The organism is Serratia sp. TSO36 (assembly GCF_057808395.1).
The window spans coordinates 170,425-226,613 of record NZ_JBJZOU010000009.1; the positions used below are offsets into that span (position 1 = coordinate 170,425).

Annotated in this window: 55 protein-coding genes, 2 pseudogenes and 1 riboswitch (2 of these 58 only partly in view); of the genes and pseudogenes, 17 read left to right on the top strand and 40 right to left on the bottom strand. The window is 58.0% G+C overall.

The window, feature by feature from the left end; genetic code table 11:
- Positions 1-168, top strand: partial view of a tyrosine-type recombinase/integrase gene (locus ACK3CV_RS06110; RefSeq protein ID WP_033637399.1) — the final stretch only. Its footprint begins 1,053 nt before the window's first position; only the last 168 of its 1,221 coding nucleotides appear in the window; its start codon lies off the left edge, out of view; its stop codon occupies positions 166-168.
- A gap of 209 nt (positions 169-377) precedes the next feature.
- Here the strand turns inward: ACK3CV_RS06110 and ACK3CV_RS06115 are convergent, their stop codons facing one another.
- Together ACK3CV_RS06115 and ACK3CV_RS06120 are read right to left on the bottom strand one after the other, a co-directional pair.
- Positions 378-2,795: a membrane-bound PQQ-dependent dehydrogenase, glucose/quinate/shikimate family gene (locus ACK3CV_RS06115; protein ID WP_164038758.1), complete on the bottom strand. Its 2,418-nt coding sequence runs from the start codon at positions 2,793-2,795 to the stop codon at positions 378-380.
- Positions 2,792-3,694 carry an alpha/beta hydrolase gene (locus ACK3CV_RS06120; protein ID WP_164038756.1) on the bottom strand — a complete coding sequence of 301 codons (903 nt, stop codon included), beginning with the start codon at positions 3,692-3,694 and terminating at the stop codon, positions 2,792-2,794. Before ACK3CV_RS06120 ends, ACK3CV_RS06115 begins: the two co-directional genes overlap by 4 nt.
- Positions 3,695-3,765: 71 nt before the next feature.
- Here ACK3CV_RS06120 and ACK3CV_RS06125 point away from each other — a divergent pair, with 71 nt between their 5' ends.
- The 6 genes from ACK3CV_RS06125 to ACK3CV_RS06150 all read left to right on the top strand — a co-directional run bounded on the left by ACK3CV_RS06125 (position 3,766) and on the right by ACK3CV_RS06150 (position 10,261).
- Positions 3,766-4,395 carry a TetR/AcrR family transcriptional regulator gene (locus ACK3CV_RS06125; RefSeq protein ID WP_164038752.1) on the top strand — a complete coding sequence of 210 codons (630 nt, stop codon included), beginning with the start codon at positions 3,766-3,768 and terminating at the stop codon, positions 4,393-4,395.
- A gap of 150 nt (positions 4,396-4,545) precedes the next feature.
- Positions 4,546-5,841, top strand: coding sequence for a membrane integrity-associated transporter subunit PqiA (gene pqiA / locus ACK3CV_RS06130; protein WP_164038750.1), 1,296 nt, complete (start codon positions 4,546-4,548; stop codon positions 5,839-5,841).
- A complete protein-coding gene (pqiB, locus tag ACK3CV_RS06135; RefSeq protein WP_164038747.1) occupies positions 5,828-7,471 on the top strand; it encodes an intermembrane transport protein PqiB in 1,644 nt (547 codons plus the stop codon). Before pqiA ends, pqiB begins: the two co-directional genes overlap by 14 nt.
- Positions 7,468-8,019 carry a membrane integrity-associated transporter subunit PqiC gene (gene pqiC, locus ACK3CV_RS06140; protein ID WP_164141137.1) on the top strand — a complete coding sequence of 184 codons (552 nt, stop codon included), beginning with the start codon at positions 7,468-7,470 and terminating at the stop codon, positions 8,017-8,019. Before pqiB ends, pqiC begins: the two co-directional genes overlap by 4 nt.
- 592 nt (positions 8,020-8,611) lie before the next feature.
- Positions 8,612-9,127, top strand: a complete 516-nt coding sequence (locus ACK3CV_RS06145; protein WP_239504637.1) for a hypothetical protein — start codon at positions 8,612-8,614, stop codon at positions 9,125-9,127.
- Positions 9,128-9,247: 120 nt separating this feature from the next.
- Positions 9,248-10,261 (top strand): LysR family transcriptional regulator, encoded by a 1,014-nt coding sequence (locus tag ACK3CV_RS06150; protein ID WP_033637406.1) that lies wholly within the window; start codon positions 9,248-9,250, stop codon positions 10,259-10,261.
- A gap of 41 nt (positions 10,262-10,302) precedes the next feature.
- Here the strand turns inward: ACK3CV_RS06150 and ACK3CV_RS06155 are convergent, their stop codons facing one another.
- The 4 genes and pseudogenes from ACK3CV_RS06155 to ACK3CV_RS06170 form a co-directional block, all read right to left on the bottom strand.
- The gene (locus tag ACK3CV_RS06155) at positions 10,303-11,481 is read right to left on the bottom strand and encodes an acetyl-CoA C-acyltransferase (RefSeq protein ID WP_033637407.1); all 1,179 of its coding nucleotides are present in this window, start codon (positions 11,479-11,481) and stop codon (positions 10,303-10,305) included.
- 9 nt (positions 11,482-11,490) lie between these two features.
- Positions 11,491-12,381 carry an SDR family NAD(P)-dependent oxidoreductase gene (locus tag ACK3CV_RS06160; RefSeq protein WP_164038742.1) on the bottom strand — a complete coding sequence of 297 codons (891 nt, stop codon included), beginning with the start codon at positions 12,379-12,381 and terminating at the stop codon, positions 11,491-11,493.
- A gap of 11 nt (positions 12,382-12,392) precedes the next feature.
- Complete coding sequence (locus ACK3CV_RS06165) at positions 12,393-13,931, bottom strand: class I adenylate-forming enzyme family protein (protein WP_164038739.1); 1,539 nt, start codon at positions 13,929-13,931, stop codon at positions 12,393-12,395.
- 796 nt (positions 13,932-14,727) lie between these two features.
- A pseudogene (locus ACK3CV_RS06170) lies at positions 14,728-15,193 on the bottom strand (DDE-type integrase/transposase/recombinase); the annotation flags it as partial.
- Positions 15,194-15,202: 9 nt separating this feature from the next.
- On the opposite strand from ACK3CV_RS06170, the pseudogene ACK3CV_RS06175 reads away from it, so the two are divergent.
- The 3 genes and pseudogenes from ACK3CV_RS06175 to ACK3CV_RS06185 all read left to right on the top strand — a co-directional run.
- Positions 15,203-15,382, top strand: a pseudogene (locus ACK3CV_RS06175) (DUF4942 domain-containing protein); the annotation flags it as partial.
- A 196-nt stretch (positions 15,383-15,578) separates the two neighbouring features.
- Positions 15,579-15,722 (top strand): hypothetical protein, encoded by a 144-nt coding sequence (locus ACK3CV_RS06180; protein WP_016928795.1) that lies wholly within the window; start codon positions 15,579-15,581, stop codon positions 15,720-15,722.
- Positions 15,723-15,847: 125 nt separating this feature from the next.
- Complete coding sequence (locus tag ACK3CV_RS06185) at positions 15,848-17,380, top strand: glycosyltransferase family 39 protein (RefSeq protein WP_033637410.1); 1,533 nt, start codon at positions 15,848-15,850, stop codon at positions 17,378-17,380.
- 180 nt (positions 17,381-17,560) lie between these two features.
- Here the strand turns inward: ACK3CV_RS06185 and ACK3CV_RS06190 are convergent, their stop codons facing one another.
- A complete protein-coding gene (locus ACK3CV_RS06190) occupies positions 17,561-18,625 on the bottom strand; it encodes an aldo/keto reductase (protein ID WP_164038736.1) in 1,065 nt (354 codons plus the stop codon).
- A gap of 97 nt (positions 18,626-18,722) precedes the next feature.
- Between ACK3CV_RS06190 and ACK3CV_RS06195 the strand changes: the two genes are divergently transcribed.
- The 3 genes from ACK3CV_RS06195 (at position 18,723) to ACK3CV_RS06205 (ending at position 22,376) form a co-directional block, all read left to right on the top strand.
- Complete coding sequence (locus ACK3CV_RS06195) at positions 18,723-19,619, top strand: LysR family transcriptional regulator (protein WP_164038733.1); 897 nt, start codon at positions 18,723-18,725, stop codon at positions 19,617-19,619.
- Between the two features lie 127 nt (positions 19,620-19,746).
- Entirely contained in the window at positions 19,747-20,298 is a 552-nt protein-coding gene (locus ACK3CV_RS06200; protein ID WP_164038730.1) for a flavodoxin family protein, read from the top strand.
- Positions 20,299-20,927: 629 nt separating this feature from the next.
- Complete coding sequence (locus ACK3CV_RS06205; protein WP_063991178.1) at positions 20,928-22,376, top strand: GGDEF domain-containing protein; 1,449 nt, start codon at positions 20,928-20,930, stop codon at positions 22,374-22,376.
- Positions 22,377-22,382: 6 nt separating this feature from the next.
- On the opposite strand, the gene ACK3CV_RS06210 is transcribed toward ACK3CV_RS06205, so the two are convergent.
- Positions 22,383-22,544 (bottom strand): YnfU family zinc-binding protein, encoded by a 162-nt coding sequence (locus tag ACK3CV_RS06210; protein ID WP_234402516.1) that lies wholly within the window; start codon positions 22,542-22,544, stop codon positions 22,383-22,385.
- Between the two features lie 81 nt (positions 22,545-22,625).
- Positions 22,626-23,105 (bottom strand): cold-shock protein, encoded by a 480-nt coding sequence (locus ACK3CV_RS06215; RefSeq protein WP_033647218.1) that lies wholly within the window; start codon positions 23,103-23,105, stop codon positions 22,626-22,628.
- A gap of 165 nt (positions 23,106-23,270) precedes the next feature.
- Here ACK3CV_RS06215 and ACK3CV_RS06220 point away from each other — a divergent pair, with 165 nt between their 5' ends.
- Positions 23,271-23,780: a VOC family protein gene (locus ACK3CV_RS06220; protein WP_033637415.1), complete on the top strand. Its 510-nt coding sequence runs from the start codon at positions 23,271-23,273 to the stop codon at positions 23,778-23,780.
- A 36-nt stretch (positions 23,781-23,816) separates the two neighbouring features.
- Here the strand turns inward: ACK3CV_RS06220 and ACK3CV_RS06225 are convergent, their stop codons facing one another.
- The 5 genes from ACK3CV_RS06225 to ACK3CV_RS06245 all read right to left on the bottom strand — a co-directional run bounded on the left by ACK3CV_RS06225 (position 23,817) and on the right by ACK3CV_RS06245 (position 29,021).
- A complete protein-coding gene (locus ACK3CV_RS06225; RefSeq protein ID WP_033637416.1) occupies positions 23,817-24,644 on the bottom strand; it encodes an amino acid ABC transporter ATP-binding protein in 828 nt (275 codons plus the stop codon).
- Positions 24,645-24,653: 9 nt separating this feature from the next.
- The gene (locus ACK3CV_RS06230; protein ID WP_004940038.1) at positions 24,654-25,541 is read right to left on the bottom strand and encodes an amino acid ABC transporter permease; all 888 of its coding nucleotides are present in this window, start codon (positions 25,539-25,541) and stop codon (positions 24,654-24,656) included.
- A 30-nt stretch (positions 25,542-25,571) separates the two neighbouring features.
- Complete coding sequence (locus tag ACK3CV_RS06235) at positions 25,572-26,099, bottom strand: GNAT family N-acetyltransferase (protein WP_033637417.1); 528 nt, start codon at positions 26,097-26,099, stop codon at positions 25,572-25,574.
- Positions 26,100-26,343: 244 nt separating this feature from the next.
- Positions 26,344-27,669 carry an LLM class flavin-dependent oxidoreductase gene (locus tag ACK3CV_RS06240; RefSeq protein ID WP_047568926.1) on the bottom strand — a complete coding sequence of 442 codons (1,326 nt, stop codon included), beginning with the start codon at positions 27,667-27,669 and terminating at the stop codon, positions 26,344-26,346.
- Between the two features lie 188 nt (positions 27,670-27,857).
- Positions 27,858-29,021: a M20 peptidase aminoacylase family protein gene (locus ACK3CV_RS06245; RefSeq protein ID WP_033637419.1), complete on the bottom strand. Its 1,164-nt coding sequence runs from the start codon at positions 29,019-29,021 to the stop codon at positions 27,858-27,860.
- A 346-nt stretch (positions 29,022-29,367) separates the two neighbouring features.
- On the opposite strand from ACK3CV_RS06245, the gene cspE reads away from it, so the two are divergent.
- Complete coding sequence (gene cspE, locus ACK3CV_RS06250; RefSeq protein ID WP_004940030.1) at positions 29,368-29,577, top strand: transcription antiterminator/RNA stability regulator CspE; 210 nt, start codon at positions 29,368-29,370, stop codon at positions 29,575-29,577.
- Between the two features lie 57 nt (positions 29,578-29,634).
- On the opposite strand, the gene ACK3CV_RS06255 is transcribed toward cspE, so the two are convergent.
- The 4 genes from ACK3CV_RS06255 to ACK3CV_RS06270 form a co-directional block, all read right to left on the bottom strand.
- On the bottom strand, positions 29,635-30,825 hold the full coding sequence (locus ACK3CV_RS06255; protein ID WP_164038728.1) for a multidrug effflux MFS transporter: 1,191 nt from the start codon (positions 30,823-30,825) through the stop codon (positions 29,635-29,637).
- Positions 30,826-30,831: 6 nt separating this feature from the next.
- Positions 30,832-31,428: a TetR/AcrR family transcriptional regulator gene (locus ACK3CV_RS06260; protein ID WP_086579495.1), complete on the bottom strand. Its 597-nt coding sequence runs from the start codon at positions 31,426-31,428 to the stop codon at positions 30,832-30,834.
- A gap of 288 nt (positions 31,429-31,716) precedes the next feature.
- Positions 31,717-32,100: a fluoride efflux transporter CrcB gene (crcB, locus tag ACK3CV_RS06265; protein ID WP_086579494.1), complete on the bottom strand. Its 384-nt coding sequence runs from the start codon at positions 32,098-32,100 to the stop codon at positions 31,717-31,719.
- 79 nt (positions 32,101-32,179) lie between these two features.
- Positions 32,180-32,242, bottom strand: a riboswitch (Fluoride riboswitch).
- 255 nt (positions 32,243-32,497) lie between these two features.
- Positions 32,498-33,565 (bottom strand): diguanylate cyclase, encoded by a 1,068-nt coding sequence (locus tag ACK3CV_RS06270; RefSeq protein ID WP_164038725.1) that lies wholly within the window; start codon positions 33,563-33,565, stop codon positions 32,498-32,500.
- Positions 33,566-33,783: 218 nt separating this feature from the next.
- Between ACK3CV_RS06270 and tatA the strand changes: the two genes are divergently transcribed.
- Positions 33,784-33,999 carry a Sec-independent protein translocase subunit TatA gene (gene tatA / locus ACK3CV_RS06275; RefSeq protein WP_004940019.1) on the top strand — a complete coding sequence of 72 codons (216 nt, stop codon included), beginning with the start codon at positions 33,784-33,786 and terminating at the stop codon, positions 33,997-33,999.
- Positions 34,000-34,092: 93 nt separating this feature from the next.
- Here tatA and lipA read toward each other — a convergent pair whose 3' ends face one another.
- The 13 genes from lipA to leuS form a co-directional block, all read right to left on the bottom strand.
- Complete coding sequence (gene lipA / locus ACK3CV_RS06280; protein ID WP_025301835.1) at positions 34,093-35,058, bottom strand: lipoyl synthase; 966 nt, start codon at positions 35,056-35,058, stop codon at positions 34,093-34,095.
- The gene (lipB, locus tag ACK3CV_RS06285; RefSeq protein ID WP_033637424.1) at positions 35,051-35,719 is read right to left on the bottom strand and encodes a lipoyl(octanoyl) transferase LipB; all 669 of its coding nucleotides are present in this window, start codon (positions 35,717-35,719) and stop codon (positions 35,051-35,053) included. Before lipB ends, lipA begins: the two co-directional genes overlap by 8 nt.
- Before the next feature lie 134 nt (positions 35,720-35,853).
- On the bottom strand, positions 35,854-36,120 hold the full coding sequence (gene ybeD, locus ACK3CV_RS06290) for a DUF493 family protein YbeD (protein WP_033637425.1): 267 nt from the start codon (positions 36,118-36,120) through the stop codon (positions 35,854-35,856).
- A gap of 104 nt (positions 36,121-36,224) precedes the next feature.
- Entirely contained in the window at positions 36,225-37,436 is a 1,212-nt protein-coding gene (gene dacA / locus ACK3CV_RS06295; RefSeq protein WP_033637426.1) for a D-alanyl-D-alanine carboxypeptidase DacA, read from the bottom strand.
- Between the two features lie 180 nt (positions 37,437-37,616).
- The gene (gene rlpA / locus ACK3CV_RS06300) at positions 37,617-38,690 is read right to left on the bottom strand and encodes an endolytic peptidoglycan transglycosylase RlpA (protein WP_164038722.1); all 1,074 of its coding nucleotides are present in this window, start codon (positions 38,688-38,690) and stop codon (positions 37,617-37,619) included.
- A gap of 10 nt (positions 38,691-38,700) precedes the next feature.
- A complete protein-coding gene (gene mrdB / locus ACK3CV_RS06305) occupies positions 38,701-39,813 on the bottom strand; it encodes a peptidoglycan glycosyltransferase MrdB (RefSeq protein WP_004940006.1) in 1,113 nt (370 codons plus the stop codon).
- An 8-nt stretch (positions 39,814-39,821) separates the two neighbouring features.
- A complete protein-coding gene (gene mrdA / locus ACK3CV_RS06310; RefSeq protein WP_033637428.1) occupies positions 39,822-41,717 on the bottom strand; it encodes a peptidoglycan DD-transpeptidase MrdA in 1,896 nt (631 codons plus the stop codon).
- A 38-nt stretch (positions 41,718-41,755) separates the two neighbouring features.
- The gene (gene rlmH, locus ACK3CV_RS06315) at positions 41,756-42,226 is read right to left on the bottom strand and encodes a 23S rRNA (pseudouridine(1915)-N(3))-methyltransferase RlmH (protein ID WP_004940002.1); all 471 of its coding nucleotides are present in this window, start codon (positions 42,224-42,226) and stop codon (positions 41,756-41,758) included.
- 3 nt (positions 42,227-42,229) lie between these two features.
- On the bottom strand, positions 42,230-42,547 hold the full coding sequence (gene rsfS, locus ACK3CV_RS06320; RefSeq protein ID WP_016928774.1) for a ribosome silencing factor: 318 nt from the start codon (positions 42,545-42,547) through the stop codon (positions 42,230-42,232).
- A 194-nt stretch (positions 42,548-42,741) separates the two neighbouring features.
- Complete coding sequence (nadD, locus tag ACK3CV_RS06325) at positions 42,742-43,404, bottom strand: nicotinate-nucleotide adenylyltransferase (protein WP_015376938.1); 663 nt, start codon at positions 43,402-43,404, stop codon at positions 42,742-42,744.
- On the bottom strand, positions 43,394-44,428 hold the full coding sequence (gene holA / locus ACK3CV_RS06330) for a DNA polymerase III subunit delta (RefSeq protein WP_033647201.1): 1,035 nt from the start codon (positions 44,426-44,428) through the stop codon (positions 43,394-43,396). The genes nadD and holA overlap by 11 nt, the downstream gene beginning before the upstream one ends.
- Positions 44,425-44,985, bottom strand: a complete 561-nt coding sequence (gene lptE / locus ACK3CV_RS06335) for an LPS assembly lipoprotein LptE (protein ID WP_033637431.1) — start codon at positions 44,983-44,985, stop codon at positions 44,425-44,427. The genes holA and lptE overlap by 4 nt, the downstream gene beginning before the upstream one ends.
- Positions 44,986-44,999: 14 nt before the next feature.
- Complete coding sequence (gene leuS / locus ACK3CV_RS06340; RefSeq protein WP_164141135.1) at positions 45,000-47,582, bottom strand: leucine--tRNA ligase; 2,583 nt, start codon at positions 47,580-47,582, stop codon at positions 45,000-45,002.
- Between the two features lie 285 nt (positions 47,583-47,867).
- On the opposite strand from leuS, the gene ACK3CV_RS06345 reads away from it, so the two are divergent.
- Entirely contained in the window at positions 47,868-48,350 is a 483-nt protein-coding gene (locus ACK3CV_RS06345) for a zinc ribbon-containing protein (RefSeq protein WP_025301844.1), read from the top strand.
- A 40-nt stretch (positions 48,351-48,390) separates the two neighbouring features.
- Here the strand turns inward: ACK3CV_RS06345 and ACK3CV_RS06350 are convergent, their stop codons facing one another.
- From ACK3CV_RS06350 to corC, 9 genes are all read right to left on the bottom strand, one after another.
- Complete coding sequence (locus tag ACK3CV_RS06350) at positions 48,391-49,095, bottom strand: FMN-dependent NADH-azoreductase (RefSeq protein ID WP_033647198.1); 705 nt, start codon at positions 49,093-49,095, stop codon at positions 48,391-48,393.
- A gap of 148 nt (positions 49,096-49,243) precedes the next feature.
- Complete coding sequence (rihA, locus tag ACK3CV_RS06355) at positions 49,244-50,176, bottom strand: pyrimidine-specific ribonucleoside hydrolase RihA (RefSeq protein ID WP_164038719.1); 933 nt, start codon at positions 50,174-50,176, stop codon at positions 49,244-49,246.
- 99 nt (positions 50,177-50,275) lie between these two features.
- Positions 50,276-50,737 carry a hypothetical protein gene (locus ACK3CV_RS06360; RefSeq protein ID WP_033637436.1) on the bottom strand — a complete coding sequence of 154 codons (462 nt, stop codon included), beginning with the start codon at positions 50,735-50,737 and terminating at the stop codon, positions 50,276-50,278.
- Positions 50,738-50,931: 194 nt separating this feature from the next.
- Positions 50,932-51,657 carry an amino acid ABC transporter ATP-binding protein gene (locus ACK3CV_RS06365; RefSeq protein ID WP_033637437.1) on the bottom strand — a complete coding sequence of 242 codons (726 nt, stop codon included), beginning with the start codon at positions 51,655-51,657 and terminating at the stop codon, positions 50,932-50,934.
- Positions 51,657-52,331, bottom strand: coding sequence for a glutamate/aspartate ABC transporter permease GltK (gene gltK / locus ACK3CV_RS06370; RefSeq protein WP_033637438.1), 675 nt, complete (start codon positions 52,329-52,331; stop codon positions 51,657-51,659). The genes ACK3CV_RS06365 and gltK overlap by 1 nt, the downstream gene beginning before the upstream one ends.
- Complete coding sequence (locus tag ACK3CV_RS06375; protein WP_033647195.1) at positions 52,331-53,071, bottom strand: amino acid ABC transporter permease; 741 nt, start codon at positions 53,069-53,071, stop codon at positions 52,331-52,333. The genes gltK and ACK3CV_RS06375 overlap by 1 nt, the downstream gene beginning before the upstream one ends.
- Positions 53,072-53,284: 213 nt before the next feature.
- Positions 53,285-54,181 carry an amino acid ABC transporter substrate-binding protein gene (locus ACK3CV_RS06380; RefSeq protein WP_033637439.1) on the bottom strand — a complete coding sequence of 299 codons (897 nt, stop codon included), beginning with the start codon at positions 54,179-54,181 and terminating at the stop codon, positions 53,285-53,287.
- Positions 54,182-54,574: 393 nt separating this feature from the next.
- Positions 54,575-56,104 carry an apolipoprotein N-acyltransferase gene (lnt, locus tag ACK3CV_RS06385; protein WP_033647194.1) on the bottom strand — a complete coding sequence of 510 codons (1,530 nt, stop codon included), beginning with the start codon at positions 56,102-56,104 and terminating at the stop codon, positions 54,575-54,577.
- A 7-nt stretch (positions 56,105-56,111) separates the two neighbouring features.
- Positions 56,112-56,189 carry the final stretch of a CNNM family magnesium/cobalt transport protein CorC gene (corC, locus tag ACK3CV_RS06390; RefSeq protein WP_004939973.1) on the bottom strand. The gene runs 801 nt beyond the window's last position, so only the last 78 of its 879 coding nucleotides appear in the window; its start codon lies beyond the right edge, outside the window; it ends in the stop codon at positions 56,112-56,114.

The following is a 56,189-nucleotide window of genomic DNA, read 5'->3' on the forward strand; positions in this document are numbered from 1 at the left end:
TTACAGCTTGCGCATGTAGATAAGAACACCATTCGTGGCACTTACAACCATACACAGTACCTGGAGCAGCGCAGGGAGATGTTGCAGTGGTATGGGGATTATGTGGACAACCTAGGGCTTGGTGGGTATGCGGTTCACGGGGGATTTTTGGTGTCGTGCTTAGCTTAACGTGGATTTTTTAACAGACTGACAGTGTCGGTGAATGCTCGGTATTACGCGCGGTATAGCCGTGCTTTTTCTCTTGCGGATGGTGTCTGAATATATCGACCACCACGTACGTATGGTTTAACGTACAGGAAATAGAGGCGGCGGATCATGTGGGCTAATTTCATCCCGTAGTCGCCGCGCTCCAGTACTATGTCTAGAATTCACTTGTTTCAAGGCGATTTCGGCAATGCAAACGCCATCACTGCGTCACCGCCCGAACTGCCGAGGCCGGTATGCCCACCAGCGGCAATGACAATGTATTGGCGTCCATCCTTACCTGCGTAGACGCTGGGAGTGGCAATACCGCTGAACGGCAGTGTGGCGTTCCACAGCTCGCGGCCGGTACGCAGATCGAACGCCCGTAACGTGCGGTCGGCGGTGGCAGCGATAAAGATCAGGCCACCGCGGGTCACCACCGAGCCGCCCATGTTCGGCACGCCGACTTGCAGCGGCACATGCGAGGAAATGCCGAAGGGGCCGTTGTCGTAAGCGCTGCCCAGCGGATGGCGCCAGAGAAGCTTGCGGGTTTTTAGATCGAGCGCGCTGATCATGCCCCAGGGTGGCTGATTGCATGGGATGGCCAGTGGCGACAGGAACGGCTCGGCACTGACGGCGTAAGGCGTACCCAGTTGTGGGCCGCCGAAGTCGCCGCCTTTGCTGCCTTGGTTATCGCTGGCCGAAACCTTGTCACGCGGTGTCAGCTTATTGATGATCGTCATATAGTTGTTGTTCGCCACGACAATATGGCGCAAGGGATCGACTGATACACCTCCCCATTCGAAGACACCCGCCGAGCCGGGATACGCCAGTGAGCCTTGTACCGATGGCGGCGTGAACGCTCCCTCGTAGCGCAGCTCCTTGAAGCGGATGCGGCAATACAGCTGATCGAGCGGCGTAGCGCCCCACATGTCGCTTTCGCGCAACGTAGCCGGTGCAAATGTCGGCATGTCTGTCTGGAAGGGCTGGGTAGGTGACAGGTGTTCGCCTGACACAGCCTCTTGCGATACCGGCCGCTCCTCAATATGAGTCAGCGGGGCGCCTGTGCGCCGGTCGAGCATGAACAACTCGCCGCGCTTGGTCGGTACCAGCAAGGCGAGTACTGGCGGCTCGCCCTGTGCGCCAGGCAAGTCGACCGTAGTCGGTTGAGACGGGATATCGTAGTCCCAGATGTCGTGATGGGTGGTCTGAAAGTGCCAGCGGATCTTTCCGCTATCCGCATCAACAGCGATCAGCGAACTGGCGTATTTTTCCGACACGGCTTGCCTGCCGCCGCCGAAGAAATCCGGTGTTTCATTACCGGTTGGCAGATAGACCAGGCCCAATACCGGATCAGTGCTGATCGGTGCCCATACATTGGGTGTGCCGCGCGTGTAGAACTCACCTTTGGGTGGAAGTGTCGTGCGATCGGTTCGGCCCATGTCGAAGGCCCAATCGAGTTCGCCAGTACGGGTATCGAATGCGCGCACGACGCCGGAGGGTTCGCCGCGTTCCACGTTATCAACCACCCACCCGCCGATCACAGCCTTGCCGCGTACGATTGAGGGTGGCGAGGTGACGTAGTAGAAACCTGGCTTGACCAGTCCCATGCCTGCGGTCAGGTCTATCTCGCCGTTCTTGCCGAACGCCGGGCAGCGCTGACCGGTATCGGCATCAAGTGCGTACATCTTGGCATCCAGCGTGGCTGTGATAATTCGATGTGCGCAAACACCGGTGGCTCTTGGTGTTTCGTCATAGGATACGCCACGGCAGGCAAGAAACGGTGCTGCATTCAGATTCGCATGAGGGCTAAAGCGCCAGATCAATTTTCCTGTTTCCGGCGAAATGGCGATGACGTCAGCATGTGGGGTGCAGAACACGAGTTTATCGCGCACTTTCAACGGTGTGGCTTCGAACATGAACTCGCCCGCCTTACTGCCTTGGGGCAAGCCTGTTGCGCCGGAGCGGAAGCTCCAAGCCAGTTTGAGGTCGGCAACGTTGGCCGGGGTGATTTGCTCCAGCGGCGAGTAGCGCTGGCCACCGGGTGTTCGTCCGTAGTTCGGCCAATCTCCGGGGGCGATCGATGCCGAGTCGGCGGATATGTTCTCGGTGGGATATTGGTCCAATGCCGCAGCCAGATCGATGCCATGGAAAGGCTGCAAGCCGGCCACGAATGGGCTAAAGAGTAACAACGTCAGCGTGCTGCCGACCAGCAGTGCCGGCCTGGTGCCACGCACCCGTTTTCGATGGCGTGCAAAAAAAGGACGAGCGAACCAGCGCCAGGTCAGTAACATTACGATGAGCAACACTAAAAAGAACAGAACGCGCGGCAGTAGCGCGATGGGGTTCCAGCCGCATTCGTGCAAAGCCCAGATCAACGTCGCTGCACAAAAACCGGCATAGATCACTAAGCCGCTGTGACGTGCCAGCAGCAACAACGGTGCCGCTATCAGTAACACGATACCTGCGATCGCGTAATACCAGGAACCATCCAGCATGATAAGGCGGATCCCTCCGTACAGCATGGCGGCACCGGCGAGTAACAGGATAAGCCCCAGAGAGGCACTGATCCAGCGGCAGGAACCGCGTGGATTCGTATTGCTTGTTGTCATGACGCCTGCCCCAGGTATTTAGTCACGGCTTTAACTTGGCGAAAGACCGCCTTCGCTTCCGGCAGGAAAGTGAGCCCCATGAATACGTGGAAACCACCTGAGTATTCATGGTAATCAACTGTGACGCCTGAGGTTTGCGCTTTTACTGCAAACTTTCGCGCGTCAACAACAAAGATATCGCGGTCGCCCTGGAATATGCTCATCGGCGGCATCCCCCGCAAGTCAGCGTAAAGCGGGCTCATGCTGGGTGCAGAGGGGGAAATGTCTCCTGCCCACATTCTCCCGCATTCGCGAAGGCCATCCACGCCAAGCATGATGTCCCTACTCTCCAGCTCTCTCATTTCAGCGTCCTTCAAAGAGAGGTCCAACCATGGGGCAAACAGGATGAGATGGTCAGGGAGCGACAGCTCGTTATCGCGCCGACGAAGCGCAAGTGTAAGCGCAGCATTGCCCCCCGCACTGTCCCCCATCACGACGATTTGCTCACCCTTTCGGGCGGAAACGATGCTGTCATAGATCGTATCGATCAAAGCGGTACCAACGCGATAGTCATTTTCGGGAGCAAGGGCATACAGTGGAACGGTTACGGTAGCGCCGGTCGCGCCGATCACGGCGCTGATGATGCTCCAGTGCGCGCGAAGCAGTGGGTTCACGTAGGCGCCACCGTGCAGATAGAGCACATGCAGATCGCGTTTTCCTGTACGTGGCGTCAGCGTCACGACTCTTTGCTCTTGGTACACGCGTTCCTTGATATGGCATGAAGAGCGAAGTGCGCTTGGAATAGGCGCGGCCTGAGGGGCATCACGATTTAACAGTTGCTCGCGCAACTTCACCTCATTACCAAGAATTTTTGGCGCAAGCCCCATCAAGAGTCTTGCGCAGGTGAGAAATACGCTCATGTGAATTTTCCGTAGAAGTAGTCGTTAATTTACGATACGATTCAGTATCGAAACTGTCAAGGATCATAATTATGTCGAAAATAACGCCAACAGACGCGGCCCCTTTGCCCCCGGAAACCGCCAGAGCGGCCGTGGGGCGCCCCCGCGATGCTGAATTGGACTTGCGGATCATGCGGGCGGCGCTAGCGCAGGTAGCGGAGGGCGGCTTCCATTCACTCACAATGGATGCGGTAGCTAAGCGGATTGGAGCAGGTAAAGCTTCACTGTACCGGCGGTGGAAGTCCCGCGACGCCCTGTTGGCTGACGCCCTACTGGCTTTCTCTCCGACCGATCTGCCCATCGATACGGGCACACTGCGTGGTGATCTCATCACCGTTTACGAACACTTCTACGGCCTGCACGACCCTGACATTCGCGTCGCAGTTATTGAGTTTCTGGGAAACCATCGCATCATGAGCGGTTGGGTAGAGCAGGAGATCCCAGGCTGGTTGAATAGTCGTCGTGTTCGAGTCTTGGAAATCATTGAACGTGCAATTAGTCGTGGTGAGCTGCAAGTTCCGGCCCAACTGAACCTGGATCTGCTCATCGACTTGTTGCCTGGTGTTATTCAATTCCGTCATACCGAGCGCAACCAGAGAGTCGACAATGAACTGATTGTTGAAGTGGTGGATCACGTTCTTCTCCCCTTGTTATCCCGGTAGCTATGGACTGCTGCACATATACGGGCGACATAACTCTCGACGGCGCGTTCCGCAAGGAATACGGTCCTGCTTGGGTTTCTCTACAGCTTCGGTCATCCAAAGAGCATGAAACTCTGTGGGGATCGCGTGATCTGGGCCGTTGAATCTCATATGCGTATAATTTTAGCGATACGGCAATCGCAGCCTTTAGCCGATGAATTGATCCTATGCCCGCAGTGCGATTTGCTGATGGCGTTACCGCCGTTAAGCACTGGCACTAAAGCGGTATGCTCACGTTGCAGCACGACTCTCAGCACCCGCTGGGAAGAGCCGCGCAAGCGGCCGATAGGCTATGCCCTCAGCGCACTGTTCATGCTGCTGCTGGCCAATATTTTCCCGTTTATCAATATGCGCGTTGCCGGCTTTGCTAACGAAATCAAACTGATTGATATCCCTCAGGTGATGCTGGCGGAAGACTACGCCAGCATGGCCACGCTGTTCATGCTGCTCGTGCAACTGCTCCCCGCATTATGCATGTTGGCGATCATTCTGCTGTGCGCCAGGGTGCGTCTGCCGCTGGCGTTGAAAGAGCGGATGGCCAAGATGCTGTTCCAGTTTAAAACCTGGTGCATGGTGGAAATCTTCCTCGCCGGGGTGCTGGTCAGCTTCGTCAAGCTGATGGCCTACGGCGATATCGGCATCGGCGGCAGCTTTGTGCCTTACTGCCTGTTCTGCCTGCTGCAGGTGCGTGCCTTCCAGTGCGTGGACCGCCGTTGGCTGTGGCAGGACATCGAATCGGCGCCGCGCCTGGAGCGTCCGTTGACGGTAGGGCGCACCGGCATGCGCCAGAGCGTGCGCTCCTGCCGCTGTTGCACGGCAATCCTGCCGGCCAATCAGGTGCGCTGTCCGCGCTGCCACACCCATGGCCACGTGCGCCGCCGCAACAGCCTACAGTGGACGCTGGCGCTGCTGGTGACTTCGATCATGCTGTATATTCCGGCCAACCTGATGCCGATCATGGTCACCGAAGCGCTGGGCAACAAAATGAACTCCACCATCATGGCCGGGGTGGTCCTGCTGTGGGGAGAGGGATCCTATCCGGTGGCGATGGTGATTTTCATCGCCAGCATCATGGTGCCGTCGCTGAAGATGCTGGCGATCGGCTGGCTGTGCTGGGACGCCAACGGCAAGGGGAAAAACCGCGCCGACAGCGAACACATGCACCTTATTTATGAAGTCGTCGAATTCGTGGGTCGCTGGTCAATGATCGACGTGTTTGTCATCGCCGTATTGTCGGCGCTGGTACATATAGGCCTGTTGATGAGCATCTATCCGGCAACGGGTGCGCTGTTATTCGCTCTGGTGGTGATCCTTACCATGTTCGCCGCCATGACGTTCGACCCCCGGCTGACCTGGGATCGGGTAAACGAAACAATAAAAGAGGAACCGCAAGGTGACGAAAAATAATCATAACATCGCGGACGTCGAGAAGATTACGCGCTGGTCGCCAGTGTGGATCGTTCCCATCGTCACCGCCTTGATCGGCGCCTGGATCCTGTTTTACCACTTTAACCATCAGGGGCCGGTGGTAACCTTGGTGACCACCACCGCCGAAGGGCTGGAGGCGGGCAAAACCAAAATCAAAAGCCGCAGCGTCGACGTTGGCGTCGTCGAGACCGTGACGCTGAGCGATGACCTGAGCAAGGTGAGGGTGCAGGCGCGCCTTAACGCCGGCATGGATAAGCTGCTGCGGCAAGATACCGCCTTTTGGGTGGTGAAGCCGCAGATTGGCCGTGAAGGGGTTTCCGGCCTGGGTACGCTATTGTCCGGCGCCTATATCGAGCTGCAGCCGGGCAACAAAGGCAAAGACGGCAAGGATAACTACCCACTACTCGACGCGCCGCCGCTGGCCTCTCCGGACGCCAAAGGGTTGCGCATCGTGCTCGATAGCGAGAAATATGGTCAGCTGAATGCCGGCGATCCTGTGCTATTTCACAATTACCGCGTCGGCTCGGTGGAAACCAGCTATTTCGAACCCAAACAGCGCACCATGCGCTATCAGCTGTTTATCTCGGCGCCTTACGATCAACTGGTGACCAGCAACGTGCGTTTCTGGAAAGACAGCGGTGTGGCATTCGACATGTCGGCGCAAGGTATGCGCGTGGAAATGAGCTCGTTGGCAACCCTGTTCAGCGGCGGCGTGAGCTTTGATGTGCCAGACGGCTGGGATAGGGGCGAGCTGGCGAAAGAGAAGGCAGTATATCAGCTGTTCGACAACCAACGCGGTATCCAAGACTCACTGTATACCGTGCACAAGGATTACCTGATGTTCTTCTCCGACTCGGTTCGCGGCCTGCAGCCGGGCGCACCGGTAGAGTTTCGTGGTATCCGTCTCGGTACGGTGGCGCAAGTGCCGTTCATTAAAGAAGGTGTTGAGCATCGTTTGAATAACGATTACCGCATTCCGGTGTTAATCCACATCGAGCCAGAACGCCTCAAGAAGTTGGGAAGGAACTTCGATTTTGATCGCACTCTGAAAGACGCCGAGTCACGCGGCATGCGCGCGTCTCTAAAGTCAGCCAATCTGCTGACCGGTTCACTCTATATCGATCTGGACTTCTATCCGCAGGAGAAAGCCTGGGATGGGCCGCACGAGCTGTTCGGTTATCCACTGATACCTACAACCAGCGGTGGTCTTGCGCAGATCCAGCAAAAACTGGTGCAGACGCTGGACAAGATCAACGCGATGCCGCTCAATCCGATGATCACCGAAGCGACCAAGACGCTGGCGGAAAGCCAGAGGACCATGAAGTCAACCCAGCAGACCATGAAGTCGCTGGACGACATCATCTCCAGTAAAGAGGTGAAGGCGCTGCCGCAGGACCTGCAGAAAACGCTGCAGGAACTCAATCGCAGCATGAAAGGGTTCCAGCCTGGTTCGCCGGCTTACAACAAGATGGTGGGCGATATGCAGCGTCTGGACCAGGTGTTGCGTGAGCTGCAGCCGGTGCTGCACACCCTGAATGAGAAGAGCAACGCGCTGGTGTTTGAAGCCGCCGGCAGCACTGACCCTCAGCCGAAGAAGGCCACGAAATGATGAAATGGATCCCGGTAGCCCTGGCGCTGTTGCTCAGCGCCTGCAGCAGTTTGCCACAGAAGACCTACTATCAGTTGCCGGCGCTGGGTGCGCCGGCTGCGGTCAGCAGCAGCGGCGCCTCCACGCGCCAGCTGTGGCTGGAGCACGTGAGCGTGGCGGATTATTTGGCGCAGAGCGGCGTGGTGTATCAGACCAACGACGTGCAGTATGTGATAGCCCAGAACAACCTGTGGGCCAGCCCGCTAGACCAGCAGCTGCAGCAAACGCTGGTCACCAACCTGAGCAGCGTGCTGCCGGGCTGGGTGGTCTCTTCGCAGCCGATGAGCAGCGATCAGGATGTGCTGAACGTCACCATCAGCGGCTTCCATGGCCGCTTTGACGGCAAGGCGATCGTTCGCGGCGAGTGGGTGCTGAACCGCCAGGGGCGCTTGATCAAACGGCCTTTCAGCCTGGAATTGAAACAGGGTGAAGACGGCTATGATGCCCTGGTGCGTACCCTGGCGGAAGGATGGCAGATGGAGGCGAAATCAATAGCCTTGCAGTTATAGGAAATGGTCTTTATTTTTGAGGGATATTAGAAATATTGTGAAAAACAAATAAATGCAATGATTCCACCTTGAAATATACGGCTTCACATGAATCAATAAACACATCAAAGGTCAGGAGTTATTTCCCTTTTGACCTTTAAAAACATTAAAACAGGGAAGGTGAAAAATAAACCCCCTCCGATTCCAGACATTAGTTAACCGTTACACCGTATTTTATACTGAAATTTAGCCGAAAACCCTGTCTTCTGGATTTCGTTTCATTTTTGAAACGCCGGGTTTCATTTTTCTGGCTGGTTGCGCCGATCACGTTGTTCAATACTGGAAGAGATACTTACGAAAAAAAGTCGGTGATTTCATATCCAACTTTATGTTTAAACTACGCAAAGATCACGCCTCCCCATTCCTTGTCATTTTCTACCCCAGCCATGGGCAGTTTATAGGTTGTTGGACACTCATCCAGATCTATGTGCCTGGCCAAGCAGTGCCTTGCAGTTCTGTGCAGCAACCCTGTCGTGGCGTTCAGGTGATATCGTAGAATAGTCGAAACCTTGCCGCCACACATGGGACTTTAGTAGGCGAAGAGAGGACTCATATGAGTAAGAAAATTTTAAATCAGAAGAGGTTTCTGGGAGTTACGACCCTGAATTGGCTTCGGGCCGATCTTGCAAGAGATACGTGTTTTTCTTATTGGGAGGGCCCCCATGCCGATCTGGTCTCTCGCAATGGATTCATCCGTGATTATAATCAGCATCATTTCAACGATAACATGGCGGGTTTTCCTGACAATATTTCACGCATGCAAAATGGTTATTTTTGGGTGGCTATGGCTACGCCACGCAATAAAAGCCTGGATCGTCTGGGAACAATGCCGGGTTTCCTGCGTAAGCTAATTTGGCGGCTTCCAAAATTTATGCAGCCTAAAGCGGTTCGTACGGTGTGGGCTATGGCCTTCAATGAAGGTGGCGCAGTGTTAGCCGATATGCAAGGCAGCGCGGATAACTTCTTCACAGCGACGGGTGTGGTGGAAACAAATGGGCGGCTGTATATGGCCTCTGTCGAGGCTGGCGGTATCGCCGTCCTTGATATTACGTCGGTGCCTAAGCGATAGCGGCCAACAAAGCGGGTCATCGTTTTAGAACATTAACCCGTCCGTCGCTCTTATTGGTTTAATGTTAAATAGCATTCGAGTTTCTTCGCTAATGAGAATGTTACTGCCAGAGGATAGAACATGGAAAAAAGCGATGCTTTCAAAATATTCGCAATGGTTGGCGATCGTGGCTCTATTTCTGGGGCGGCGCGTGCACTGGGTGAGTCTAAAGCAACGGTAAGCCGGGCGGTATCGCGTTTGGAGTCCCTCTACAACGTTAGACTCGTCGAACGTACTACGCGGCGCATAACGCTTACCGAAGTGGGAAGTGTTTTACACGCACGATGCATACGCATGCGAGAAGAAATGGAAGACGCTGATGCCGAGATTGCAACCTACAGGAGTAGCCCGGCCGGTATATTGCGCATAGGCTGTACCAGTGATGTCGCTAAAACGCTCCTCACTCCCAACTTACACGAGTTTCTGGATAACTATCCAGAGATCGACGTTCGCGTACGAGTGGGAGAAAGATTACTCCCAGAGCCCAACGTTCTCGATGTCGTTCTCCATTGCGGGTGGTTATCGGATTCTCGTTTGACCGCCCGAAAAATCGCTGAGGTAAAAAACATCCTGGTAGCAAGCCAAGAATACGTACAGGCCAACGGAATACCGACCTCTCCAGAGGATCTCGAAGATCATGCCATCATCGGTAATTTCTACCTCGACGCAGCGGCGGTTGAGCCGGGCCCTTTGCCTGCTTATGTGCCCAAGCTCGAAATATCTCGGGGCCAGGAACGCTTTACATTACCGACTTACCGTAGATTTTTATCGACCGATCATTCACAAATCCTCGAACTAGTAAAACATGGCCGCGTCATTGCGCCCATTACCGGTATTTGGGCGCTGCCGGGATTACTCTCGGGAGAGTTAGTTCGCATCTTGCCTGATTATGAAATAAGCGAGTCGCCGCAACTTTATGCTTTATATCTCGATCGGCTGGCATCCATACCCAAGTTAAAAATATTTCTGGATTTCATCGAGGAAATCGTTAAGCGTCTTATAAAAGACTGGCAACCCCAGGCCGATAAGCTCTTTCCGAAACAGAACCTCGTTCTTTTCCCGTCGATAAACTTCCAAACCAAAAATGACGCCTGACCCATCCTGTGAGTGGTTAACTTCTGAGTGAGGCGCCGCTCTCAATAGATTTCGAATAAACCGGCAGCCCCCATTCCTCCTCCGACACACATCGTCACTACGGCGTAGCGCTCGCCTCTACGCTTCCCTTCAATCAGCGCATGGCCTGTCATCCGGGCACCGGACATGCCGTAGGGATGACCTATTGCAATAGCGCCGCCATTAACGTTCAGCCTGTCGTCCGGAATACCCAACATGTCTCGGCAATAAATCACTTGTACTGCAAATGCCTCATTGAGCTCCCATAGCCCGATATCATCAATCTTTAGGCCATTGCTCTGCAGCAACTTAGGCACCGCGGCAACGGGGCCAATACCCATCTCGTCCGGATCAACACCCGCTACGGCCATACCTACATAGCGACCTAACGGCTGCAGGCCTCTTCGTTCGGCCTCCTTGGCTTCCATAAGCACTAGCGCGGAAGCGCCATCGGAGAGTTGACTGGCGTTGCCGGCGGTAACATTTTTACCGGGCCCCTTGACGGAATAAAGGGTGCGCAAATCGTCCAGGGTGCTTTGTGGACGATTGCCTTCGTCACGCTCCAACAATACCTCTTTATAAGCCAATGCGCCGGTTTCCTGGTCGTTGTAGGCCATAACAGAACGCATAGGAATAATTTCCTTGTCAAACAGCCCTTCTAATTGTGCCGCTGCCGTTCGTTGCTGAGAGCGCAGCGAATATTCGTCGCAGGCTTCACGGCTGATCCCGTAGCGCTTGGCCACAATGTCAGCCGTATCCACCATCTGCATATAGGCAGCTGGATACAGCGAGAAAAGCTCCATGTCCGGCTCGATACGTATCCGTTCAGTCTGCACCATCGAGATGGATTCCACCCCTCCCGCAACGGCAATGCTCATGCCATCGACAATGATTTGCTTGGCTGCCGTAGCGACAGCCATAAGACCCGAAGCGCATTGGCGATCCAGCGACATACCTGAAACCGACGTGGGTAACCCGGCGCGCAATGCAGCCAGGCGTCCAATGTTCAACCCTTGCACGCCTTGCTGCAATGCTGAACCGAGCAACACATCATCCACTTCACTACCCGCAATCCCCGCCCGTTCGACGGCGTGTTTAATTGCATGCCCCGCCAGCGTTGCGGATGGGGTGGCATTGAAAGCGCCACGATAGGCTTTGCCAATCGGCGTTCGAGCGGTAGAAACAATAACGGCATCACGCATAGTAGAGTCTCACTGTTTGTTTTCAGGTTGTGAACGGAAAGCAGCGATGAGTTCTTGATGAACCTGCGCAGTGGCAGACTCGGGAACTTGCTCTGACTCGCGATCGCCGATCACTTGCCAGTCTGCGAAAATACGATTGGTGGTATGGGTATCGCTGCCCAAAAAGCGCCCACCAGTCAAGGTGATGTAGGCGCGAGCAAAATTGCCCGCACCGGCGCAAAGGATAGCCCTGGTAGGGGCACACTGCGAAACCAACGGCAGGAGTGCCGGACTCACGGCCTCAGGTTGCAATACACGCTTCGCTTGAGGCACCAAAAGCCCCTCGCTCATAGCGGTGGCTGCGGTAGGCGCCAAACAATTCACCAAAATGTTACTCTTGGCGCCTTCAAGCGCCAGTGTTTGCATCAGCCCCACCAGGCCCATTTTCGCCGCTGAATAATTGGCCTGCCCGAAGTTGCCGTAAAGACCCGAAGAGGACGTGGTGAACACGATGCGTCCATACTTTTGGCGATGCATATGCTCCCATACGGCCTTGGTGCAAATCACTGACCCCATGAGATGTACGTCCAACACAGAGCGAAAATCATCTAGCGTCATTTTGACAAACGTCTTGTCACGCAGGTTGCCTGCATTGTTGACCAGAATATCGACTCTTCCCCACCGCTCGATAGTTTCCGCGACCATGGCCTTTATTTTTTCTTCATCGGTCACAGAGGCCTGGAAACTAATGGCTTCCCCACCGGATGAATTGATTTCTTCGGCAACCTTGTCGGCACCCGGCCCGATATCATTTATCACCACTTTGGCACCGTAACGGGCGAGCAGATGTGCATGAGCACGGCCAAGCCCGCCGCCGGCGCCGGTAATAATCGCAACACGATCCTGCAGGTCGGGTTTCATAATTCAGTTCCTTATAATGCTAATGGGGTAGGGTGCTCGGCCAGAAAGAGCGCGCGCAGTTCACGTTTCAGTACTTTGCCTATAGCGCTAAGTGGCAATTGAGCAATTGCCTGTGCGCCGGATAAACGCTGTGTCTTACCCATACGCTGATTAACCCAAGTGATGACTTCGTCAGGACTGAGTGAGTCGTGTTTGGGGACGAAGAAGGCGTAGGGCGTTTCCCCCCAGGCAACCGAGGGAATGCCTATAACCGCGCAATCCGCAACGGAGGGATGTAACCGTAAAACGGCTTCTATATCTGATGGGTATATATTAAAACCGCCGCTAATGATCATGTCTTTAATACGCCCGAGAAGTGTCAAAAAACCCTCTTTATCGAAACGTCCAAGATCACCGTGCCGTATATACATATTGCCATCAGCATCAATCCAGGTGGCTTCCTGGGTTGCCTCAGGGCGCCCCTGATAGCCAGCCATCATCATATTTGAACGCCCCACAACCTCACCGATTTCTCCAGACTTGACCACATTCCCTTGTGCATCAATCAGGCAAATTTCACAACCAGCCACCGGCTGGCCTACAGTGTGGAGTTTATCAGGGTGTTCATTTGCGAAGAGAACACAAGTCCCCCCTCCTTCTGTCATCCCGTAAATTTCTAGCAATGCTCCTGGCCAGCGGCGGATCACATCGGCTTTCAACTCGGGAGAAAAAGGTGCACCTGTACTTGATTTGAAAATGAAGCTACTGAGATCAAAATCGTCGAATTGTGTTAAAGCCATGATGCGTTGGTACTGCACAGGAACCAGCATGGTATGGGTAGCTCGCGAATTCTGTGCTTCGACAAGATATTCATAAGCGTCGAATTTTCCCATCAGCACCGCGGTCCCCCCGTAGGCAAGCGACGGCAATAAACTGACTAAAGTCGTATTGGAATAGATCGGCGTGGCGATCAAGGTGACGGCGGAGTCACATTGCGGAACAATCTGCCCATATGCTGTTATTTGACTCCAACGCATGCCATGCGTATGGATAATCCCCTTTGGCGCACCTGTGGTCCCTGATGAATAGATAATATTAAAAGGATCTGCCGGCGATATATCAATATGCGTGGCAGCAAATCCTTCAGGCGCTAACCAGCTATCGAATTCGTCAAGATTAGCGACCTTGACACCAACAGATGGCAAACCCTCAAGAAACTCGGTATCCAAAAAGACTAAAGGAACAGATGCATCTGCAATCACCGATGCGATTTGCTCGGGAGAAGATGATAGAGCGATGGGGACAGCGACACACCTGGCACTAATAACCCCGAGAAGAGCTAAAGTGGCTAGCAACGGGTTGGACGAAGCAATAGCAATAGCAGTGTGCGGTGAGATGTTGTTGTACTGTATCGTTGCCAAAATCTGTTCAGAATAACGCTGCAAATCTTTATAAGTAACAATTACGTTTCTGTACCGTAAAGCGACAGTGTTCGGACGCTCGATAGCATAAATCGAGATCAACTCAGACATAGATGAAAACTTACTTTTATCAAGGTGAATTGTTGTCATGAAAAGAATCCTCATTATCAATTCACACACTATCGGCATGTATTTAAATTTTGACTAGATACTGTAATGAAATCGCTCGTTTCAAAAATGAAACCTTAAAAATAAAAAAATATAAATAACGGTAATGCTATGTTTTTACATGTAAAGTTATAAAAATTGAAAGTGTAAAATGGGGGCGCTCCATGGAAGTAAATGGATTTAATTATCTTGTTTTATTGTTTGTGATCAATCTCGCATTAAATGAAAAAACATTTAATTTTTATTAATATGAATTATAAAGATATAAGTATCATGTGCGATTGTGCAAAAGTCTTTCATGAGGGCCTTAAAAGACAGAATAAACATTTCATAAAAAAATAAATTGAATGAATTTTTTAAACGAACATATAATTAACGTCCTCTCGCTGCGAATTTACCTGAAAAATGTTATTCGAAAAAATAATTAATATAGGATTTGTCTCTTTGGAAGTATCGCTAATACAACGACTTGCTACCCATGGGAGTCAGGTTTTTTACATTAAACCTACGTTGCCCGTGCGATGGTCTTCTCCCTGAAAACAGAGTCAGGCTAAATTGAAGCATCCGGTCTTTCTTTCGTCTCACAGAGAGGATTTAGTAAAAACAATTTTGGCATTATGGGGTAAATGACGTCTATGGATGTTCTTTCCTGGGGGAGAGTTTTTTTGAATTTTTTAAGATTATAACTACATATGTAATCTAAATAATAGACTTAACTCAATGATTTTACATATATAGACTGATCCGCTGGAGAGACGAATTTCTCAGAATTTAGCGGTCAACTAAAACTGGCCACCGCTTTAGAGTTTTTCCAGTATCGGTTTTCCGATTCGTTTGGGGGTAACCCACCGTTATAGTCATAGTCATGCGACCTTAGCGAGCTGTAATACCCGACGATATAGTCTGTGATCGTATGAGCAGCTTCGCTAAAGTTTATATAACCTGTCACTGGCACCCACTCGTTTTTCAGACTTCTGAAGAAGCGTTCCATAGGGCTGTTGTCCCAACAGTTTCCACGTCGACTCATACTCTGCCTGATTCGGCAACGCCACAGTAGCTGCCGGAACTGCCTTGCTTGTATAGTGGCTCCCCTGGTCACTGTGGAACATCACTCCAGATGGTTTACCGCGAGTTTCCCACGCCATGTCCAGCGCTTTGATGGTCAGCCAGCTGTCCGGTGAGAATGACATTGCCCAGCCCATCGGTTTCCTTGCGAACAGATCGAGAACAACAGCGAGATAAGCCTGTAAGCATCCCGGCTAATGGAACATATTCGCGATCATTCGGGTATGCAGTCGTACGAAGATGATTTCTTCAGCATTCGTTACTTTCAGAAAGGAAGCGTGCATATCACATTCAAGAGACCAGAGCTGGTTGAGCGAATGAATGATATCATTGCTAAACATTATCCTGGCATGTTGGCTCGTCGATAATGGGCTGTATTTTCTAACAAATTTATCTGTTGGTATAAATTTTATCGAATACAATTTTATCCATATAAAACATATCAGTACTTGATGTGTTCGAATCCTATAGGCGGTGAGTGCGAGGCGCATGGCCCGCCGGCAATTGAACTTTCGTTTATTTTGCCGCGCTACAATAGGTGAAAATTTCCCCATGGAGCCTATCGTGCGCAAATCCAGATTCCTGCTCGTGACCTTGCTGTGCCTGTGCGCCGCCGCCGTGCTGTACGTGATGGCTTACCGAGCGCTGGGGCATTACCTCAGCGACGGCGAGAAGGCCTACCCGGATATCAGCGTTGAAATCCGCTGAGAGCCGTGCGGCGCCGCGGTGACTGCGCCGACTTTTTCGCACTGATTTACCCGCCATTTACCCGCCGTCGGCAATGATGACGCTGCGTCTCCACACTGTGTGGTTCTCTTGGGCGGAATGCGGTTATGTCACTGCAACAGGTTTCGAATGTCTCTTTGAGCAACAACGGCTTAAAGGGCATCGGTTACAAACATTACGCGTTGGCGATCGTGGCGTTTTCGGCGATCGTGCGGTTTATTTCCTTAACGGATCGGTACTTTTGGTGTGATGAAGCCTCCAGCGTGCTGACCAGCCGCTATGATGTGGGCGCTTTGCTGTACCACGCCTCCTTCGATGTTCACCCGCCGCTTTATTATCTGTTGCTGCATGCCTGGATGGTACTGTTTGGCGACGGCATCATGGCCGCCCGTTCGCTGAGCCTGGTGTTCGGCGTGGCGACGGTAGCGCTGGCGATGCGCTTTATCCGTTGGTTGGCCAACGAGCGGGCGGCGCTGATAGCGGGATGGCTGATGGCAATCATGCCGATGGCGGTGCGTTACAGCCAGGAGGCGCGCATGTACGCGCTGATGGGGATGCTGGCGATCGCCGCCGCTATGGTGCTGGCGAAATGGCTGAAAACGCCGGATAACCGCCGCTATCTGGCGCTGTATGCGCTGTTGATGACGCTGAGCTTTTATACCCATTACTTCACCATTTTCATGCTGATCGCCCACTGGCTGGTGGTGTTGGCGCTGTCATGCCGCCGAGACGGTGTACGTTACATCAAGCAGCCGGCGTGGTGGCTGGCCAATGTGGCGATCGGGGTGGCCTACATTCCCTGGCTGCTGGTGCTGTTCAATCTGCTGGCGCATATCGCCGAACTGCGGGTCGGCGGCGACGTCGGTTGGATCCCTCAGGTTTCCTGGGGTGATCTGCCGGCAATGTATTGGCGTTTTCTCACCGGCCATGACGGCAGCAACTATCCCACGGCGATTCTCTGGCTGTTGCCGGCGATGTTTATCGCGTTGTGCGCGCTGCTGCTGAAACGGCGCGCGATGCCAAGGACATTCTCGCTGCTGCTGCTTGGCGGCATTCTGATCCCGGTGACGCTGGTATTCGCCATTTCCTGGCGCACGCCGCTGTTTGTCGATCGCTACCTCTATTCCGCCGCGCTCGGCATTCCGCTGGTGTTGGGCGTGCTGATCGCCGGAACGAAAAGCCGGGTGCGCGGGATCTCTTTGCTGTTGTTCTTCAGCCTGCTGTTCGGCTGCGGCGTGCGTAACGACTACCCGGTCGAGAAAGATGAGTTCAAGGTGATGGTGCACTATATCAACAGCCACTATCAGCCTAACGATGCGGTGGTGGTCAGCAACATGTTCAACTACCTGAGCTACGTGTATTACAACAAGAAGGGCTATCGCGCCCTGCTGTATACCCCGGCCAGGCCCAACGGCATTTCAGGCAAGCCCAATGCCTATGGCTTCGGCACCTTTTTCCACGATCGGGCGGCGCAGACCTATGTCGATAAGCTCAGCGTTTTATCGAAAGGCCATCGCCGGGTCTGGCTGGTCAGCGGCGGGGATTTCAATCAGGACTTCGGCCATTCGCCGCCGGGGTGGGTCAATACCGGCACCTTCAAGAGCGGCGGTTTCGAGTCGCGCCTGTTCGTGGTGCGTTGATAAAAATGTCATATTTCCCATTAGGCGTTACATCTGGCCGAGCAAACTTACGCGGGGATGACAGTTCTATACATTGGGATTGGTACTGTAGCTCTACCCGATGATGTTGTGTGTTATCCATTCCCTGTAGTGTATTACCCCATCCCTGTTAAGTTTATCCCGCCTTGCGCGGGATTTTTTTTATCTGCGCCGGGCGAGGTGCACGCCGCCGGTCATGATGTTGCGGGTGGCTGGCAGGGCGAGAAAATCGTGCGGGAATCCCAGCTCGATGGCGCTGAGATCGTCCAATCGTCGCCAATGATCTTCCGCCAGCGCGACCTTCAAGGCGCCGAGGTTATCTTCCAATTGCGCCAGGGTTCGGGCGCCGACGATCGGCGTGGTGACCGTCGGGTGACGCAGTGTCCAGGCCAGCGCGATTTGTGATGGGGAATATCCAGTCTCATCAGCTATCTGGTTGACGGCGTCGGCGATATCAAGATTGTGTGCGTTCAATGTCCCCTTAGCACGCACAGCTTCGCGCCGAGTGCGCGCTTCATCCGGTGACGGTTGCAGATCCTGTCGCCGGTATTTGCCGCTTAATACGCCGCCGGCCAGCGGCGACCAGGGGATCACGCCTAACCCCAATTCTTGCGCCATCGGCAGCAGTTCGCGTTCGACGGTGCGTTCCAGCAGGCTGTACTCGATTTGCAGGGCGATCAGCGGTGACCAGCCGCGCAGGTCCGCCAGCATTTGCATTCTGGACGCCTGCCAGGCGGGGAGATCGGACACCGCCACATACAGCACTTTCCCGGCGCGCACCAGGTCGTCCAGGGCGCGCATGATCTCTTCCACCGATGTGGTGAAATCCCAGGCGTGCAGATAGAGCAGGTCGATGTAGTCGGTATTGAGCCGTCGCAGGCTTTCTTCAACCGAACGCAGCATGCTTTTGCGATGGTTGCCGCCGGAATTGGGATCGTCCGGCTGCATCGGCAGGGTGTATTTGGTGGCGATCACCAGCCGATCGCGGCGCCCGATGGCGAATTCCCCCACGAAACGTTCGGCACTGCCCTCGGTATAGCGGTTGGCGGTATCGATAAAGTTGCCGCCGCGTTCGACATAAACGTCAAACAGGCGCCGAGCCTCGGCTTGTTCGGCGCCCCAGCCCCAGTCGGCACCGAAGGTCATGGTGCCCAGCGCCAGCGGTGAAACGCGCAGGCCGGAACGGCCCAATAAACGATAGTGGTCCAGCGATAGTGACGTGTTCATAGCCATTCTCCCGTGTAGGTAGCGTCTACGATAGCGCCCACAGGTTGTTTAAGGAATGCGCTATAATCTTCATGAATTATTAAGGAGGGAGAGCATAATGAGGGGCAGTGATTTCGCCGAGTTGCGCGCCTTTGCCGCGATTGTTGAGCACGGCGGTTTCGCCCGCGCCGCCGCACATTTGGGCATGTCCGCTTCGGCGCTCAGCCAAACGCTGCGCAACCTGGAGGCGCGTCTGGGTGTGCGTTTACTGAATCGCACCACTCGCAGCGTGGCGCCGACTGAAGCCGGAAGACAGATGTTGGCGCGCCTGACGCCCGCGATGGCCGAGATCGACGCGGCGGTGGCGCAGGCGGTAGAGCAACGCCAGAACCCCTCAGGTCTTTTGCGGCTTAACGTAACCCGCGTGGCGGCGTTGCATTTTCTGGCGCCCTTGATCGCGCCGTTTCATCATCAATATCCCGATATTACGCTCGATCTTAATGTTGAGGAGCGGCTGGTGGATATCGTTGCCGGCGGTTTTGACGCCGGCGTGCGGCTGCACGAGAAACTGGCGAAAGATATGGTGGCGGTCAAACTGGGCGCGGAGGTGCGGATGCGCGTCGTCGCTTCTCCGGCGTACTTGGCGCGTCACGGCCGGCCGTTAACACCGGGCGATCTGCATCGACATCGCTGTTTGAATTACCGCTGGCCGACCAACGGCAGTTTGTATCGTTGGGAATTTGAGCGCGACGGTGAAAAGCAGGAGATCGCCGTGGAAGGACCGGTGATAGTCGATGAGCCGGAAGTCTTGGTGCGGGCTGCGATGGATGGGGCTGGCATTGCCTACCTGTTTGAGCAACAGGTTGCCGCCGGTATGGCCGATGGCCGGTTGTTGCCGCTGCTCGATGCCTGGACGCCGCCGTTTCCCGGTTTCTATCTGTACTATCCGGCAAATCGCCAAATGCCGCGCCCGCTGCGCGCTTTTATCGACTTTGCCCGCCAACAGGCAGAGTAGGGCGCGTAACGCGATTTTTTTGAATAACACCGTCAGTTTTATTCGGTATTCAGCCGCTGCGCGCTTGATTAGATTGAACGCGAGAGGGGCGCCGTCGGCGCCTTTGTGCAATGAGTGGAGAATTTCTATGGCGAAGACAGTAGTGGTGTTTCATTCCGGCTACGGCCATACCGAGCGTTTGGCGAAAGTCGTGGCGGAAGGCGCCGGGGCGGCACTGATCGCCATCGACCAGAATGGCGATATCAGCGACGAAGCCTGGCGGACGCTGGATGAGGCGGACGCCATCATCTTTGGTTCGCCGACCTATATGGGCGGCCCGTCGTGGCAGTTCAAGAAATTCGCCGACGCCAGCTCCAAGGCCTGGTTCGGCCGCAAGTGGCAGGACAAAGTGTTCGGCGGCTTTACCAACAGCGCCAGCCTGAACGGCGACAAGCAGGTAACGCTGATCGCGCTGCAGACGCTGGCTTCACAACATGGCGGCCTGTGGGTCAGCCTGGGGCTGCTGCCGGCCAACACCAAATCGGCGCAGCGCACCGACGTCAATAACCTGGGCGGTTCGGTGGGGCTGTTGGTGCAGACCCCGGCGGATGCCGGCGTGGATGAGATGCTGTCGGGCGATCTGGCGACCGCCAAGCTCTATGGCCAGCGCGTAGCGGGCTTTGCCGCCAAACTGGCGTAAGGCCTTCCGTGCAGAGAGGGCGGCGGTGCGGTTGAATGGACGCCGCGTTCATTTTCTCTGCACAATTGGAGTGTAAGCTGCGAAATGTTATTAGCCTGCTTGGGCTAACACTGCATTTCGTACAAATATTCCCGGTTCCTAGGCCGGGTTTTTTGTTGCTAAGGTCTGCTTAAGCTTTCACCGCTAAACTGCGCGGCAGCACGGGCATGCAAGGCATGGCCGTGTCGTAACTGTCGATTTGCTGTTGTTCAGGCAAGCCCGCGCTATGCGGGCTTTTTTGGGGTTGTTATTGCACGGGCGGCCCAGTTGCAGGAAAATAATCGCGTAGTTATTCAAACAGCATTCAACGACCAATAACCACAAACTTATTAATGTAATTAACGCCCTCGGCGGCCTATTACGCTATGCGCTATGCTGACAGCAGAGTCGGCATTATTTGCTGACGCTATGCGGGGGAGTCCGCTGCAGCCGCATCAGGCTAAGAAAAGTCTGTTAATTAAATGTTAATGCTTTTTATTATTGATTTGTCTGGCTTTTTTGGTTGAAATTCGGATTGACTATCCCTCACTGGCCGGGCGAGAGAGTATGCATATTATTATTCTGGTTATTAGCAAAATATGGGCGAGGCGATGAACGCCAGAATAAACGCCAGGCATGGCCTGCCGCTAACGGTTCAGCTGATCAATCTTTTCATGCTGGCCTTTTTACTTTCTCTGGTGGGTATTCTTAGCCGGCCGATTGGCTCGCTTTCCTTATTTTGGCCGGTGAATGCGATTCTGCTCGGCCTGCTGCTGCGCAAACCCGTTTACGCCACGCCGCTCGGCTGGCTTACCACCTATCTGGGCATGGTCGCCGCCGATCTCAGCACCGGCGAAGGCTGGTCCCTGGCGCTGTGGCTGAACGCCTGCAACATGTCGCTGATCGCCGTCGGTTACGGCATCATGCTGATGCTGCCCCAATCTCAACGGCGCATGGGCAAACCCCAGGCAATACTCTATATGTTCAGCGCCAGCCTGGCCGGTGCGGCGGTGGCGTCGACGCTGTCGGTGCTGCGCAACGACAGCCTGTACAACAACACGGTGGTGGTCGCCTGGCTGGCCTGGTTCAGCGAGCAGTTCTCGACGACCTTGCTGCTGTTGCCGGTGCTGATGGCGGCGCCGCGGTTGAAGCAACTGCTGCGCATGCAGGTGCGTTGGCGCCTGAAGGGCTGCCTGCCGCTGCTGGCGCTGCTGCTGTCGCTGGTATTCAGCGTCTATATCGGCGGGCCGGGCGCCATCGCCTTCCCGATCCCGGCGCTGCTGTGGTGCGCGGTGCGATACCCGCTGTTCCCCGTGACGTTGCTGACGCTATTGACCGGCATGACCGAGATCAGCAGCATTTCCGCCAACCTGGTGCTGTACGAAACGCCGAACAACCACAACGCCTTCCTCGACACGCTGATGTCCGCCCGCTTGGGCATCGCCATGCTGGTGATGGGGCCGCTGATCCTCGCCAGCTCTATCGCCGCCAATCGCAAGCTGATGCGGCGCCTGGAGCACAGCGCCAACCACGATTTTCTGACCGGCGTGCTGGCGCGCAGCGCGATGACGCGCAAAGCGGGCGAACTGCTGGAGCACAAGCACCGCTCGAAAGAGGCGGTGTCGCTACTGCTGATCGACATCGATCATTTCAAGCAGATCAACGATACGCACGGCCACAGCGCCGGCGATCAGGTTTTGGCGTCGTTCGCGCACATCGTGCGGCGCGAGCTGCGGCACGATCAGCTGTTCGGCCGCCTGGGCGGGGAGGAGTTCGCCATCATGCTGCCGCGCGCGCTGGCGGCGCAGGGCGTGGCGCTGGGCGAGCATCTGCGCCGGCTGGTGGAGCAGGCGCAGCTGCAGGCGGAAGGCAAGCAGACGTTGAAAATCACCATCAGCGTCGGCGTCGCCAGTCTGGCGATGAACGAGGTGAAATCGCTGGAGCAGTTGATGAATATGGCGGATATCGCGCTGTATCGCGCCAAATCGCAGGGGCGTAATCGGGTGGAGTCGTTCAATGTGGTGAGCGGCAACAGCGTCGAGCATATCCTGTTTCGCTAACCGTTTTCAGCCCTGTCTGGGCTCGAATCGGGTCTCGCAATTAGGGCAAATCAGTATTACGTCTTGCAGCATCGCCGCGCATTTTTGCCGGGTAACATAGCCGCATTTAGGGCAGACGATGTTGGTGGAACGGTTGGTAAAACCTTTGACGCTGTCGGAATCGGACATATCGATAGCCTGTGCCAGGTGAAAACTCACGCTAACACAGGAGACGATAAATTACGTTGGTTATTTTCCGCACACCGCTGCTTACAGGCTTTTCAGCGCCTTGATGGTCTCATCCATATCGATCTCGTGCTCGGAGAAGGTATGGGTGGTGTTCTGGAAAGTGGTAATGGTCAGCATGCGCAGCGTTTGCATGGTCTGCGCCTGATCTTCTGACTGCGGGCGAATGCGGTTCATCAGCAGGCCGACCGACAGCACAGTGTTCTCTTTATCCACGTCGGCTTTGGCCGGTACTTCCTTGGTGAAGGTATTGAAAGACTTGATGCTGGCGATCTTGATTCTTTCATTGGCGATGATGATGTATTTGCTGGGCGCCAACACTTTGACCGCATAAGCCGACGGGCCTTTGGTGTTGTTGGTCGGTTCGAAGGTCACCGCCGCGTTTTTCTTAATCAGCTCCGGGTTTTGCACTTTAATCACGTGAAAATAACGATTTTCTCCGTTCTCGTCGGTAATAAAGCCGAAGCCTTTGTCTTCAAAAAAAGTCGTTATCTTGCCGTTCATCGCTATTCTCACAAAAGGGTTCAATACAGCGCTTATGATAGCGCGGAATGCCTTGCAGCGACAGATTGCGCGGGCGGCATTTCGTCATGCGATAACGGCATTTAGCGGCTTTCCCCCCACATGCTATGTTCATGCTGACTTCATTCAATGCGTAAAGGAATAGCGATGGGCATCAAACGTCTTAATCACGCCGTGCTGTATGTCAGCGACGTGCGGCAGAGCGCCGACTTCTATCATCAGGTGTTGGGGTTCAAGCTCAAGCCGTCCGACAGCCCCGATCGGGCGGTGTTTACCCAGGCCGCCGATTCGGACAACGATCACGATTTGGCGCTGTTCAGCAAGAACCTGGGCCAGCAGCGCGCCGGGGTGTTTCGTGCCAACAACGAGCCGCCGGCGGAGCATGAGCCAGCGGCCGGGCTGTACCATCTGGCCTGGGAAGTGGACAGCCTGGAAGAGTTGGAGCGCATTCGCCATCAGCTGGCCGAACGCGGTATTCTCGGGCTGGAAGAGGATCACGGCGTGCACAAAAGCATTTATGGCCACGATCCGGACGGGCTGCTGTTCGAGGTGACGTGGTTTATTCCGCCGGCGTTGCTGACCGAAGAGGACAAAAACCAGCAGGGGATCCGCCCGCTGGATTTCGCCGCCGAGAAACGGCGTTTCGCCGGCCGGTAAGCGGCTCGGGTACGGGGCGCCGCGGCGCCCCGACGATCACAGCACTTTGTTGAGAAAGTTGACGGTGCGCGGATGCTGCGGCTGAGCCAGCACTTGCCTGGCGTCGCCCTGCTCGACGATCTGCCCGTCGACCATAAACACCACCCGATCCGCCGCTTCGCGCGCAAAGCCGATTTCATGCGTGACCACCACCAGCGTGACGCCCAGATCCGCCAACCCCTTTATCACGTCCAGCACTTCGCCGACCAGCTCGGGATCGAGCGCGGAGGTCGGTTCATCGAACAGGATCACCTTCGGGTTCAGCGCCAGCGCGCGCGCGATGGCGATGCGCTGCTGTTGGCCGCCGGAGAGGTGGCGCGGGTAGGCGTCCGCCTTGTGGCGCAACCCGACGGTATCCAGCAGCGCATAGGCTACCGCTTTCGCCCGTTCGCGGGAGTGGATCTTGTGCACCACCGGCGCTTCGATGATGTTTTCCAGCACCGTCAGGTGCGGGAACAGGTTGAAATTCTGGAACACATAGCCGACGTTGATGCGTTGCCGAAGGATGGCCTTTTCCTTCAGCTCATACAGCCGGTTGCCCTTGCGGCGATAGCCGACGTAGTCGCCGTCGATGCGGATAAACCCCTCATCGACGCGCTCCAGGTGGTTGATCGCCCGCAGCAGCGTCGATTTGCCGGAGCCGGAAGGGCCGAGGATCACGGTCACGGTACCCGGCTGCAGCGTCAGGCTAACGTCGTCCAACGCTTTGTGTTTGCCGAAGAACTTGCTGACGTTGCTGATTTCGATCAGGCCGCGCGCCGGCACCGGGGTGAGATTGCGCGCCGGCTGCTCGGGCAAGGCATAATAATCAATGGCTTCAGACATGCGGGTCTCCTAACGTTTTAGCCAGCCGGCCAGTTTCTGCCAGGGCGTCGGCGGCAGTTCGCGCACTGCGCCCCGGGCGAAATAGCGCTCGATGTAGTATTGGATCACCGACAGTGCGGTGGTGATGAACAGATACCAGACGGTGGCGACCATCAGCAGCGGTATTACCTGCTGGGTGCGGTTATAGATAACCTGAATGGTGTAAAACAGCTCCGGTAGCGCCAGCACGTAAACGATCGAGGTGCCTTTTGCCAGGCTGATGATCTCGTTGAAGCCGGTCGGAATAATGGAGCGCAGCGCCTGCGGCAGAATGATGCGGAAGGTGCGGCGATAGCCCGGCAACCCCAGCGCCGCCGCCGCTTCGTGCTGGCCGTAATCCACGCCCAGGATGCCGCCGCGGATGATCTCGGCGGTGTAGGCGGACTGCACCAGCGTCAGGCCCAGCACCGCCACGGCGAACTGGCCGAGAATGTCGATGGTCGGGTAGCTGGCGAACACCACGGAGGTGAAGGGAATGCCCAGCGAGATGGCGTCGTACAGATAGGAAAAGTTGTACAGGATGATCAGCACCAGAATCAGCGGCAGCGAGCGAAACAGCCAGATATAACCCCAGGCCAGCGACGCCAGCAGGTAAGAGCGCGACAGCCGCGCCAGCGCCAGCAGGGTGCCGAACAGGATGCTGAACAGCGTGCCGAGCAGCGTCAGCAGCAGGGTTTGCCCCAGCCCTGCCAGCACCGCCGGCGCGAAGAACCACTCGGCGAATACGCCCCATTCCCAGCGCGCGTTGCCCGCCACCGATTGCACGATGGCGGCCAGAATAAACAGCGAAAACAGCGCGCCGATCAGCCGCAGCGGATAGCGGGCGGGCACCACTTTCAAGACTTCTTGTTTGGACATGTCATGTCTCCTGATACAGATTAAGGGGCCTTAGGCGATTTTCCTTTCCGACGCGCAACAACACGCGTCCTCTGCAATCAGGCTTTTGCGGAACGGCAGGCGGCCATCGTAGGGTGGGCGACTGTATATCTCGCTGTCGACGTTGGGATCGAACTGCGGCTGATACCCGTTGCTCAGATACAGGCCCACCGCTTCGGGCTGGCGAAAGCCGGTGGTTAGATAGAGCCGGCGATATCCCTGCGCCAGCGCCAGCGTTTCCAACTGCTGCAGCACCCGCTGCGCCAGGCCCTGGCGGCGCAGGTCGCCCCGCGTCCAGATGCGCTTCAGCTCGGCGGTTAGCGCGTCATAGCGTTTGAAGGCGCCCATGGCGATCGGCGCACCGGCGCGTAGCAGCACGATGAAGGCTCCTTGCGGCGGTGCGTACAGATCCAGTGCTTCCGGTTCCTGGTCACCAAAATAGTCGCCGTAGCGCTGACGATATTCGCCGAACAGCCCTTCGATCACCGGGGCGATCAGCGGGTCGGTCGGCAGCGTCTGAATGAAGGTGTCTTGCGTCATCGCGCGCTCCTAATCGCCCTGGCCGGGCGGGTTGATTTCCGGCTGCGCAAGGCGTTCGGCGCTCTCGCCCCAGCGGTTGACCATGGCGTTCGCCTGCGGGGTCTTCGGCGCGTGAATAGGGGGGCATAGGCCTGCAAATCGATGTCGGTGCCCGCCTGCGCGGCGCCGGTCAGGCTCGGCAAGGCCGCCACGAGGGCGGCGGTAACGGTTTTCTGCATAGCGGGTATCCCTGGCAGCGATCTTGTTATTGGGTGAATCTGTTCAACGGGCGCTTCAGGCCCAGGTGCTCGCGCAGCGTGTCGCCGTGGTACGCCTGGCGGAACAGGCCGCGTTGCTGCAGGACGGGCACCACCCGATCGACGAAGTGGCCGAAGGCGTTGGGCGTACCGCCGCTGATGATGAAACCGTCGGCGGCTTCGCCGTCGAACCAGCGTTGCAGGCCATCCGCCACCGCTTCCGGCGTGCCGCTGAACACCGGGCGCGGCGAGGCGGCTTCCAGCGCCACCTGGCGCAGCGTGAGGTTGCGCTCGCGGGCGCTGCGCTTGATGGCGTCGGTGGTGCTGCGGAAGCTGTTTTGCCCCAGATCGCCGATGTCGGGGAAGGGGGCGTCCAGCGGATGGCGGGCGAAGTCGTAATGCTCGAAGTAGCGGCCGAGGTAGTTGAGGGCATTCTCGATGCTGACCAGGCGGGCGGTCTCCTGGTACTGGCGCTCGACGTCCGCGTCGTCGTCGCCGACGATCACGCTGACGCCCTGGAAGATGCGCAGATCGTCCGGTTCGCGCCCCTGTTCCACCAGTTGCCGCTTCACGTCCTGATAGAAATCCTGCGCCTGCTCCAGCGTGTCGTGATGGGTGAAGATCGCATCGGCGTGTTGGGCCGCCAGCCGTTTGCCGTCTTCAGAGGCGCCGGCCTGGAACAGGATCGGGCGCCCCTGCGGCGTGCGGCCGATGTTCAGCGGCCCCTGCACCGAGAAGAACTCCCCCTGGTGATTGAGAGTGTGCAGTTTGCCGGCGCGGAAGAATTCGCCGCTGGCCTTATTACGCACGAAGGCGTCGTCTTCCCAGGAATCCCACAGCCCTTTGGCGACGTCGAGAAACTCGCCGGCGATGCGGTAACGCAGGCTGTGCTCCGGGTGTTCTTTGCGCGAGAAATTTTTGGCCGAGCCTTCCAGCGGCGAGGTCACCACGTTCCAGCCGGCGCGGCCGTTGCTCAGGTGATCGAGGCTGGCGAACTGGCGGGCGACGGTGAACGGATCGCTGTAGGAGGTGGAGAGGGTGCCCACCAGGCCGATTTTATCGGTGGCGGCGGACAGTGCGGCCAGCAGGGTGAGCGGTTCGAAACGATTAAGAAAATGCGGAATGGACTTTTCGTTGATATATAACCCATCGGCGACGAAGACGAAATCGAATTTCCCCTGTTCGGCTTTTTTCGCCGTGGCGATATTAAATTCGAGGTTGATGCTGGCGTCGGCGGTGGCGTCCGGGTGGCGCCAGGCGGACATATTTCCCGATGCGCCATGCAGAATGGCGCCCAGCCGCAATTGCCGTTGATTAGTCGCGTTGTCGCTCATCGTGATTATCCTGTCATGCGCCGCAGAGGCGCGCGGTGTCTGATGTGCCCACTATTGATGAGCGGCGGCGGGATGTAAAACAACAAAACAGCATATTCAAATGTTGAAAATCGCAAATATCACGGCGAGCGAAAAAATAATCCCCGACGCGGCATCCGCGGCGTCGGGGAAATACGCGTTACCGTTATTCAGGCGTTGCTGAGGGCTTTTTCCGGCGCGGTGGTTAATTGTTGCAGCGTGCGTTCCGCCAGCAGCGTGAAATATTGCGCGGCGGGGAACAGGGCGCGTTCATCGGGATTGAAACGCGGATGATGCAGGCCGAACTCGCTGGCGGAGCCGATGCTGACGAATACGCCCGGCACGTGATGCAGATACAGCGCGAAATCTTCACCGCCCATCTGCAGTTCCGCCTCTTCGACCCGGTAGCCGGCCTCGGCGGCGACGGTTTTGCTGAACGCCGCCCAATGCGGATCATTGATCACCGCCGGCGGCCCCGGCTGCCAGCGGAGTTCGGCCTGCGCGCCCAGCGCGGCGGCAACGCCGTCGATCACCTGGCGAATCTTGTCCGGCACCTGGCGGCGCACCGCGTCGCTGTGGGTGCGCACCGTGCCTTCCAGCTCCACGGTTTGCGGCAGCACGTTCCAGGTATTGCCGCCTTCGATGCGCGTTACGCTCACCACCAGCGACTCCAGCGAGCTGAAGCTGCGGCTGGGCAGCGTCTGCAGTGCGCCGACGATCTGGCTGGCGGTGACGATGGTGTCGACGCCCTGTTCCGGTTTGGCGGCGTGGGCGCCTTTGCCGGTGATGAGGATCTGGAAGCGATCGACGTTGGCGTAGAACGGCCCGGCGCGGGTGGCGAAGGTGCCGGTGGGCAGCTCCGGCGCGTTATGCAGGCCAAATACTGCCGCAACGTTATCCAGCGCGCCGGCGTCGATCAGATGCCGGGCACCGTTGAAGGTCTCTTCCGCCGGTTGGAAGAAGATGCGCACCGTGCCGGGCAGGTCGGCCTCACGCGCTTTGAGCAGGTGTGCGGCGCCGAGCATCACCGAGGTGTGAAAGTCGTGGCCGCAGGCGTGCATCACGCCGCGGTTTTGCGAGCTGAAGGGCACGTCGGCGATTTCGTCGATCGGCAGGGCGTCAATGTCGCCGCGCAGCGCGATGATCGGCCCCTTGCCGCTGCCAATCTCCGCCACGACGCCGGTTTTCAGCGCCAGCGGCAGCAGGCGAATGCCCGCCTCTTGCAGCCAGCGGGTCAGCCGGGCGGTGGTGGCGAATTCGTGATTGGAAAGCTCCGGGTTTTGGTGCAGCTCACGCCGATAGGCGATGATTTTGTCTGCCAACTGGCTGGTCATAGGCTTGGCTCACAGTGGGAAATAAACCCTAACCCTAGTGCAGCGGCCGCCGAAGCAAAAAGACCATCTGGTTATATTTCATAGCGATTGTGTCTGCATGGGGGCGTCAACGCTGGGGTAAGCGGGCGGGTTTGGCCGTTCGCGCATTGTTCGCCGGCGGGTGGAGAGGATTGACCTGGAACGGGAGCTTATCGCAACCGGTGCAATCCATTTACACCGGGCTACACGGATTTTTTCACTCTTTATCGGATTTCTGTGATCGCGGTGGTGGACAAAATCCTGCCTGCTTGCTGTACTGTAATCGACACAGGTTTTGTGTCTTTCATTCACGTTAAAGGTAAGTTTGATGTCTAAGATTAAAGGTAGCGTTAAGTGGTTTAATGAATCCAAAGGCTTCGGTTTCATTACTCCGGAAGATGGTAGCAAGGACGTTTTCGTTCACTTCTCTGCCATCGTTAGCAACGGTTTCAAAACGCTTGCTGAAGGCCAGCGTGTAGAGTTTGAAATCACGAACGGTGCCAAAGGCCCATCTGCCGCTAACGTTACTGCTATCTAAGCTGCGTAGCTGAATTTCTTAAAACCCGCTCATTGAGCGGGTTTTTTATTGGGCGCGTTATGCCTCGCTGCGGCGGGCCAACAGGCTGAACAGCAGGATGGCGACGGCGTAACAGCCGACGATGGTCAGCGCCATCGATAGGCCCGAGGTGCCGCCCAGCCCGGTGAGCGGCACGGCGCAGGCGCCGAGGGCGAACATGCACACGCCGATCAAGGCCGAGGCGCTGCCCGCTTTGTCTCCCTGGCTTTGCATGGCCAGCGAAGAGGCGGTCGGGCCGACGATGCCGATCACCGCCACCGAGAAGAACAGCGGCACCAGCAACAACACCAGCGGCGCATGCAGCGCAGCGGCCAACAGCAGCAACAGCGACGCGACGGCCGCCAGCGTTAACCCGCCCCTCAACACCCGGCGCTCCCCCCAACGCGAACTGAGGCGGCTGGCCAGCTGCGCCGCAATGATCAGCCCGACGCCGTTAATGGCGAAGCACAGGCTGAACATCTGCGGGCTGAGGCCGTAAATCTGCTGTAAGACGAAAGGCGAGGCGCCGATATAGGCGAACATGCCGGCCATCACGAAGCCTTGCGTCAGGCACAGGCCCATGAAATAGCGCTGGGTCAACAACCCGCCCAGCGACATCAGCATCGCCAGGATACCGCCCTGGCTGCGGCGTTCTACCGGCAGGGATTCGCGCAGCTTCAGCGCCGACAGGCTGAACAGCAGCACGGCGATGGCCGCCAGCACGCCGAAGATGCCGCGCCAGTTCATCACCTGCAGCATCACGCCGCCCAGCACCGGCGCGACGATCGGCGCCAGGCCGTTGACCAGCATCAGCAGGGCGAAGAAGCGGGTCAGCTCATGGCCGGCGTACAGATCGCGGGCGATGGCGCGAGAAATCACCGCGCCACCGGCGCCGGCGATGCCCTGCAGCAGACGGGCGATCAGCAACTGGTCGATGGTGGGCGCGAGGGCGCACCACAGCGAAGCGCCCAGCAGCAGGATCAGCGACAGCAACAGCGGGCGCATGCGGCCTAGCTTGTCGCTGTAAGGGCCGAAAATCAGCTGGCCGACGCCCAGGCCGAGCAGCCCGGCGGTCAGGCTGAGCTGCGCGGCGGCGGTAGAGGTATTCAGTTCGCCCGCCATTTCCGGCAGGGCGGGCAGATAGAGATCGGTGCACAGCGGCCCCAGCGCGGCCAACAGGCCAAGCACGACGGCGTACACCAGACGTTGTCTGGCTAAGTGTTTGGTCATGGGAGATTAGCGTTTCCTGAACAGGTGAGAAATGGCCTGCTGATACAGATCGCGCAGCAGGGACGCATCGGCTTTTTGCGTGGTAAGGATGCGGTAACCGGTGCCTTCGCTCATGACGGCGATAAACTCCACCCGTGCGGCGATCTCTTCCGCGCTGAAATGGGGATACAGCCGCTGCAGATTGTGGCACACGTGGTGAAACAGTCGCGCTTCCGCATCGCTGAGCATTTTGGCCACCGCCGGGTTGCGCGTGGCCTCGGCGGTCACTTCCAGCATCAGCATGTGGTCGGTTTCGCTCTCGCCCGGCTGCTGAAACAGCGTGCGCGCCGCCAGCGTGCCGGCGATCAGGTTGATGTGATCGCCAAGGTTTTCCAGCCGCTGCATCTTGCTGGCGATGATGCGGTTGACGATCTCTTCGATAATCGCGTCTTTATTGGCGAAATAGCGATAGATTTGCCCGACGCTGAGCTGCGAGCCCTGGGCGATCTCCGCCATGCTGGCGGCGTGGAAGCCGTGGCGGCGGAAGCTGGTTTTCGCCGCTTCGACGATCTGATCGCGGCGAGCCTGCACCTTGGCCTGTTTACTGTCGTTGGGGGAGAGCATCTGCCCGATCCTTTGCTACGCGTGAGCCGGGTTCACATTTCTGGGTGTGAACGTTCATTCTCAATTGTAGTGTAACCGGCGGGAAAGACGCAACATGAACGCGTGATGCGGCAAAAAGCGCTTAAGCGAACAGGTAGGATTTGATAAAGGCGGCGACGATCAGCACGCACAACGCAACGGCAATCGCTTCGGCGGCGGTTTTCGGCAGGCTAAACATAGCGGTTTCTCATCCAGTCAGGAGTACTGGATGAGATTATGCGCATGCAAGATTAAGGAAACATTAAGGGCTTAGCGCCCGTTGACCCACATCACCAGCATGAAAGCCAGCAGCGTCATCGCCAGCGAGCCGGCCAGGTTGAGCAGCATGTTGGCCAGCGCCCAGCCGAAGCGGCCATCCTGCATCAGGTATACCACCTCCAGCGAAAAGGTGGAGAAGGTGGTCAGGCCGCCGCAGAACCCGGTGGTGATCAGCAATTTCCAGGTGGGATCCAGATACGTCATGCGGGTGAAAATCGCCATCGCCAGGCCGATGATAAAACCGCCGATCAGATTGACCATCAGCGTACCGAGCGGAATGTGGGCGTTCAGCGGATTCATTTTCATGCTTACCGCCCAGCGCAAAACGCTGCCGACGCCGCCGCCGATAAATACGGCCAGTAAAGAGCTCAACATGGGGCAACTCCCTTTCAATCAGAGAAATTCACGGGGCTCGGAAAGGGACAGGCGTAACGCTACGCGCCTCTCTCCGAGAGGTTACGTAGACATCATCAGCCTGTGAAGGCGGTTAGGGAGGAATGTCATCTCCAGCGTGCCGCACGGCCTTTTTCGCCGCACCGGATGGATGTTACACCTAACGCCGCCTATTTTGTAGTATCGACAATCTGCGAGGTCACCCCATGGAAATCAGAACGGCGCGCCTGCGCGATCGCCGAATTAATGACGGCGCTGGATTATCCCGGCACCGAGGCGCAGCTGGTGGCGGTGGAAAGCGAGCGGGCGCATGCGTTTTACCAGCGTGAAGGCTTTGTCGAAGCGCCGAAGTATTTTGCCAAGTTATTAAACCAGTCAGTTAGTCGCCCGTCGGCGGCGCCGTTTCCAGCCGGTTGCGGCCATTTTGCTTCGCCCGGTAAAGCGCGCCGTCGGCCGCTTTCAGCCAGTCCAGATAACCGCCCAGCGCGGGGTGGTAGTTGGCGATGCCGGCGCTGATCTGCAGCCGCAGCTGTGGCGCCTCTTTGAAGATAACGGCGTCCAGCCGCTGCTGGATGCGCCGCAGGACGGTTTCCGCCTGTTCAGCGCTGGTGTTCGGCAGCACCGCGCCAAATTCGTCGCCGCCGTAGCGCCCGACGATATCCACGTTGCGCAAGCCAATCAGCAGCTCTTCCGCCAGCGCCGCCAGGGCCTCATCCCCCAGCGCATGGCCGAAAGTATCGTTGATGGTTTTGAAACGATCGATATCCATCAGGATCAACGTGGCGTTGTCCTGGTAGCGGCGGCAGCTGTCGAACTGACGATGCAGCAGATGCTCCCAATGGCGGCGGTTGTACAAGCCGGTCAGCCCATCGCGGGTGCTGATGCGCTGCAGCTCCTGTTTTTTTTCCGCCAGCCGCTTGGCGGTGCGGTAGGTCACCAGGCCGAGCAGCGTTGGGTACAGGTAGATCATCGGCAGGCACAGATAGATCTGCAGCGGCGTGCTGTGCGGGTGGAACGGGAAGCCGAGCAGCGCGCCGGTCAGCGCCGCCGCAGCCAATTGAATCGCCAAGCCTTTGACAAACAGTGCTTTACCGGCCGAAGCGATGTTGTTCATGCTCATCATCGACAAGATGACAATCGCCGGCAGCGCGTTGAACGCCATCATCGCGGCCCAGAAGCCGCCGAAGGCGGAGTCAATCAGCAGATTGCGGATCTCGGCTTTGAACGGATCTTTGGCGCGGCGGGCCAGGCGGTAGGCGAGATGCGGCCAGAGAAAACCGTGAAAGGCCAGCAATAGCCAGACCGCTGTGGGCGGAGCCAAGGGATAGAGGGCGGCGCAAACGCAAATAAAGCCGAGCCCCAGGCCGGCGACGCGGGGCAGATAGGTGCGTTTGGCGAAGCTGAGGCCGGATTTTCGGGCATCGAAAATGGGTGGAGCAATATACATCCGGCCTCTCCCTGATAAGTATCACGGCAGCGTATCATGCGGGTGATAAACTAAGAATAGTCTGGGATTCATGCCGCGGGGCCGCGTGGCATTCCTGCGACGGATCTCACTCTGTTACATGTTGCGGTTGTGCGAGCGGGGGGAAAGTCGCTAAATATTCGCAGGCAAGGTCAGTTTTTCTCGCTGTTCACGCAGCGCTCTATGATAAGAAGGTGAGTATGGAAGGTATCAGTATTACCAAACTTCTGGTGATTGCGGTATTGGTGATTTTACTGTTCGGCACCAGCAAACTGCGCACGCTCGGCGCCGATCTTGGCGCGGCGCTGAAAGGCTTTAAAAAAGCCGTGGGCGACGACAGCACGCCGCCGGCCGCCGGCAACAACGCCGCCGAAAGCCAGTCCGCTCAGCAGAGCGTCGAAAAGAAAGACGTTTAACCCCGCCTGGTGGCGCGCAATAAAAAACGGATGCCTTGCGGACATCCGTTTTTTGGCGTTTCCGCCGTCTTTAGCGTAACAAACTATTACGCGTTATTTCACTTCCATCCCTTTGGCCTGCAGATCGGCGTGGTAAGACGAACGCACGAACGGGCCGCAGGCGGCGTGGGTGAAGCCCATCGCCATCGCTTCTTCTTTCATCTCGTCGAACTCGGCCGGGCTGACGTAGCGCTGCACCGGCAGGTGGTGGCGGCTCGGCTGCAGGTACTGGCCCAGCGTCAGCATGGTCACGCCGTGGCGGCGCAGGTCGCGCATCACTTCGACGATTTCCGCGTTGGTTTCACCCAGGCCGACCATCAGGCCGGATTTGGTCGGGATATCCGGGTGCGCCTCTTTAAAGCGCTCCAGCAGCTTCAGCGACCACTCGTAGTTGGCGCCCGGGCGCACCTGGCGATATACGCGCGGCACGTTTTCCAAGTTGTGGTTAAACACGTCCGGCGGCGTGGCGGTGAGGATCTCCAGCGCGCGATCCATACGGCCGCGGAAGTCCGGCACCAGCGTTTCAATTTTGATGTTCGGGCTCTTGGCGCGGATGGCCGAGATGCAGTCGGCAAAGTGCTGAGCACCGCCGTCGCGCAGATCGTCACGGTCAACTGAGGTGATTACCACGTAGCGCAGCGCCATGTCGGCGATGGTTTGCGCCAGCTTTTCCGGCTCGTTGGCGTCCGGCGCGATCGGGCGGCCGTGGGCCACGTCGCAGAACGGACAGCGACGGGTGCAGATAGCACCGAGGATCATGAAGGTGGCGGTGCCGTGGTTGAAACACTCGGACAGGTTAGGGCACGAGGCTTCTTCACAGACGGAGTGCAGGCCGTTTTTACGCATGGCGGCTTTGATGCCCTGAATGCGCGTTGAGTCGGCAGGCAGTTTGATCTTCATCCACTCGGGTTTACGCAACAGCTCCTGCCGTTCGGTGACCACCGTTTTGACCGGGATCAGCGCCATTTTGTCAGCATCGCGGTATTTGACGCCGCGTTCCATCTGAATTGGTTTACTCATAATCGTGCAGGTTCCAGTTACGAAGCTCGACCGTCTGGTAGCCGAGTAAATGAACAAATTCCTGTACCAGGATTGGGTGTATGTCTTCAATGCCAACGCCGGGCGCCAGCGCGCTGACCTGCGTCATTTGCATGCCGGCGTAACCGCAAGGGTTGATGCGTTGGAAGGGGCTGAGATCCATCGCCACATTCAGGGCCAGGCCGTGGAATGAGCTGCCTTTGCGGATCCGCAAACCCAACGAACAGATTTTCTGCTCCCCCACGTACACGCCCGGCGCATCCGGACGGGCGCGCGATTCGAGGCGGAAGTGGGCGAGGGTATTGATAACCGTATCTTCTATCGCCGTGACCAATTGGCGTACGCCGACCTTGTTGCGTTTCAGGTCGACCATTACGTACATCACCTGCTGGCCCGGCCCGTGGTAGGTCACCTGGCCGCCGCGATCGCTCTGAATCACCGGGATATCGCCGGGCATCAGCACATGCTCGGCTTTGCCGGCCTGGCCCTGGGTGAACACCGGGTGATGCTGCACCAGCCACAGCTCGTCCGGCGTGGTCTCGGTACGACTGTCGGTGAAGTTATGCATGGCTTGGGATACAGGCGCGTAGGGCTGCAACCCCAGCTGACGCAAAATGATCTTGTCTGGTTGCAAAAGAGTCATCGTCAGGTTACAGAAGTGGTAAAGCCATTATACCGGGCGCTCCGGTCTGCGGCCAGCCTTTCGCTGACCAAAAATGCGCAACCCGGGAAGACGCTGCGCCGTCCCGGGTTGATAAGCAGGGGTTTATGCTGGAATTACAGCACCATGCGAACAATTTCAATGTTGCCCAACTCTTCGTACAGGGTTTCGACCTGCTCGATGTGAGTGGCGTTGATGGTGATGGAGACCGAGTGGTAGTTGCCTTTGCTGCTCGGCTTGACCTGCGGGTTGTAGTCGCCCGGCGCATGGCGCTGCACCACTTCAACTACCTGGTCAACCAGCTCAGGCTGCGCCAGGCCCATCACCTTGTAGGTAAACGGGCAAGGGAATTCGAGCAGTTCGTTCAGTTTAGTTTTTTGCATGTGCGTGCGCTCCAGAGTGCTAGCTAATCTATAAAGTATAACTCCCGCCGGGGCGGGAGTTAGTGTTATTCACTATATGGGGCCAATTTCGCCCGTTTCAACCGTTAACCGAACCAGTGGTGGAACATCAGTTTGATGTAGTCCACGATGCGGCTGAAGAAACCGCCTTCTTTCACTTCGTTCATCACCACCAGCGGACGCTGGTCGATGGTTTTACCGTCCAGCTGGAAGTTGATGCTGCCGACCACCTGGTTTTTCGCCAGCGGCGCGTGAATTTCCGGCGTGTTCAGCACGTAGCTGGCCTTCAGATCTTTCATGCGGCCGCGCGGGATGGTCAGGTAGACGTCTTTGTCCACGCCCAGCTCAACGCGGTCGGCATCGCCGAACCAGACCGGCTCGGAAGCAAACTCTTTACCGACCTTCAGCGGCGCCACGGTTTCGAAGAAGCGGAAGCCCCAGGTCAGCAGTTTCTTGCTCTCGGCTTCGCGGCCTTTGTAGGTGCGGCCGCCCATCACGGCGGAGATCAGGCGCATCTGGCCTTCGGTCGCCGAAGCCACCAGGTTGTAACCCGCCGCGTCGGTGTGGCCGGTTTTGATGCCGTCGACGTTCAGGCTGTTATCCCACAGCAGACCGTTGCGGTTCATCTGGCGGATATTGTTGAAGGTGAACTCTTTTTCTTTGTAAATCGCGTACTCGTCCGGCACGTCGCGGATCAGCGCCTGGCCGATCAGCGCCATGTCGCGCGCCGAGCTGTACTGGCCCTGGGCATCCAGGCCGTGTACCGTCTGGAAGTGGGTGTTCTGCAGGCCCAGCTTGCTGACGTAGGTGTTCATCAGGTTAACGAACGCGTCCTGGCTGCCGGCGACGTAGTCGGCCATCGCCACGCAGGCGTCGTTACCGGATTGCAGGTTGATGCCGCGGGTCAGTTTGGAGACCGGCACGCGATCGCCTGGCTTCAGGAACATCAGCGAGGAGCCTTTGAACACCGGGTTGCCGGTCGCCCAGGCGTCCTGACCGACAGTCACCAGATCGTCCTGGCCGATTTTACCCGCTTTCAGCGCCTGGCCGATGACGTAGCTGGTCATCATTTTGGTCAGGCTGGCCGGATCGCGACGCGCGTCGGCGTTCATCTCGGCCAGCACCTTGCCGGAGTTGTAATCAATCAGGATGTACGCTTCCGCATCGATCTGCGGGACACCTGGGATCATGGTTTTGATGTTAACGTCATCGGCATGTGCAACGGAGGCTGCGCTCATTGCGATAACGGTGCCGAGTGCGATGCTTTTGATTAAGCGAAAAGAAGTTACTTGTTTCATGATCGGGACTACAACATCCGTGAAAGTAAAGTTAAAAAACGAGCCACACTATAGCAGATGCGATCCCGGCAGGCATTACCCATTCATCTGACTAATTGCGGTTAAAGACCTTTTAGCTGCAAGAAAATGTTTCAGCTAAATAACCGCTTATCAGCCGCGAATGCCCGCCGGGCATAACGCTTAGGGTGCAGCAGTAACGAAAGACTGTTGTTGCGCTTCGCTGGCCAGGCGTTGCTGCAGCTGGGTGGCCTGCTGACGGCTGCTGAACGGGCCGAGCTGGACGCGATAAACGCTGCCGTTGGCCGCCACTTTGCCCGGTACGCCAAACTGTTGGCTCAGGCTTTGCTGCCAGCTCTGAGCGCGTTCGGCGCTGCTCAGCGCACCGACCTGCACCACGTAACCGCCGGAGGAAGAAGCGGCCGCCATGCCGGCCGCCGCAGCGCCGGCCGCAACCGGAGCGGCCACGGCGGCGGCTTCAGGTTCGGAACCTTCCAGTACGCCGGCCGGTACTGCGCTTGGCGCGCCGAGGAAACCGCTGCGGCCGTTGCCGGCGTTTGCCGGAGCGCCATCGTCGGTGCGCAGGGTGCTGTTATCGATCGGGCGCACCGCCGCGCCGCCGGCGACCGGCACATCCTGCTGGATTGGAGTGCCCATGCCGCTGGAGCCGAGATCCGGGCGTGCCGGCAGGGCGTAGCTCTGTTTCGCCACGATGGTGCCGATGGTGCCCGGGCCGCTCAACGTGCCGTCCGGCGCCACGTTGATGAAATCGACTTTGACCTTGGTGTTGTTGGACAGGTTGAGGCGGTCGGCGGCGGCTTTCGACAGATCGATGATGCGGCCCTTGGTGTATGGCCCGCGATCGTTGACGCGCACCACCAGCTGACGGCCGTTGGCCAGGTTGGTGACGCGCACATAGCTTGGGATTGGCAGCGTTGGGTGCGCCGCGGTCAGGCCGTTGGGATCGAACTGCTCGCCCAGCGCCGTGGTGTTGCCGTTGGCCTCTTCGCCATACCAGGACGCCAGGCCGGTCTGCGAGAAGTTCTGCGGATCTTTTACGATGCGGTAAGTATCGCCATTAACCTTATAATCCTGCATGTTGTTAGGGTTATAGGGTTCATATTGAGGCTCGACGCCACCGATTTCCACCACCGGGCCGTTGTACGGCTGCTGTGGCGCCTGCTGTTCCGTGGTCGGGGCGGTACAGGCGGAGAGCAACACTGCCGCGACGCCGATCCAAAGCCATTCCTTACGCATTACTCACCTCTTATAAACTTTTAGACAGCATTTTCCGATGCGTGTGGATCGACATGATGATGCCGAAACCGGCCATCAACACTATCAGCGCCGAACCCCCGTAACTGACCAGAGGCAAAGGTACGCCAACTACCGGCAAAATGCCACTGACCATACCGATGTTAACAAAGACATAAACGAACAAAATCAGCATCAAGCCGCCAACCATCACGCGGCCGAAGGTGGTTTGCGCCTTGGCGGCGATCATCAGCCCGCGAATGATCACCAGCAGGTAGAGCGCCAGCAGCACCAATACCCCGATCAGCCCCAGCTCTTCGGCCAACACGGCGAAGATAAAGTCGGTATGGCGCTCCGGCAGGAACTCCAGCTGCGACTGGGTGCCGTGCAGCCAGCCCTTGCCGGACAGGCCGCCGGAGCCGATGGCGATCTTCGACTGAATGATGTGGTAGCCGGCGCCGAGCGGGTCGCTTTCCGGATCGAGCAGCATCATCACGCGGTCGCGTTGATAACCGTGCATCAGGAAGAACCACAGCACCGGGATAAAGGCCGCCAGTGCGACGGCGGCGACGGCGATCAGTTTCCAGCTCATGCCCGACAGGAACAGCACGAACAACCCGGAGGCGGCGATCAGGATCGAAGTGCCCAGATCCGGCTGTGCGGCCACCAGCAGCGTCGGCAGGAAGATCAGCACCAGCGCGATGGCGGTGTTTTTCAGCGAAGGCGGGCAGACGTCGCGGTTCATAAAGCGCGCCACCATCAGCGGCACGGCGATCTTGGCGATTTCCGACGGCTGGAAGCGCACCACGCCCAGATCCAGCCAGCGCTGCGCGCCTTTACTGATCTGCCCAAAGGCGTCTACCAGGATCAGCAAAATCACGCAGAAAATATACAGATAGGGCGCCCAGCTTTCGTACACGCGCGGCGGGATTTGCGCCATGACGGCCATCACGATCAGCCCCATGACGATCTGCCCGATCTTGCGCTCCATCATGCCGATGTCCTGGCCGCTGGCGCTCCACATCACGAAGGCGCTGTAGACCAGCAGGGCCAGGATCAGCAGCAGGAACGTCGGGTCGATGTGAATTTTGGTCCAGATCGAGCCTTTTTGTTGGCTTTCAGTCATGTTCTACCTTAGTCACCTTCTACGCCAGGCGGCAGCGGGGCCTCGCTTGGCAATTGTGTATTGTTGTCGCCCAGCATGATATGGTCGAGGATCTGGCGGGTGATGGTGCCCACCGCCGGACCGGAGCCGCCGTTTTCCAGAATGATGGCGACCGACACCGTCGGGTTGTTGAACGGCGCGAAGGCGGTCATCAGCTTGTGATCGCGCAGGTGCTCCGCCAGTTTGTGGGCGTTGTAGGTTTCGTAGCCGAATACCTGTGCGGTACCCGATTTCGCCGCGGCTTTATAAGGTGCGTCCGCAAAGTACTTGCGCGCCGTCCCGTTCGGACGGTTGGCCACCCCGTACATGCCGTCTTTGGCGATTTCCCAGAAGCCGGAGTGAATATCGCCGATCTGCGTGCTCTCTTCCTGTTTGAACGGCACCAGCGCGCCGTTGACGCGGGTGCTCTGCAGCAGGTGCGGCGTTTTGACGGTGCCGTCGTTGATCAGGGTGTTCAGCGCCTTGGCCATCTGGATCGGCGTGGCGGTCCAGTAGCCCTGGCCGATGCCCACCGGAATGGTGTCGCCCTGATACCACGGTTTTTTATAGCGTTTCAGCTTCCATTCGCGCGTCGGCATCAGGCCGGAACGCTCTTCGGCCAGATCGATGCCGGTGTACTGGCCGTAACCGAATTTGGTCAGCCAGCTCGACAGCCGATCGATCCCCATGTCATAGGCGACCTGATAGAAGTAGGTATCCGCGGACTCTTCCAGCGCCTTGGTGACGTTCAGCCGGCCGTGGCCCCATTTTTTCCAGTCGCGGAAGCGTTTTTCCGAGCCGGGCAGCTGCCACCAGCCGGGATCGAACACCACGGTGTTCTTGGTGATCACGCCGGCGCTGAGTGCCGACACTGCGATATAAGGTTTCACCGTCGACGCGGGCGGGTAAACCCCCTGCGTGGCGCGGTTGATCAGCGGGCGATTCGGATCGTTCAGCAACCCCTGATAATCCTTGCTGGAAATGCCGTCCACGAACAGGTTCGGATCGTAGCTCGGGTTGGACACCATCGCCAGGATGGCGCCGGTGCGCGGGTCGCTCACCACCACCGCGGCGCGGCTGCCCACCAGCAACTGCTCGATGTAGCGCTGCAGCTCAAGATCGAGCGTCAGGTAGACGTCCTGACCGGCGGAAGGCGGCTGCTCGTGCAATTGGCGGATTACCCGGCCGCGGTTGTTGACTTCAACCTCTTCGTAACCGGTTTTGCCGTGCAGCGTGTCTTCGTAATAGCGTTCGATGCCCAGTTTGCCGATATCGTGGGTGGCGGCGTAGTTGGCCAGTTTGCCGTCTTTGTCCAGGCGTTCGACGTCGCGGTCGTTGATCTTCGACACGTAGCCGGTGACGTGGGTGAGGGCGGAGCCGTAAGGATAGTAGCGGCGCTGGTAACCTTTCACTTCCACGCCGGGGAAGCGGAACTGATTGACCGCAAAGCGGGCGACCTGCACCTCGGTCAGCGCGGTTTTCACCGGAATGGAGACGAAGCGGCGCGAACGCTTGCGCTCTTTTTCGAAATTGGTGATGTCGTCGTCGGTCAGATCGACCACCGTGCGCAGCGCCTGCAGCGTGGCCTTGAGATCGTCGACCTTCTCCGGCATCAGCTCCAGCTGATAAATGGTGCGGTTGAGCGCCAGCGGGGTGCCGTTGCGATCGTAGATAATGCCGCGGCTGGGCGCGATGGGCACCAGCTTGATGCGGTTTTCGTTGGAGCGGGTGCGGTAATCCTCGACGCGGAGCACTTGCAGATTATACAGGTTGGCGATCAGGATGCCGGACAGCACCAGGATGCCCAGAAACGCCACCAGGGCGCGGCGTACAAACAGGGCGGATTCAGCCGTATAGTCGCGAAAAGGGTTACGTTCTATTTTCATCCCGCTGCTTTATTTCACTCTGTCACGGTCACCACCGGCTATTCCCGGTGGTAAGGATGATTTGTAGTAATACTCCAGGCGCGGTAGAGGCTTTCGGCCACCAGGACGCGCACCAAAGGATGCGGCAGCGTCAGCGGAGACAGTGACCAGCTCTGCTCGGCAGCGGCTTTGCAGGCGGGCGCCAGCCCTTCCGGGCCGCCGATCAGCAAGCTGACGTTGCGGCCATCCTGCTTCCAGCGTTCAAGCTGCTGCGCCAGCTGCGGCGTTTCCCACGGCGTGCCTGGGATGTCCAGCGTAACGATGCGGTTGCCTTTGCCCACCGCCGCCAGCATCTGTTCGCCTTCCTTGTCCAGAATGCGCTTGATGTCGGCGTTTTTGCCGCGTTTGCCCGCCGGGATCTCGGTCAGCTCAAACGGCATATCTTTGGGAAAGCGGTGCAGGTAATCCATAAAGCCGGTTTGCACCCAGTCTGGCATTTTGGTGCCGACCGCCACCAATTGCAGTTTCACCGCTTAGCTCCAGAGTTTTTCCAGCTCGTACAGGCGACGGCTCTCTTCCTGCATCACGTGCACGATCACTTCGCCCAGATCGACCACGATCCAGTCGGAGGCTTCCTGGCCTTTCATGCCGTACAGCTCCATGCCCGCGGCACGGGATTCCTGCACCACGTGGCTGGCGATCGACATCACGTGGCGAGTCGAGGTACCGGTGCAGATGATCATGCAATCGGTGATGCTGGATTTGCCCTGGACGTCCAGAGCGATAATGTCTTGGCCTTTCAGATCATCGATTTTATCGATGACGAAATCTTGGAGCGCTTTACCTTGCAAAGGTTCCCCCTCGGGTGTGTTCTGTTCAGTCGGCTGCGGCGGGCAAAATGTGCGCGCCGCAGCGTAACCGGATAATGGTTTCGGCAGGCTGCCGCTGAAAGCCAGCTAACTGGTGACTGCCCGGCCAGCTAAGGTTTCCGGGGTTTTCAGCGGATACCTGAAAAATAGCGGCGCAGTATATCACGCACCTTTCGCTAGCGATATAAACCCTGCAACTCGATATAGCGCTGCACCGGGCGTGGCAGCAGGTCGTCGCAGTTGAGGCCCTGATGGCGGCGCTGACGGATCTCGGTGGCGGAAATTTCCAGCTCCGGCGTATCGGCCAAATAGATATGGCCGTGCGGGCGACGGCTGAGCAGCGCCGGGTCGGCGGTGCGATGGCGTTCCAGCCACTGCTGCAGTTCCGGCGTGTCCATGCGATCGTTATAGCCCGGGCGCGCCAGCACCAGCAGATGACACACGTCCAGCAGCGCCTGCCAGCGGTGCCACTTATGCAGCGTCAGCAGCGAGTCCTGACCAATGATAAACGCCAGCGGCTGGGCGGCGCCACGCTCTTTACGAATCGTTTCCAACGTCTCGATGGTGTAGGAGGGGGTGGTGCGGTGCAGTTCGCGATCGTCGACGGCAAACAGTGGATTGCCGGCGATCGCCAGCTCGACCATCTTCAGGCGCTGCTGCGCATTGGCCTCCGGCTGCGGGCGGTGCGGCGGCACGTGGTTAGGCAGCAGCGTGACGCGATTCAGGCCCACTTCGGCGGCCAACGCTTCCACCGGCCGCAGGTGGCCGTAGTGGATCGGGTCAAAGGTGCCGCCGAACAGCGCGTGCAAAACGGTGGGGTGTTCCGGGTTAGTGGGCATCGGTAAAACTCGTGGCCAAGGGTTTGCCGCACAGCAGCATCGACAGGGTTTCCAGTTCCGGCCAGACCGACTGGCCGTAGTCCTGCTTGAGGGTCAGCTCGATTTGCGTCAGCAGCTGTACTGCCTGCTGCAGCTGGGGGCCGGACAAGCGTTGCAGCGCCTGGGTCACCAGCGGGCGGCGGTTCTGCCAGACCTTGTGCTGATCGAACAGCGTGCGCAGCGGCGCGGAAGCCATGCGGCGCTGCAGCGTCAGCAACAGCAGCAGTTCGCGCTGCAGGGTGCGCAGCAGGATCACCGGCTCCACGTCTTCTTGCTGCAGCTGCTGCAAAATATGCCAGGCGCGCTTGCTCTTGCCGGCCAGCAGGGCGTCCAGCCAGTGGAACGGCGTGAAGTGGGCGGCGTCGTTCACCGCCTGTTCGACGCGCGGCAGCGTGAGCTTGCCGTCCGGGTGCAGCAGCGACAGCCGCTCCAGCGCCTGCGACAGCGCCAGCAGGTTGCCTTCATAGCAGTAGCACAGCAGCTGATTGGCGGCGTCGTCCAACTCCAGCTTCATCGCCTTGGCGCGCGTGGCGACCCAGCGCGGCAGCTGCGCCTGTTCCGGCGTCTGGCAACTGACGAGGGCACCGTGCGGGCTGAGCGCCTTGAACCAGGCGCTGTTTTCCTGCGCTTTGGTGAGGCGCGGGCCGCGCAGGATCAGCAGGATATCCTCGTGCAGCAGCGTGGCGAGCTTGGTCAGCTGTTCGCCGATCGGCGCCGTCGGGCCGTTTTCGGGGAAGATCAGCAGCAGCGTCTGGCGGCTGGCGAACAGGCTCATCGCCTGGCAGATGCCGAAGATGGCGTCCCAGTCGGTATGGGCGTCGAGGGAAATGCTGTAGTGCTCGCTGAACTGCTGCTGTTGCGCGGCCTGCCGGAGCAAATCCTGGCTCTCCTGCAGCAGCAGCGGTTCATTGCCGCTCAATAAATAACAAGCGCGCAGCCCCTCTCGGAGCTGCGCGGCAAGTTGTTCCGGATAAATGCGGATCATTGTGCGGTTTGGCTTGCCGCTCGCTCGCCGGCGGCAGCGGCTTTCTGCCGGTTATCTTCTTCCGCCGCATGCACGGCCAGCAGTTTGCGCACCAGCTGTTGCGCCGCCTGCTCACGCATTTCCTGGCGAATGATCTCCTGTTCGGAGTCCTTGGCCAGCGCGGTCAACGGGTTGTCGAAGAAGGAACGGAACACTTTCACCGACAGCGGATACAGGTCATGGCCCGGGATCAGCACCTGCGCCTGCACGGTCAGCACCATCTGGTACTCGGCGGTTTTACCGTCCTGGAAGATCGAAGCGGTATCCTGGCTTTCCGTCGCGCCGACGATGCGCAGGGAAGGCACGTCTTTACGCTTCGGATCGCTGACGATAGTCACGTCGTTCAGACGCAGCTGTTCGCGCACCGAGCGCGTCAACGGGCCGTAAGGGTCAGCGCTGTCCAGGATCAGCGTTTTCATTTCATTAGGCACCTGCGTGGTGCCGCGCAGGTGAAAACCGCAGCCGGCGGTGACCAGCACCGCCAACCCCAGCAACAGCGTCAGAATGCGTTGTCGCACAATTCCTCCTTGTGTTAACCCACAACCAGGTTAAGCAGTTTGCCCGGAACGTAGATCACTTTGCGAATCGTGACGCCGTCCAGATATTTAGCCACCAGATGCTCTTCGGCAGCGCGCGCGCGCACCTGCTCTTCGGTCGCATCGGCGGATACGGTGATTTTAGCGCGAACCTTGCCGTTCACCTGCACCACCACCAGTTTGGAGTCTTCGACCATCGCCTGCTCGTCGGCAACCGGCCATGGCGCAGTGTCCACGTCGCCTTCGCCGCCCAGCGCCTGCCACAGCGTGAAGCACACGTGCGGGGTGAACGGATACAGCATGCGAACCACGGCCAGCAGTGCTTCCTGCAGCAGCGCGCGATCCTGCTCGCTCTCCTGCGGCGCGCGGGCCAGCTTGTTCATCAGCTCCATCACGGCGGCGATCGCGGTGTTGAAGGTCTGACGGCGGCCGATGTCGTCGGTCACCTTGGCGATGGTTTTGTGCAGATCGCGGCGCAGCGCTTTCTGATCTTCGTTCAGCGCCGCTACGTCGAGCGGCTGCACCGCGCCTTTTTCCACGTGATCGTAGGCCAGTTTCCACACGCGTTTCAGGAAGCGGTTAGCCCCTTCCACGCCGGATTCCTGCCACTCCAGCGTCATTTCTGCCGGTGAAGCGAACATCATGAACAGACGCACGGTGTCCGCGCCGTATTTTTCCACCATCTCCTGCGGGTCGATGCCGTTGTTTTTCGACTTCGACATTTTGCTCATGCCAGCATAGACCAGTTCACGGTCTTGCGGATCGGTGGCCTTGATGATGCGGCCCTTGTCGTCGCGCTCGACGGTGGCGTCAACCGGGGACACCCAGACACGCTCGCCGCTGTTGCCGGTGTAGTAGAAGGCGTCGGCCAACACCATGCCCTGACACAGCAGGCGCTTGGCCGGCTCGTCGGAGTCCACCAGGCCCGCATCGCGCATCAGCTTGTGGAAGAAGCGGAAGTACATCAGGTGCATGATGGCGTGTTCGATGCCGCCGATATATTGATCGACCGGCAGCCAGTAGTTGGCGGCGGCCGGATCCAGCATGCCTTGGTCATACTGCGGGCAGGTGTAGCGCGCGTAGTACCAGGAAGACTCCATAAAGGTGTCGAAAGTATCGGTTTCACGCAGCGCCGGCTGGCCGTCGACGGTGGTCTTCGCCCACTCAGGATCGGCCTTGATCGGGCTGGTGATGCCGTCCATGACCACGTCTTCCGGCAGGATCACCGGCAACTGGTCTTCCGGCGTCGGCATCACGGTGCCGTCTTCCAGCGTCACCATCGGGATTGGCGCGCCCCAGTAACGCTGACGGGAGACGCCCCAGTCGCGCAGACGATAGTTGACCTTGCGTTGGCCTACGCCCTTGGCGACCAGTTTGTCGGCGATGGCGTTGAAGCCCGCTTCATTGTCCAGGCCGTCGAACTCGCCGGAGTTGAACAGTGCGCCTTTGTCGGTCATCGCTTCGGCGCTCACGTCAGGCTGGCTGCCGTCGAGGTTCAGGATCACCGGTTTGATCGGCAAATCGTATTTGGTGGCGAATTCCCAGTCGCGCTGGTCGTGCGCCGGTACCGCCATCACGGCGCCGGTGCCGTATTCCATCAGCACGAAGTTGGCGACCCACACCGGCAGCTTCTCGCCGCTCAGCGGGTGGACAACGAACAGGCCGGTCGGCATGCCTTTCTTCTCCATCGTCGCCATTTCGGCTTCGGCAACTTTGGTGTTGCGGCATTCGTCGATGAAGTCGGTCAGCGCCGGGTTGTTGCGCGCGCCCTGTTGCGCCAGCGGGTGGCCCGCGGCGACCGCCACGTAGGTGGCGCCCATGAAGGTGTCGGGACGGGTGGTGTAAACCGTCAGCTTCTCTTCGCTGTCCGCCACGTCGAAGGTGATTTCCACGCCTTCGGAGCGGCCAATCCAGTTGCGCTGCATGGTTTTCACCTGCTCCGGCCAGCTTTCAAGCGTGTCCAGATCGTTCAGCAGCTGATCGGCGTAGGCGGTGATTTTGATGAACCACTGCGGGATCTCTTTACGCTCGACCTTGGTGTCGCAGCGCCAGCAGCAGCCGTCGATAACCTGTTCGTTGGCCAGCACGGTCAGATCGTGCGGGCACCAGTTCACCGCCGAGGTCTTCTTGTAGACCAGGCCTTTTTCATACAGCTTGGTGAAGAACCACTGTTCCCAGCGGTAGTATTCCGGCTGGCAGGTGGCGATTTCGCGATCCCAATCGTAGCCGAAGCCCAGCAATTTCAGCTGGTTCTTCATATATTCGATGTTGTCGTAGGTCCACGGGGCCGGTGCGGTGTTGTTTTTCACCGCCGCGCCTTCCGCCGGCAGGCCGAACGCATCCCAGCCGATCGGCTGCAGCACGTTTTTGCCCAGCATGCGCTGATAGCGCGAGATCACGTCGCCGATAGTGTAGTTACGAACGTGGCCCATGTGCAGTCGGCCGGACGGGTAAGGCAGCATGGATAGGCAGTAATACTTTTCCTTGCTGTCGTCTTCGGTAACTTTGAAAGTCTGCTTCTCTTGCCAGTGAAGCTGTACGTTCGATTCTATGTCTTCTGGACGGTATTGCTCTTGCATGGCGGCCGGTGGTCCTGTAGGTGTAAACCGTTGCCCCGGTCAGAGGCAACGCAATGAACATTTAGTATTCGTAGATCCGCATAGCATAGCTGATAAGACCTCCCGGCAACAACTCCAAGCGCCTGACTCGGCGCATTTAAAAAAAGCGTCGTCATGACGCGGCTCACAACCTGCAGATCCCGCGTCTTGCCAAGTGACATCAGTCATTTACGGCTAAAATAAGAACAAGTAGCTTAGGGGTATCCCTACAGCCAAGTCCGGCGCAGCGTTTATCGAGGAGAGTCTATGAACAAGGTTGCTCAGTATTACCGCGAATTGGTGGCATCGCTGACCGAACGCCTGAAAAACGGTGAACGCGATATCGACGAACTGGTGGCCAGCGCGGAGCGGCGGTTGAACGAGGCCGAGGATCTGACCCGCGATGAGGTGCGGCAGGTGACGCAGGCGGTGCGGCGCGATCTGGAAGAGTTCGCCCGCAGCTATCAGGAGAGCCGGGACGAGTTTACCGACAGCGTGTTTATGCGGGTGATCAAAGAGAGCCTGTGGCAGGAACTGGCGGATATCACCGACAAAACCCAGTTGGAGTGGCGCGAGGTGTTCAAGGATGTCAGCCACCACGGCGTTTACCACAGCGGTGAAGTGGTGGGGCTGGGCAATCTGGTGTGCGAGCAGTGTCACTACCACCTGGCGTTCTACACGCCGGAGGTGCTGCCGCTGTGCCCGAAATGCGGCCACGACCAGTTCCAGCGGCGGCCGTTTGAACCTTGATGGCGTTCCCCGGCAGGGCGGGGAACGCTAAGGCCGGCGTTTAGCGGAACAGTTTCTTCAGCAGGTTGCTGAGGAAACCGCCGCTGACGGTAGCCGGGGCGGCTTGCGCCTGCGCCGGTGCGCTGGCCGGTACGGCGACGCCAGCCGGGATTTTCTGCGCGACCGCGATGCGGCTGTCCTGGGCGGCTTTCTCCGCCGCTTCCGGGCCGTAGGCGAAGCCTTCCGCCAGCACGAATTCAACGTCGGTGATGCCGATAAAGCCCAGGAACAGCTTCACGTACGGCGTGATCAGATCCGTCGGCGTGTCGGCGTGGATGCCGCCGCGGCTGGAGATGACGATCGCTTTCTTGCCTGTCACCAGCCCTTCGGCGCCGGCGGAGGTATAGCGGAACGTCTGACCGGCGCGGGCGATCAGATCGAAGTAGATCTTCAGCTGCGTCGGGATGTTGAAGTTGTACATTGGGGCGCTGATAATCAGCGTGTCGTGCGACTTCAGCTCGGCAATCAGCTCATCGGACAGCGCCAGGGTGCTTTGCTGGTGCGGCGTCAGCGGTTTATCGCCGGCGGTAAAACCGGCCATCACTTCACCATCCAGCTCAGGCAGCGTCGGGTTGGCCAAATCGCGCACGGTGAACCTGTCTTCAGGATGAGTTTCACGCCATTGTTCAACAAAAAAATCGACTAATTTTCCAGACTGGGAATATTCACCCAGAATGCTTGATTTCAGGACCAGTACGCGGCTCATTGGCTTATCTCCAGGCGAAGTCTAATCGGTGACGATGTCAGTCGGTGTAAACGCATGGTAGAGGCAAGCCAGGAACAGTGATAGCGCAAAAATTCGCTGAGTTAAATCAAAAAACTTGAATGAGGGGCGCGAGTGCGCCCCGATGGGATCAATAACGCGCTACGCGCTCGGCCAGCAGATCGATAAAGCCTTCGCGGTTGATGCCGGTCAGCACTTCCACGTTGGCCGCTTTGCCGGTTTGCTGGAAATAGTCCACCACCGTCATGCCGACGGTGTATTGCCCTTTGGTTTCCACCCCGACCCAGCGTTCTACGCCGGTGAACAGCTGCGGTGCCAGCAGCCAGGCGATGGTGCAGGGATCGTGCATCGCCGCGCCGGGCAGGCCGCGCGGGTGGCTGAGATACAGCGGCAGGTAAAAATCGAGCATCTCCGCGACCGCCTGCGCGACCGGATTGGCTATCTGGCGAATGCGCTCGATATCCTGCGGCAACACCAGCGCCTGATGGGTGACGTTCAGCCCGGCCATGGTCAGCGGCACGCCGGATTTCAGCACCATTTCGGCGGCTTCGGGATCGACGAAGATGTTGAACTCCGCGACCGGCGTGGTATTGCCGGCGTTCATGCCGCCGCCCATGAATACGATGCGTTCGATGCGGCTTTTCAGCTCGGCATGCTGGGCCAACAGCAGGGCGATGTTGGTCATCGGGCCGGTCACCACCAGGGTTATCGGCTGCGGGCTGGCGCGCAGCAGGTCGGCGATCAGCTCGACGGCGCCGCGGGGATCGGGGTTGAGGGTCGGCGTCGGCAGGTGGGTGTTGCCCATGCCGGTTTTGCCGTGGACATAGTCGGCGATCACCAGCTCGCGCATCAGCGGGCCGCCGGCGCCGGCGGCGACCGGTATGTCCTCGCGCCCCATCAGGGTCAACAGGCCCAGCGCGTTATGCAGGGTTTTCTCCGGCGTCTGGTTGCCGGCGGAGGTGGTGATGGCTTTGACGTCCAGCTCCGGCGAACGCAGCGCCATGGCCAGCGCGATGGCGTCGTCGAGGCCGGGATCGCAATCGATGATAATAGGGCGGGGCATGTTCTTTCTCCTCTGTTTGTTATCCAGCGAGCATCGGATCAAAACCGGGGAGAAACAAGCGCTTTTAGTGCCGGGCGTTAGCGCGACGGGATAAGGCGTTCAGACACCGCAGAGTTCATGAGCGCTGCGTTTCCATTCTTCCACCTCGGTTGGGTGCAAGAAGGAGTAATAGACGGTAGTGCCGTCGGGCAAGATATTTTGCAGTGCCTGCATGCAGTTGGCCTCGCAGGGGCGCAGCTCGATATACACGTTGGTGATCGGCACCTGCTCCTGATCGGCGTCAAAGCGTTCGATACGCCTTATCGCCGCAACCAGCGCGGCCATTTCGGCATGTAGCTTGACCCAGTTATGGGTGTAGATATCCGGCGGCATCTCCATTTTCATCTGGCTATTGCCAAAGGCGTAGCGAGTGCTGCCGCGCAGCTGGTATTCGATGGTGGCGCAACAGGACTCAGGCCCGTAACCCGGTTTTTCAATCAGTTTCTTCTTGTCTTCCAACGTGCGTCGAACAATCGGATAACCGGATTTGATGTTGTACTCCGCTTGTACCAGTTGAATCATGCCAGCCTCTCTGGTGGGTGAGTTAATCATCAAAGGTAGGACAGCCTGCAGGATCGCGCGTTGTTTACGGTCATCGCGACGGGGGGTTTAAGATAAATCCTAACTTTGTTGAGGCGGCAATGAGAGGCATTCAGGCGCATGGGCGCCGAAAAACAAGCGCCCCTTGGGGCGCTTGGGTTTAGGGGACTGCGCGATCAGTGCAGGATCTTGGCCAGGAAGTCCTTGGCGCGATCGGATTCAGGGTTGTTGAAGAAATCGTCTTTGTTGCGGTCTTCGACGATTTTGCCTTCGTCCATAAAGATCACGCGATTCGCCACTTTGCGGGCGAAGCCCATTTCATGGGTCACCACCATCATGGTCATGCCTTCGTTCGCCAGTTCGACCATCACGTCCAGCACTTCGTTGATCATTTCCGGATCGAGCGCCGAGGTCGGCTCATCGAACAGCATGGCGATCGGATCCATGCACAGCGCGCGGGCGATGGCGACGCGCTGCTGCTGGCCGCCGGACAACTGACCGGGGAATTTGTTGGCATGGGCGGTGAGGCCGACGCGCTCCAGCAGCTTCAGGCCCTTCTCGCGCGAGGCGGTCTTATCGCGCTTGAGCACTTTCACCTGCGCCAGCGTCAGGTTGTCGATGATGGACAGGTGCGGGAACAGTTCAAAGTGTTGGAACACCATGCCGACCTTGGCGCGCAGCTGCGCCAGGTTGGTTTTCTTGTCGTTGACCGGCGTGCCGTTCACCAGGATGCTTCCCTGCTGGATCGGCTCCAGGCCGTTGACGGTTTTGATCAGGGTGGACTTGCCGGAACCTGAAGGACCGCAGACGACGACCACTTCGCCTTTTTTCACTTCGGTGGTGCAATCGGTCAACACTTGAAAGTGACCGTACCACTTGGAAACATTTTTCAGGGATATCATCAAACAGTCCTTTTCTTCAAATAGCTTACCAGCGCCGAGGCGGCGAGGCTGATAACAAAATAGACAAAGCCGGCGAACAGGATCATTTCAACCTGGGTGCCGTCGCGTTCGCCGATGGTCGACGCGGTGCGGAAGAAGTCGGCCAGGCTCAGTACGTAAACCAGCGAGGTATCCTGGAACAGCACGATGCCCTGGGTCAGCAGCAGCGGCACCATGGCGCGGAACGCCTGCGGCAGGATCACCAGCCGCATGGATTGCCAGTGGGTCATGCCCAGCGCCAGCGCGGCGGAAGATTGGCCGCGCGAGATGCTGATAATGCCGGCGCGGATGATTTCCGAATAATAAGCCGCTTCAAACAGGGAAAAGGCTACCATAGCCGAGATCAGGCGAATATCGGTTTTCGGCGACAGCCCTAGAACCTGTTGTAATAAGCTTGGAACCACCAGATAGAACCACAGCAGCACCATCACCAGCGGTACCGAACGGAACAGGTTGACGTACAGGGTGGCGAACCAGCTGATCGGTTTGAACGGCGACAGGCGCATCACCGCCAGCACGGTGCCCCACAGGATGCCGACCACGACGGCGGTCACGGTGATCTTCAGCGTGATCACCATGCCCTGCAGCAAATAAGGGAAGCTTGGGACGATCGACGCCCAGTCAAATTCGTACATTATTTACTCCCCAGGTTGCCAGGCAACTGCACTTTCTTTTCGACCAGACGCATAAACAGCATGATAACGGCGTTGATGCCGATATAAGCCAGCGTGATGGCGGTAAAGGATTCATAGGCGTGTGCGGAGTAATCCAACAGCTTGCCGGCCTGCGCGGCCATGTCCACCAGCCCGATGGTGGAGGCGATGGCGGAGTTTTTGACCAGGTTGAGCATCTCCGAGGTCATCGGCGGCACGATCACCCGGTAGGCGTTCGGCAACAGCACGTAGCGGTAGGTTTGCGGCAGCGTCAGGCCCATCGCCAGCCCGGCGGCTTTCTGGCCGCGCGGCAGGGATTGAATGGCGGCGCGCACCTGCTCGCAAACGCGTGCGGCGGTAAACAGCCCCAGACAAAGCATGGAAGAGACGAAGAACTGCACGTTGGGATCCAGCTCGGTCTTGAACCAGGTGCCGATATTGACCGGCAGCAGCTCGGGGATCACCAGATACCAGGTAAAGAATTGCACGATCAGCGGCACGTTGCGGAACAGCTCGACGTAACAGGTGCCGAGAGTGGAAAGAAAGCGGTTGGGCACGGTACGCAAGATACCGAACAGCGAACCGACGAAGAAAGCGATAATCCATGCACAGACGGAGAGGGCCACCGTGACCTGAAAGCCGGACCAGATCCAGCCGAGGTAAGTGGTGTTCCCAAACGGGGCCTGCTGCAGGAAGATACCCCAGTTCCAATCTATTGACATAACAAACTCCGATAAACGGGCGCAGGGCGCCGAAGATTGATGACTTGATGAGCGCCGATCGCCGCGCGGCCAGTCTGGCTGGCTTGTTGTGTACGGATGTCGGTGGCGCGCCTTGGGGAAAATGAGGGAGGGGAACGGCCCCCCTCATTCCTGTCTGTCCCAGTCATCAACTGGGCCGGTTTGGCCTGGCGGCCGCCCCGGCTTTTGTTCTATTTAGTTCAACGCTTTGTCGTTAGGCTCTTTGAACAGTTGCTTCATGTCGTCCGACAGTTCGAAGTTCATGTTGAGCTGTTTTGGTGGGATAGGCTGTTTGAACCATTTGTCAAACCACTTGGCCGCTTCACCGGAAGTTTGCGCTTGGGCGATGGTGTCATCGACCAGTTTTTTGAACTCAGGGTCGTCTTTACGCAGCATGCAGCCGTAGGCCTCTTTCGACTGCGGCGTGCCGATGATTTCCCACTGATCCGGTTTCTTGGCCTTGGCGCGCTCGCCCGCCAGCAGGGCGTCATCCATCATGAAGGCCACCGCGCGGCCGCTTTCCAGAGTGCGGAAGGAATCGCCGTGATCTTTGGCGCTGATGATGCGCATGTTCATCTTGCCGCTGTCGTTCAGCTTGTTCAGCAGCACTTCGGAGGTGGTGCCGGAGGTGACCACCACCGGTTTGCCTGCCAGGTCTTTAAAGTCTTTGATGTCGGAGCCTTTTTTCACCAGCAAGCGGGTGCCGACCACGAAAATGGTGTCGGAGAAGGCGGCCTGTTTCTGGCGCTCGAGGTTATTGGTGGTGGAGCCGCACTCGAAATCATAGGTGCCGTTTTGCAGCAGCGGGATGCGGTTCTGCGAGGTAATCGGCAGCATTTTCACCTGCAGATTCGGTGCATTCAGCTTTTTCTTAACGGCTTCAACGATTTGGTTGGAGTAGTCCTGAGAGTAGCCCACAACTTTTTGTTGGTTGTCGTAGTAGGAGAACGGCACTGACGATTCGCGGTGGCCGACAACGATCACGCCATTGTCTTTGATTTTCTTCAGCGTACCGGTCAGGTCTTCCGCATGCGCCACGCTACCTGCCATACCGAGCAGCAGTAACGATAACGCCAATTTACGCATTTGCATGGTCCAACTCCTTTGCTGTTGTGGTGGCTCTGACTAAAGAGCGTCAGGTTAAACCGACTATTTATTGCTCAAGTTATAAAGATAGTCTTAGAACGGATAGCCGTTAAAAAATAACCGATTGTGAATATCTTGAAACTAAAATGTTTCATTTTTTGAGACGCCGCGCGCACCAAATCAATGCAACAAAACGCTGACGCACTCGTGCGGTGCGCTCGACGCACCCAAAATGTGCACAGGTGCGACAAAACGTCAGCAAAAGTAAACCGGCGCGCGAGGTCGCCATAGATAAAAGCAAGGAGTGTGCCAGCCGCGTTGATTTAACGGCGTTTTCTGACTGAGGGTGGGGTATTGACGGGAAAGTGGGGCGCGGCGGGCGCGCCCCGACGGAGAGGATTATTTGCGGCGCAGGCCCAACATCAGCGCCCAGCCGCCCAGCAGCAGGGTAATCACCCACAGCGGCGTGGCGCCGAAGCGCGCATAAGGCGTGACGCCGGTGGTCGGCGTGACCTTCACTTCGAGCACCTGACGGGTGAACTGCGGGATCTCGGCGATCACCTCGCCGTTCGCGTCCACCGCGGCGGTGACGCCGTTATTGGTGCTGCGCAGCAGCGGCCGGCCGAGCTCCAGCGCCCGCATGCGCGCCATCTGGAAGTGTTGCCACGGGCCGATGGAGTGGCCGAACCAGGCATCGTTGGAGATGGTCAGCAGGAAGTTGGTGTCCGGGCGGAAGTTATCGCGCACCTGCTGGCCCAGCACGATTTCGTAGCAGATGGCCGCCGTCAGGTTGTACCCGCGCACGCTGAGCTGCGGCTGCACATAGTCGCCGCGGCTGAAGGATGACATCGGCAGATCGAAGAACGGCGCCAGCGGCCGCAGCAGCGTCTCCAGCGGCACGAATTCGCCGAACGGCACCAGGTGGTGCTTGTTGTAGCGATTCTTGTCCGGGTAGCTGTACGGCGTCGGCTCGCCGAGCACGATGGCGCTGTTGTAGATCTGCTGGCCCTGTGGCGTGGCGCGCACGTCGACGATGCCGGTGATCAGGCTGCTGTTCTTCGCCCGCATCAGGTCGTCCATCATGGTCAGGAAGCCGTTCTGGTTGGCTTCATAATCCGGGATGGCGGACTCCGGCCAGATGACGATCGGCGCCTTGCCCACGTACGGACGGGTTTCGTCCAGATAGGTTTGCAGCGTGCTGACCAGCGCTTTCGGATCCCATTTCATCGACTGGGCGATGTTGCCTTGCACCATGGCGACGTTCACCGCTTTCTCCGGCTGCGGGGTAAACCACTGCAGCTGGCGCAGCGGCCACGGTAACAGCAGCAGCGCGGCGGCGATGACCGCAGCCGACAGGCGGCGCTGATTGACGGCATACACCAGCAGACCGGCGATGGCCATCAGCACAAAGGTGATGGCGTCGACGCCCAGCAGCGGCGCGATGCCCTTCAGCGGGCCGTTGATCTGGCTGTAGCCGAACTGCAGCCAGGGGAAGCCGGTCAGCACCCAGCCGCGCAGGAATTCGGTCACCTGCCACAGCGCCGGCGCGGCGATGGCCAGCCGCCACCAGCGAGTGGCCGGGCACAGGCGCGTCAACAGCCCGGCGAACAGCCCGGTATACAGCGACAGGTAAGCGGCGAGCAGCACCACCAGGAAGACATTGACGGCGAAAGGCATGCCGCCGAAATCGGCGATGCTGACATACACCCAGTTGATGCCGCTGCCGAACAGCCCGAAGCCCCAGACAAAGCCGAGCAGGGCAGACTGTTTGGCGGTGCGATTGAGGGTAACGGCCAGCAGGCCGAATAGGGAGACGATGGCCGCGGGCCAGAAGTCGTAGGGCGAGAACGCCAGCGTCCCGCCGGCACCTGACAACAGCGCCAGCAGGGCGCGAACCCGCTGGCGTTCAAGTAATGAGGCTTTAGCCATGTTGGATTTAATCTTCCAGTTTCGGTGGTGGAGAATCGTCCGGAATTTTTACATGAACCTGGATAATACGTCGACTGTCGGCCAT

Coding starts and splice junctions, on each gene's coding strand:
- ACK3CV_RS06115 (WP_164038758.1), bottom strand. CDS start 2,795: ATGACAACAAGCAATACGAATCCACGCGGTTCCTGCCGCTGGATCAGT.
- ACK3CV_RS06120 (WP_164038756.1), bottom strand. CDS start 3,694: ATGAGCGTATTTCTCACCTGCGCAAGACTCTTGATGGGGCTTGCGCCA.
- ACK3CV_RS06125 (WP_164038752.1), top strand. CDS start 3,766: ATGTCGAAAATAACGCCAACAGACGCGGCCCCTTTGCCCCCGGAAACC.
- pqiA (WP_164038750.1), top strand. CDS start 4,546: ATGCGTATAATTTTAGCGATACGGCAATCGCAGCCTTTAGCCGATGAA.
- pqiC (WP_164141137.1), top strand. CDS start 7,468: ATGATGAAATGGATCCCGGTAGCCCTGGCGCTGTTGCTCAGCGCCTGC.
- ACK3CV_RS06145 (WP_239504637.1), top strand. CDS start 8,612: ATGAGTAAGAAAATTTTAAATCAGAAGAGGTTTCTGGGAGTTACGACC.
- ACK3CV_RS06150 (WP_033637406.1), top strand. CDS start 9,248: ATGGAAAAAAGCGATGCTTTCAAAATATTCGCAATGGTTGGCGATCGT.
- ACK3CV_RS06155 (WP_033637407.1), bottom strand. CDS start 11,481: ATGCGTGATGCCGTTATTGTTTCTACCGCTCGAACGCCGATTGGCAAA.
- ACK3CV_RS06160 (WP_164038742.1), bottom strand. CDS start 12,381: ATGAAACCCGACCTGCAGGATCGTGTTGCGATTATTACCGGCGCCGGC.
- ACK3CV_RS06165 (WP_164038739.1), bottom strand. CDS start 13,931: ATGACAACAATTCACCTTGATAAAAGTAAGTTTTCATCTATGTCTGAG.
- ACK3CV_RS06185 (WP_033637410.1), top strand. CDS start 15,848: ATGTCACTGCAACAGGTTTCGAATGTCTCTTTGAGCAACAACGGCTTA.
- ACK3CV_RS06190 (WP_164038736.1), bottom strand. CDS start 18,625: ATGAACACGTCACTATCGCTGGACCACTATCGTTTATTGGGCCGTTCC.
- ACK3CV_RS06195 (WP_164038733.1), top strand. CDS start 18,723: ATGAGGGGCAGTGATTTCGCCGAGTTGCGCGCCTTTGCCGCGATTGTT.
- ACK3CV_RS06200 (WP_164038730.1), top strand. CDS start 19,747: ATGGCGAAGACAGTAGTGGTGTTTCATTCCGGCTACGGCCATACCGAG.
- ACK3CV_RS06205 (WP_063991178.1), top strand. CDS start 20,928: ATGAACGCCAGAATAAACGCCAGGCATGGCCTGCCGCTAACGGTTCAG.
- ACK3CV_RS06210 (WP_234402516.1), bottom strand. CDS start 22,544: ATGTCCGATTCCGACAGCGTCAAAGGTTTTACCAACCGTTCCACCAAC.
- ACK3CV_RS06215 (WP_033647218.1), bottom strand. CDS start 23,105: ATGAACGGCAAGATAACGACTTTTTTTGAAGACAAAGGCTTCGGCTTT.
- ACK3CV_RS06220 (WP_033637415.1), top strand. CDS start 23,271: ATGGGCATCAAACGTCTTAATCACGCCGTGCTGTATGTCAGCGACGTG.
- ACK3CV_RS06225 (WP_033637416.1), bottom strand. CDS start 24,644: ATGTCTGAAGCCATTGATTATTATGCCTTGCCCGAGCAGCCGGCGCGC.
- ACK3CV_RS06230 (WP_004940038.1), bottom strand. CDS start 25,541: ATGTCCAAACAAGAAGTCTTGAAAGTGGTGCCCGCCCGCTATCCGCTG.
- ACK3CV_RS06235 (WP_033637417.1), bottom strand. CDS start 26,099: ATGACGCAAGACACCTTCATTCAGACGCTGCCGACCGACCCGCTGATC.
- ACK3CV_RS06240 (WP_047568926.1), bottom strand. CDS start 27,669: ATGAGCGACAACGCGACTAATCAACGGCAATTGCGGCTGGGCGCCATT.
- ACK3CV_RS06245 (WP_033637419.1), bottom strand. CDS start 29,021: ATGACCAGCCAGTTGGCAGACAAAATCATCGCCTATCGGCGTGAGCTG.
- cspE (WP_004940030.1), top strand. CDS start 29,368: ATGTCTAAGATTAAAGGTAGCGTTAAGTGGTTTAATGAATCCAAAGGC.
- ACK3CV_RS06255 (WP_164038728.1), bottom strand. CDS start 30,825: ATGACCAAACACTTAGCCAGACAACGTCTGGTGTACGCCGTCGTGCTT.
- ACK3CV_RS06260 (WP_086579495.1), bottom strand. CDS start 31,428: ATGCTCTCCCCCAACGACAGTAAACAGGCCAAGGTGCAGGCTCGCCGC.
- crcB (WP_086579494.1), bottom strand. CDS start 32,100: ATGTTGAGCTCTTTACTGGCCGTATTTATCGGCGGCGGCGTCGGCAGC.
- ACK3CV_RS06270 (WP_164038725.1), bottom strand. CDS start 33,565: ATGTATATTGCTCCACCCATTTTCGATGCCCGAAAATCCGGCCTCAGC.
- tatA (WP_004940019.1), top strand. CDS start 33,784: ATGGAAGGTATCAGTATTACCAAACTTCTGGTGATTGCGGTATTGGTG.
- lipA (WP_025301835.1), bottom strand. CDS start 35,058: ATGAGTAAACCAATTCAGATGGAACGCGGCGTCAAATACCGCGATGCT.
- lipB (WP_033637424.1), bottom strand. CDS start 35,719: ATGACTCTTTTGCAACCAGACAAGATCATTTTGCGTCAGCTGGGGTTG.
- ybeD (WP_033637425.1), bottom strand. CDS start 36,120: ATGCAAAAAACTAAACTGAACGAACTGCTCGAATTCCCTTGCCCGTTT.
- dacA (WP_033637426.1), bottom strand. CDS start 37,436: ATGAAACAAGTAACTTCTTTTCGCTTAATCAAAAGCATCGCACTCGGC.
- rlpA (WP_164038722.1), bottom strand. CDS start 38,690: ATGCGTAAGGAATGGCTTTGGATCGGCGTCGCGGCAGTGTTGCTCTCC.
- mrdB (WP_004940006.1), bottom strand. CDS start 39,813: ATGACTGAAAGCCAACAAAAAGGCTCGATCTGGACCAAAATTCACATC.
- mrdA (WP_033637428.1), bottom strand. CDS start 41,717: ATGAAAATAGAACGTAACCCTTTTCGCGACTATACGGCTGAATCCGCC.
- nadD (WP_015376938.1), bottom strand. CDS start 43,404: ATGCCCACTAACCCGGAACACCCCACCGTTTTGCACGCGCTGTTCGGC.
- holA (WP_033647201.1), bottom strand. CDS start 44,428: ATGATCCGCATTTATCCGGAACAACTTGCCGCGCAGCTCCGAGAGGGG.
- leuS (WP_164141135.1), bottom strand. CDS start 47,582: ATGCAAGAGCAATACCGTCCAGAAGACATAGAATCGAACGTACAGCTT.
- ACK3CV_RS06345 (WP_025301844.1), top strand. CDS start 47,868: ATGAACAAGGTTGCTCAGTATTACCGCGAATTGGTGGCATCGCTGACC.
- ACK3CV_RS06350 (WP_033647198.1), bottom strand. CDS start 49,095: ATGAGCCGCGTACTGGTCCTGAAATCAAGCATTCTGGGTGAATATTCC.
- rihA (WP_164038719.1), bottom strand. CDS start 50,176: ATGCCCCGCCCTATTATCATCGATTGCGATCCCGGCCTCGACGACGCC.
- ACK3CV_RS06360 (WP_033637436.1), bottom strand. CDS start 50,737: ATGATTCAACTGGTACAAGCGGAGTACAACATCAAATCCGGTTATCCG.
- ACK3CV_RS06365 (WP_033637437.1), bottom strand. CDS start 51,657: ATGATATCCCTGAAAAATGTTTCCAAGTGGTACGGTCACTTTCAAGTG.
- gltK (WP_033637438.1), bottom strand. CDS start 52,331: ATGTACGAATTTGACTGGGCGTCGATCGTCCCAAGCTTCCCTTATTTG.
- ACK3CV_RS06375 (WP_033647195.1), bottom strand. CDS start 53,071: ATGTCAATAGATTGGAACTGGGGTATCTTCCTGCAGCAGGCCCCGTTT.
- ACK3CV_RS06380 (WP_033637439.1), bottom strand. CDS start 54,181: ATGCAAATGCGTAAATTGGCGTTATCGTTACTGCTGCTCGGTATGGCA.
- lnt (WP_033647194.1), bottom strand. CDS start 56,104: ATGGCTAAAGCCTCATTACTTGAACGCCAGCGGGTTCGCGCCCTGCTG.